Genomic DNA, 57,671 nt, shown 5'->3' with positions numbered 1-57,671 from the left:
CAACGATCGATGTGAATATCCAAGATATTGCGCATCATGCTTTGCTGCGTCAGTTGGAGGAGTATGAGGCCGATCATGGTTGTGTGGTGGTAATGGAAACCAAGACAGGTGAAATTCGTGCCATTTCCAATTTGGGTAGAAATGAAGATGGGCATTATTACGAACGATTGAATTATGCGGTTGGTGAGTCGCACGAACCAGGTTCTACTTTTAAAGTGATGGCCTTAATGGCAGCTTTGGAAGATAAAGTGGTCGATACGTCTATGGTAATCGATACGAAATTGGGGTACAAACAATTCTACGGAAGGGGTATTTACGATACGCACGGCCACGGAAAAATTTCGGTAGCACGAACGTTGGAGGTGTCTTCAAATATTGGTTTGGCGACAATTGTTGATGAAGGGTATTCCAAAAATCCCAAAAAATTCATCAGTCATTTAAAAGATTGGCATCTCGATGAGCCATTGGGCTTGCCAATTATTGGTGAGGGAAATCCGGTAATTCCTGAGCCAGGTGATAAAATTTGGAGTAAAAACGCCTTGCCGTCCATGGCATACGGTTACAACCTGAAGTTAACCCCGTTACAAACATTAACGTTTTATAACGCCATAGCCAACAATGGAATTTGGGTGAAACCGAAGTTTATTAAAGAGGTGAAGGAGTTGGATAGAGTTATCGAGACTTTTGAAGAAAATGGTACAGGAGATAAAATCTGTTCCGATAAAACCTTAAAGGAAATCCAGGCAATTTTAAAAAATGTGGTAGATCGCGGCACGGGGAGGTCGCTATATTCTGAATATTTTTCCATGGCAGGGAAAACAGGGACGGCTCAAACTGAATACTGGATGAAAGATTGGAAGAAGAATCGCAGGTATATCTCGTCGTTCGCAGGATATTTTCCTGCGGAAAACCCAAAGTATTCCTGCATTGTGGTAATCCATAAACCGAGTGTGGCAAAAGGTTATTACGGTGCTGACGTTACTGGTCCGGTTTTCAAGCGCATAGCTCAAAAAATATTTACCGATACGCCCATTATTGATGAGGTTGAAAACTTAGAGGTGAAAGTGGCTTCGGTTGAAGAAGAATTTAACGGCTATTACAAAACGGCTCAAACCTATAAAACTATTATGCCCAATGTGGTAGGCTTGCCTGCTATGGATGCTTTGGCGTTGCTAGAAAATATGCAGGTGGATGTTAAGGTAAAGTTGAGCGGTTCGGGTATTGTAAAGTCGCAATCAGTTAATAAAAACACAAAACTTAAAAACAAGCAAACCATTGTATTAAAGGCTTCATGAAAACATTAAAAGACATACTTTATAAGGTTTCCATAAATGCTGTGGTGGGACTGACCGATGCTGAAATTTCGGCTATCCAATTTGATTCCCGAAGGGTGGAAAAAAACGGGTTGTTTGTGGCTATACGTGGTTTGGTGGCCGATGGGCATCATTTTGTAGAAATGGCTGTTGATAACGGGGCTGTTGCCGTAGTTTGTGAAACCTTGCCAGAAAAACTAGTGGAGGGCATCACCTATATAGAGGTTGATGATTCCCAAAAAGCACTCGCGTTTATGGCTTCCAATTTTTACGATGCCCCTTCTGAAAATTTAAAACTGGTAGGTGTTACAGGAACCAACGGAAAAACTACGGTGGCTAGTTTGCTGTATCAATTGTTCAAAAAGGCAGGATATAAAGTAGGGTTGTTGTCTACTGTAAAAATTATGGTTGACGATTTGGAATATAAAGCCACGCATACCACGCCAGATTCGCTCACCATCAATAAATACTTGAGTGAGATGAACGCCGCTGGAGTCGAGTTTTGCTTTATGGAAGTGAGTTCGCATGGTATTCATCAATATAGAACAGAGGGCTTGCATTTTGCTGGTGGCATTTTTACCAATTTGTCGCACGACCATTTGGATTATCATAAAACCTTCGCGGAATATCGAGATGTTAAGAAAAAGTTTTTCGACGGATTGCCAAAGCATGCCTTTGCGTTGGTAAATGCAGATGATAAGAACGGACGCATAATGTTGCAAAACACACGAGCCAAAAAACAGACTTACGCCTTAAAGCAGTATGCCGATTACAAAGCGCAGATTTTAGAAAATCAGTTTGGAGGTTTGTTGTTGAAAGTAGACGACAGTGAGGTTTGGACGCGCTTAATAGGGAATTTCAACGCGTACAACATATTGGCCATTTACGCTACGGCTGAGTTGTTGGGATTGGAAAAGGTGGAAATTCTAAGATTTATAAGCGATTTAGAAAGTGTGAGCGGTCGTTTTCAGTATGTGGTTTCAAAAGAGAAAATCACGGCCATTGTAGATTATGCCCATACGCCCGATGCGCTTAAAAATGTACTGGAAACCATAAACAGTATCCGTACCAAAAATGAAGATTTGATTACAGTTGTTGGCTGTGGTGGCGATCGCGATAAAACCAAACGCCCTAAAATGGGACATATCGCTACGGCATTGAGTACAAAGGTGATTTTCACGAGTGATAATCCGCGTAGTGAAGACCCTGCCGATATTTTAAAGGATATCGAAGCTGGTGTGGAGCCGCAAAACTTTAAAAAGACTTTAACGATTGAAGATAGAAAACAGGCTATAAAAACGGCCTGCCAAATGGCGCAGCCAAACGATATCATTTTAATTGCCGGGAAGGGGCACGAAACCTATCAGGAAATTAAAGGCGAACGGTTTGATTTTGATGATTTTAAAATAGTACAAGAATTTTTAAAGCAATTACAAAAATAAATGTCATGCTGAGCGCAGTCGAAGCATCTCAACAAGCAAGAGCTAATGTTATACTACCTATTTGAATATTTAGAAAAACAGTTCCAGTTTCCCGGGGCGACGCTTTTTGGGTTTTTGACCTTTAGGGCGGCGGCGGCCATGATTTTATCGTTGTTGATTTCAACCATTTACGGAAAGCGGATCATTCGTTTTTTAATCAAACAGCAGGTGGGCGAAACGGTACGTGATTTAGGTTTAGAGGGGCAAAGTGAAAAAGCTGGTACGCCAACCATGGGTGGGATTATTATCATTTTGGCAACCTTAATTCCGGTGCTGCTGTTGGCGAAACTAGAGAATATTTACATCGTCCTTTTAATTGTAACCACGCTTTGGATGGGTGCTATCGGCTTTGTTGATGACTACATCAAAAAATTTAAAAACGATAAAGAAGGGCTAAAAGGTCGGTTTAAAGTAATGGGGCAAATCGGTCTAGGGCTTATTGTCGGTGCGACTTTGTTTTTCAGTCCCGACGTCACAATGAAAGAGAAATTGCCTATTGAGGAGCAAAAAGTGCTTTTAGCCCATAACCCAGATATCGAGCCGGCAAAACTGTTTAAGCCGGAAGAGAAGTCAACCAAAACAACCATTCCTTTTGTAAAAGGGAATGAGTTCGACTATGCAAAAGTGATTACTTGGATCAGCCCGAGTCTTGAAAAATACGCGTGGGTAGTGTTTATTTTGGTGGTTATTTTTATTATCACTGCGGTTTCAAACGGCGCCAATCTTACCGATGGTATTGATGGTTTGGCAGCCGGCACTTCGGCAATAATCGTGCTTACCTTGGGTATATTCGCTTGGGTTTCGGGTAACATCGTATTTTCAGAATATTTAAACATTATGTATATCCCTCGTGTAGAGGAAATCACGATATACATTGCGGCATTTGTTGGTGCGCTTATTGGTTTTTTATGGTACAACACGTTTCCGGCGCAAGTGTTTATGGGCGATACGGGCAGTTTGACTATTGGCGGAATTATAGCGGTAATTGCTATTGCAGTGAGAAAGGAATGGCTCATCCCGGTGTTGTGCGGCATTTTCTTGGCTGAAAATTTATCGGTTGTGATGCAGGTGAGTTGGTTCAAGTACACCAAAAAGAAATATGGTGAGGGGCGTCGCATTTTCAAAATGTCGCCACTGCATCATCATTATCAAAAATTGGGCTATCACGAAAGTAAAATCGTTACCCGATTTTGGATTATTGGAATTCTATTGGCCATCGTGTCGATAGTAACACTGAAAATTAGATAGCAGGGGTGTCATGCTGAGCGCAGTCGAAGCATCTTAAGAAAAGGAAGGAGAATGACAAAAAAGCGATTGGTGATATTAGGCGGCGGAGAAAGCGGTGTAGGAACGGCGCTTTTGGGAAAAGCAAAAGAATACGAAGTATTCGTTTCGGATAAAGGAAGAATAAAAGAGAGATATAAACAAGTTCTTATAAATAATGGGATTGATTGGGAGGATGAAATCCATACGGAATCAAAAATTCTGAATGCCGATTTGGTGATGAAAAGCCCCGGTATTCCTGATAAGGTAGCTTTAGTAAAGCAAATCCGTGAAAACGGAATCCAGGTAGTTTCAGAAATTGAATTTGCAGCAAAATTTACCGATGCCACACTGGTGGCCATTACGGGGAGTAACGGCAAAACCACCACGGCCACGTTAACGCATCATTTGTTAAAACAGGAATTGAGTGTGGGTTTGGCGGGCAACATCGGCGACAGTTTTGCGAAGCAGGTTTTGGAAGGTGGTTTTGAAACTTACGTATTGGAAGTGAGCAGTTTTCAGTTGGACGACATTGTCGATTTTAAGCCCAAAATTGCGGTAATCACCAACATCACGCCTGATCATTTAGATCGGTACGATTACAATTTTGAAAATTATATCCGGTCGAAATTCAGGATAGCAGAAAATCAAACGAAAGACGACTTTCTGATTTATGACGCCGACGATGAGGTTATTGTGAATCATTTGAAAAATCATCCGGTTCAATCCACATTATTGCCGTTTTCATTGGAAAAGAACATTGAAAATGGCGCATATTACGAAAATAAAGAGATTAAAATAACAATAAATAACACACAGATCATTATGCCAACAACAAAACTAGCATTAGAAGGTAAGCACAATATAAAGAATGCCATGGCGGCTTCAACCGTGGCGCACCTACTTAAAATAAGAAAGCAAACTATTCGCGAAAGTTTAGAGAACTTTCAGGGGGTTGAGCATCGATTGGAGCAAGTGTTAAAAATCAACAAAGTTCAATATATAAATGACTCGAAGGCTACAAACGTCAATGCCACATATTACGCTTTAGAGAGTATGGATGCTCCAACGGTTTGGATTGTTGGTGGGGTTGATAAGGGTAATAATTATGAAGAGTTGTTCTCTTTTGTGAACGAAAAAGTAAAGGCGATTATTTGCTTGGGTGTGGATAATGAAAAACTACTGAAAACTTTCGGAAATATGGTTGATGTAATTGTTGAAACCCAGTTTATGAGTGAAGCGGTGAAGATTGCTTATAAGTTGGCCGAATCTGGTGATAATGTATTGCTTTCACCGGCTTGTGCAAGTTTCGATTTGTTTGAAAATTACGAGGATCGCGGACGTCAATTTAAGGACGCGGTAAGAAACTTGTAGTAGTTAAAAGTTTAATGATATAAAATGAATTTTTCCCCTTGGGAAATATATGAATAACAATGCAGAACCTGTTTAAGAACATAAAAGGCGATCGGTTGATATGGGCTATAGTGGCGCTATTGGCTATTTTGTCGTTTTTACCAGTTTACAGTGCGGCGAGTAATTTGGCGTACAAAGGTGGCATTGGCAGTACATTTGCGTTTTTTGTGAAACATTTTGTGCATTTAATTCTGGGCTTTTTTATTATGTATGGGGTACATAAAATCCCGTACCGATATTTTAAGGGGCTGTCGTTAATCATGATTCCTATTGTGCTGGTGCTATTGGCCATTACCATGTTGCAGGGTACAACCATAGAGGGGGCTAATGCCAGCCGCTGGATACAGATTCCGTTTGTGGGGATGTCGTTTCAAACATCAACACTGGCTGCAGTGGTGTTAATGGTGTACGTGGCGCGATATATGTCGAAAATAAAGGATGAAGAAGTAACTTTTAAAGCGTCTATTTTGCCTCTCTGGATGCCGGTTTTTTTGGTGTTGATTTTAATCCTTCCTGCAAACTTTTCAACGGCCGCCATCATGTTTTTGATGGTGTTGATGTTGGTGTTTTTAGGTGGTTATCCAGTACGGTATTTGGCAGTGATTGTGGGGTCGGGCATTTTAGTGTTGGCTATGTTTATTTTAATAGCGAAGGCGTTTCCAGATGCTATGCCCAATCGTGTGGATACTTGGATGGGGCGAATTGAAAGTTTTGCAAATCCCGAAGATACTGAGGCCGATTACCAGATTGAGAAAGCCAAGATAGCCATTGCTACGGGGGGTATACAAGGTGTCGGGCCCGGTAAGAGCATGCAGAAAAACTTTCTGCCGCAGTCGTCATCCGATTTTATTTTCGCCATTATCATTGAGGAATATGGGTTAATTGGTGGGTTTATTATCATGACCTTGTATTTATGGCTATTGTTTAGGATTGTGATTGCTGCGCAAAAAGCCGATACCGTTTTTGGTAAACTGTTGGTTTTAGGCGTGGGGCTACCCATTGTATTTCAGGCATTGATTAATATGGCTGTGGCGGTGGAATTATTCCCGGTAACGGGGCAAACCTTGCCGTTGATTAGTAGTGGTGGGACCTCCATTTGGATGACTTGTTTGGCTATTGGTATTATTTTGAGTGTAAGTGCAAAACGAGAAGAGATAAAAGAAAAAGAAACGAGTGAGGAAAATGAAGAAAATCCGCTGGAAATCTTAAGCGAAGCTTTGTAGAGGTTTTAGTTTTTGGAATATGGGATTTTTCAGATTTGGAATTTTATAAAAAATATTCGTGAATTAGTGGCGAAAAAAGAAACATACAAAATTATTCTATCAGGTGGTGGTACCGGCGGACATATTTATCCGGCTATAGCCATTGCTAACGAACTGAAATCGCGTTTTCCGGATGCCGAATTTTTGTTTGTTGGGGCCAAAGGCCGCATGGAAATGGAGAAGGTGCCGCAGGCTGGATATAAGATTGAAGGACTATGGATTTCTGGTATTCAGCGAAAACTGACTTTGAAAAATTTAAGCTTTCCGTTGAAGGTGGTAAGCAGTTTGTGGAAGGCTAGAAAAATAGTAAAATCGTTTAAGCCCGATATTGCTATTGGAACGGGAGGTTTTGCGAGTGGTCCCCTATTGCATGTGGCGGCTTCAAAAGGTATTCCTACCTTAATTCAGGAGCAGAATTCCTTTCCGGGGATTACCAATAAGTTGTTGGCCAAGAAGGCGCATAAAATATGTGTGGCATACGATAATTTGGAGCGGTTTTTTCCGAAGGATAAAATGGTGAAAACTGGAAATCCGGTGCGCCAAGGTTTGTTGGATGTGGAAACGAAAACATTGGAAGCCAAAGATTTTTTCGGTTTAAAACACGGAAAATATACGCTTTTGGTAATAGGTGGAAGTTTGGGCTCGCGCCGCATCAATGAATTGATTGAGAAGGAATTGGATTTTTTCGACACCCAAAACGTGCAAATCATTTGGCAATGTGGTAAGCTGTATTATCAACAATACAAAATTTACAATAACACCAAAAACGTTCAGGTTTTTGAGTTTTTAAATAATATGGATTTTGCCTATGCGGCTGCCGATTTAGTGATTTCGAGGGCTGGTGCCAGTTCGGTGTCCGAGCTTTGCATTGTTGGTAAGCCCGTTATTTTTATTCCGTCGCCCAATGTGGCCGAAGATCATCAGGCAAAAAATGCCATGGCAATTGTAGATAAAAATGCTGCAATGATTATAAAAGAGGAGGATTTGGATGCCGATTTTGAAAATAAGTTTTCGCAGCTGGTGGCTTCTCCCGATAGGCAAAAAGAATTGGGTAAAAACATAAAACAATTGGCATTGGTGAATGCCACAAAAGATATAGCAGACGAAGTAGAAAAACTTTTGGAAGAACAAAAATGAACTTAAACCAGTTAAAAAATATTTATTTCATTGGTATTGGCGGTATAGGCATGAGTGCCTTGGCGCGCTATTTTCAGGCTGGAGAAAAGTTTGTGGCGGGATACGATAAAACGGCTACCGACCTTACGGCTGAGTTAGAAGTTGCCGGGGTTGAAGTGCATTTTGAAGATGCTGTTGAAAATATTCCAGAGGTTTGTTTAGATAAAGAAAATACCTTGGTGGTTTATACGCCGGCTATTCCCAAAGGGCATAAAGAGCTGAATTACTTTGTGGATAATGGTTTTCAAGTGGTAAAGCGTTCTAAGCTTTTAGGTTTAATTACCGAAAACACCTTTTGTTTGGCGGTTGCCGGAACTCATGGAAAAACAACCACCACCAGTATTTTGGGGCATTTGTTGCACGAATGTAACGTGCCGCTTACGGCCTTTTTAGGTGGTATAAGCGAGAATTATAATTCAAATTTAATTCTTGCCGGCACAGACGTTAGCGTGGTAGAGGCCGATGAGTTTGATCGTTCGTTTTTAACGCTGTCCCCTAATTTGGCAGGAATTACTTCTATGGATGCCGACCATTTGGATATTTACGGAGACGCCGATGCACTTAAAAGTTCGTTCGGAGATTTTTCGAGGAGAATCAAAACCGGCGGGAAATTATTTGTAAAAAACGGTTTGCCTTTAAGTGGAATAACCTATGGGATTGAAGACGATTCAGATTATGCAATTCAGAATATAAAAATAAAAGACGGAAGCTACATTTTTGATGTGAAAACGCCAGATTTATGGCTTGAAAAATTAGAATTTAACCTACCTGGTAGACACAATTTGTCGAATGCATTATTAGCCTTGGCGATGGCTGTAGAATATGGTTGCCCGCACCAACAGCTCGCCAAAGCTTTAGCATCTTATAGGGGCGTGAAACGTCGTTTTTCAACCCATGTTAAAACTGACGATTTGGTGTATATCGATGATTATGCGCACCATCCCGAAGAAATAAACGCTGCCCACCAAGCCGTTAGGGAAATGTACCCGAACAAAAAGGTGTTGGCGGTTTTTCAGCCGCATTTGTTTAGTCGTACACGCGATTTTATTGATGGTTTTGCTACGAGTTTGGCTCAGTTCGATGAGCTCTTGTTATTGGATATTTACCCAGCTCGCGAGTTGCCCATTGAAGGGGTGACTTCAAAATGGTTGCTTGATAAAGTGAGTAGTGAGCGTAAAAAACTGATTGATAAATCACAATTGATTTCAGAAATACAAAAAAGTGATGCGCAAGTGGTGCTTACCATTGGTGCAGGAGATATTGGAGAAGAAGTAAAACGGATAAAAAAAGCCTTGAGTTTTGAAAGTTAATTGGAATTACATAAAAATGCTGGGTTTAATGGTGTTAGTGGTCTTTTTGTTCGCCTTTGCATCAAAACGGAATGGCGCACGCCAGATTTCCGCTCCCAACGTGCATTTTATAGGCGAAAACAATCTGTTTATTACCAATGAGGCTGTTAGTAAATTGTTAATACAAAATTCTAAAGGCGTTAAAAACCTAGCCAAAGAAACTTTAGTTTTGAATGAATTAGAGAATGCCCTCAAATCTAATCCAATGATAAAGACTGCAGAAGTGTATGTTGCTGTAAATGGTACACTTAATGCCGATATAGAACAAAAAACACCTATTGCCAGAGTAAGTACAAATGCGTCTTATTACATTGATGACGAAGGTTCGTTCATGCCACTGTCAAACAATTATTCCGCTAGAGTGCCATTGGTTACCGGTTATGTAGAGAAAAATAATTTAAACAACGTCTATAAAGTAGCACGTAAAGTGAGGGTGGATGGTTTTTTGAACAAGCACGTCATTGAAATTCACCAAGACCTCAATAAGCAACTTTACCTTAAGCTTAGGCAGTGCTCATTCAACGTATTGCTGGGCGATGCCAACTTTTTAGACAGAAAAATAAATAACCTAAAGGCGTTTTATAACAAAAACCTTAAAGACAACACATTACATGGTTACAGTAAAGTGAACTTGCAGTTCGAAAACCAAGTTATATGTACAAAAATTTAAACTATGGAGCATAATTTAGCAGTTGGATTAGACATAGGAACCACAAAAATCGTGGCGATGATTGGTCGTAAAAACGAATACGGCAAGGTCGAAATTTTTGGTATTGGTCGATCTAAAAGTTTGGGGGTTCACCGTGGTGTGGTCAATAATATTACCCAGACCATTCAGTCTATTCAGCAGGCTGTGCAAGAGGCCGAGGCTGCTGCAGATATAAAAATAGAAGATGTAACGGTTGGTATTGCAGGTCAGCATATAAGAAGCCTTCAGCATAGCGACTACATTACCCGATCAAATTCTGAAACGGTTATTGACGATGACGATATCGATAGGTTAATCGGTCAAGTACATAAATTGGTGATGCTTCCTGGCGAGGAAATCATCCATGTGCTTCCGCAGGAATATAAAGTAGATGGTCAGGCCGAAATAAAAGAGCCTATTGGTATGTACGGCGGACGTTTGGAAGCCAATTTCCATGTGGTAGTTGGGCAAGTGTCGTCCATCAGAAATATTGGTCGATGTGTGCAAAGTTCAGGTTTGAATCTAGAAGGCATCACTTTAGAGCCTTTGGCATCTGCTAATGCGGTGTTAAGCCAAGAAGAAAAAGAAGCCGGCGTAGCGCTAATCGATATAGGTGGCGGAACCACCGATTTGGCCATTTTTAGAGACGGCATAATTCGTCATACGGCAGTAATTCCTTTCGGTGGAAATGTAATCACCGAAGATATCAAGGAAGGATGTTCTATCATTGAAAAGCAGGCCGAACTGCTAAAAATAAAATTTGGATCGGCATGGCCCGGTGAAAATAAGGATAACGAAATTGTTTCCATTCCTGGGTTGCGAGGTCGCGAGCCCAAAGAAATCACCTTAAAAAACCTATCAAAAATCATTCACGCCCGTGTGGTTGAAATCATCGAACAAGTATATGTCGAAATAAAAAACTACGGTCACGAAGAGCAAAAGAAAAAGCTTATTGCCGGAATCGTTTTAACCGGTGGCGGGGCGCAGTTAAAACACCTCAAACAATTGGTGGAGTATATCACGGGAATGGATACCCGAATTGGTTATCCCAACGAGCATTTAGCAGGTGATAGCGACGACGATATTACGAGTCCGCTATTTGCTACGGCTGTTGGTTTGGTGTTGGACGGCCTAAAGCGAAACGAAAGAAAAAAAATAGAACAACAAGAGGAAGGACAGCAAGTTGAAAATGAAGCCGGAGCTAATGATGATGAGGAAGAGGTAAAAGAGAAACCCATAAAGGAACGGCGTTCGTTCTTAGATAAATTGACCGAGCGCGTTAAAGATTTTTTAGATAACGCAGAGTAGTATTTTTTTGAATCCATTGAAATAAATAGAGTACAAAACCCCAAAAAAAGAGAATTTTATGAGCAGCAAAAAAGAATTCGACAGTATCGCATTTGATTTACCTAAAAACCAATCAAGTGTCATTAAAGTTATCGGCGTTGGCGGTGGAGGTAGCAACGCCATAAACCACATGTTCCAACAGGGCATAAAAGGTGTGGATTTTTATATCTGTAATACCGATTCGCAGGCCCTACAAAACAGTGGTGTGCCCAACAAAATTCAATTAGGTGTAAATTTAACCGAAGGCTTAGGGGCAGGGGCGAACCCAGAAATTGGAGAACAAGCTGCGCTAGAGAGTTACGACGATATAACACAAATGCTGGACACCAACACCAAAATGGTTTTTATCACTGCCGGAATGGGTGGTGGTACAGGTACAGGAGCTGCACCTATAATTGCTAAAATGGCCAAAGACCTCGATATTTTAACGGTGGGCATTGTAACCATGCCGTTTCAGTTTGAAGGCCGTATGCGTATTGAACAGTCGCAAAAGGGAATCGAAAGACTTAGAGATGTAGTGGATTCCTTGATCGTGATAAATAACAATAAACTCCGTGAGGTTTACGGAAATTTGGGCTTTAAGGCTGGGTTCTCGAAAGCAGACGAAGTGCTATCTACTGCTGCTCGTGGTATAGCCGAAGTTATTACACACCATTACACCCAAAACATCGATTTACGTGATGCCAAAACCGTGTTAAGTAACAGCGGAACTGCCATAATGGGATCGGCTCTTGCGGCAGGCCAAAACCGAGCTCAAGAAGCTATTAGAAAAGCGTTGGATTCGCCGTTATTGAACGATAATAAAATCACCGGAGCCAAAAACGTATTGTTGCTTATTGTTTCCGGAACTCAAGAAATCACCATTGATGAAATTGGTGAAATAAACGACCACATTCAAAATGAAGCTGGCCATGGCGCCAATATCATTATGGGGGTTGGTGAAGACGAAGCGCTTGAAGAATCTATTGGCGTAACTATCATTGCTACGGGTTTTAACATCGAGCAACAAGACGAAATTTCAAATACCGAAACCAAAAAAGTGGTACATTCTTTGGGGGAAGACCAAGAGTTGCAACCCAAGGAAAAGGAGCCTGTTATTATAGCGCCAAACATAGAATTAGAAAAGAAAGAAGAACCACCAAAGGTAGTGCGCCACACTTTAGATTTGGATACTGAGGAAGAAGACATCAATCCATTGCCAAAACCTGCGCCAAAGCGTCAAATTGATAAAGCCTCACAAGCTACAAAAGATTTCAATTTGATTCCTACTTCAGAAATTATAAAAAATATGGACGTGGTTTATGAAGAAGTTAGTGCCAGCATCGAAGAGGAAGAAGATTTCATTATCAAGCCGGTTACCCGAATGGATGCTGAAAGTGATGAAAATCAGGAAATAGAAAAGCAAGTGGATGAGGTTGAGGAAGAACAACAAATTACGCTGACTTTTGATTTGCCTATTTCAGAAAAGAAAGAAGAAAGCAAGCCCAAACAGCAAAACGTAATATCTTACGATTTGGATGAAGAGGAAGTAAAAGATGTAAAGGTGAATGATTATGTTGAAATCATCACTGTTAATGAAACCAATGAAACTGGCGATATCCGTTATGCTTTGGATGATTATGAAGAAGTGGAATCGGCCATGAACGAGAAATCTTCAAAATCAAAACAGCAGGTAGAGGAAATCGATCAGGAAGTGGTTTTTGAAAAGAAGGTAGTAAAAGCACTTGAGCCACAAGAGCAGGAGGAAGACATCGACCCGATGAACACGCCAATTTCTGAGTTGTTGAAAGAGCGTGCCGCAGAGCGTAGACGGAAAATGAAGGACTTCAATTATAAATTCAATACGTCTAAAATTGATGATATTGAAAAAGTGCCGGCATACAAACGTCAAGGTCTGGATTTGAGCAATGCCAGACATTCTTCGGATAACGATATGTCTCGAACAAGCATCGGTACAGATGATAATGATGATATAAAATTGAGAAGCAACAATTCGTTTTTGCACGATAACGTAGATTAAAAATTCAGAATTTAACCACTGTGTTTGTCTCTCACCCCGAAAAGCCCTCACTTTTCGGGTTTTTTTATGTTTAGTTATTTCGGCTTAGCCAATTTTCATTTTGTAGAAGAAAATATTGATGCCGTTCTTGCTAAGGCAGAAATCTATGTTTATCTTCGCAGCTCCATTAGTCGTTAAAACATGAGTTTACAGCAAGAAGTAATGTCGGCTTTAAAAGAAGCCATGAAATCTAAAGACCAAACAGCTCTTACGGCTTTGCGTGCCATAAAATCTGCTATTTTGTTGGCGCAAACCGAAAGTGGAGCCAAGGAAGAATTATCAGAGGAGCAGGAGCTTAAAATACTTCAAAAACAAGTAAAACAACGTCGTGACAGTGCTGCTGTTTATTTAGAGCAGGGCAGGGAGGATTTGGCAGCTCCAGAATTGGCTGAGGCCGATGTGATTTCCCAATTTTTACCAGAAGCCCTTTCTGCAGAAGAAATTGAAAAAGTAGTTGTGGCTACTATTGAGCAAACTGGTGCAGAAGGCATGAAAGATATGGGAAAAGTAATGGGTATTGTTAGCCAGGAATTGGCTGGTCAAGTCGATGGTAAAACTATTTCGGCTATAGTAAAAGCTAAATTATCTTAAAATAAAAATATTATATCTGCTTTCGCAGGTGTTAACGGCCCCGTGGCGCAACTGAATAGCGCATCAGATTTCGGCTCTGAGGGTTGGGGGTTTGAATCCCTCCGGGGTCACAAAAAACTCCACTTAAATTTTAAGTGGAGTTTTTTTATTGGTTAAACAAAAAAAATGTGCCATTTTTAGACTTTCCTAAAATTAAAACCTAACCACAGGGAGTCAATGTTAATCGATCAATCTGCTCTACATTCTTTTATTGGATATTTTATTTTAGGGCTGTTGGTATGCGGCGTGGTCGTATTGCTGTTGATTTATATAAGAAGAGTCATTACTGCAATTTTAGATTCTGCAGAAACGCTTTACGCATCAATTTCAAAACGCCCATTGTTTGTACATTTCTATTTATTTAAAAGAAAATTGAATATAGAGCAGATTCGTATCCTGGAAAATCATTTTACTTTTTATAATCGATTGGATGCCAAATATAAGCGTTACTTTCGGCATCGGGTGGCAACTTTTATTAAGAAAAAGAATTTTCAGGGGAAAGAAGGTTTTGTAATCACTGAAGAAGTGAAGGTACTTGTCTCTGCAACGGCGGTTATGCTCACTTTTGGTTTTAGGAAGTACCTTATTGACTACGTTAAATTCATATTGGTGTATCCAACAAAGTATTTTTCCCAGATAAATAAGACATACCACAAAGGCGAGTATAATGCCCAATTAGAAACTTTGGTGCTGTCTTGGGACAACTTCCAAGAAGGTTTTAGAATTGAAGACGATAAGCTTAATTTAGGTATTCACGAGTTTGCCCATGCCATTCATTATAGTAGTATCAAACAAGAGGACATCAACTCCATAATTTTTGTTGATACATTTAACGAACTACGGGAGGAGCTTGCAGTAAATCGGCATTTAAAGAACGAATTGGTATCTTCAAACCTAATAAGAAGCTATGCTTTAACAAATGATGCCGAACTGTTGGCTGTTGTTATTGAAACATTTATCGAAGCTCCCCAAGCATTCTTAGGCTTGTTTCCCGAGGTTTACGGCAAGCTAAGGCAAATGCTCAATTTTGACTTCAACGGGTATTAGCAAGGTAATCTTTAAACTTTTAAATTGGCGGATTTTTTAAGGCCTATCAATTGTGTTTTAGGTTTTTCAAATGATTGGCCACATGATTTTTATCATACATTTTCAGGTTTTTGATTGGTAATTTAGTCATACTAACAAAAACACAAAAGTTATGATACGGAATGCGCCAGTTTCAATAATAATGACCGAGCATGTTATTACATTAAACAAAAGAGACAGTTTGGAAAAGGCAGAATACTTGTTTAAGCACCATAAAATAAGACATATTCCGGTGGTAGACAAAAGTAAGGTAATAGGTATGCTTAGCTTTACAGATTTATTGCGGCTAAGTTTCGCAGATGTTACCAATGAAACAGATACAGCCGTAGATGTTATGGTGTATAATTTATTTACTATTGAACAAGTTATGAAACGCAATGTAGTTACTGTTACTACCTCAAATACCATAAAGGAAGTCGCCGAAATTTTGGCCATAAGAGAGTTCCATGCCTTGCCAGTGGTTGATAATAATAGTTTGGCGGGAATTGTAACCACAACAGACCTCATAAAATATTTACTAAAACAATTTTAAGAGGAAGTAATAATTGGTTGTGTATTACTTAAAATTTAAAGAAAATTCATAAATGTAAAATTTCTGTTAAATGGAAAGAAGCTAACATCTAAAATGTGTTTTTAAAACGTAAATGGGGTAACTAATTAATTATAAAAATTTATGGTCTCTAAACACAATGCTTCAAAACCTACAACACCAAAAAAACAAATAAAAAATTTAAAGAGTCGATTCGCTTCATTTTTCAATAGCCACGGAAAGACCGATAACCCTCAGAATAGAATAGTCCTTTTGAGCACATTTCTATTTATAATCATGGGGGTTTATATGTTTTCGGTATTCCACAACGATTTTGAACAAGTTAACGCCGAACGCATGAGTACCACCCCTGGGATAATTTTCTTGGGCATAGGGCTGCTTCTTTTATTGTTTAAGGCCTTTTATTTCATTTTTATGGCATTCAATTTTTTAAAGTACAAAGCCATTCCGTCGGTAACCGATAGCGAATTGCCCACATGTACCGTAATTGTTCCTGCCTATAATGAGGGCAAGCAGGTTTGGGATACTTTAATGAGTTTGGCTGAGAGTAATTACCCAAAAAGCAAAATACAATTACTGGCCATTGACGATGGTAGTTTGGATGACACTTGGGACTGGATGAAGGATGCCAAGGAAAAATTGGGAGACCGATTAGAGATTTACCAACAGCCCCAAAACCAAGGTAAACGCCACGCGTTGTACAGAGGATTCCATTTGGGAACGGGAGAGGTATTTGTAACCGTCGATAGCGATTCTGTTGTTACGGTCGATACCCTTAGAAATCTCGTTTCGCCGTTTGTTAATAATGAGCAATGTGGTGCCGTAGCCGGGAATATAAGGGTGCTGAATAACAAAAAAGAAATGCTACCAAAAATGTTGGACGTTAGTTTTGTAATGAGTTTTGAGTTTGTACGTTCGGCCGAAAGCAAATTGAATTCTGTGTTGTGTACTCCAGGTGCATTGGCGGCCTACAGAAGCACTGCGGTACATAAATGCCTTCCGGAGTGGATCAATCAAACTTTTATGGGACAACCTTCGGATATTGGAGAAGACCGCGCCATGACCAACATGATTTTGAAACAAGGTAATCACGTTCTGTTCCAGCGAAATGCAGTGGCTTACACCAATGTACCTGAAAAATATCCAGGGCTTTATAAAATGTTTATTCGTTGGGGACGCAGTAACGTTCGTGAAAATATAGCCATGGCCAAATACGTTTTTACCAATTTTAGGCAAGGCAGCAAATTTGGAAGCCGATTGCTGTTTTTTGCCCAATCACTCAGAATCATTATGAGCTATCCTTTGGTGTTATTTATGTTGTTTTTTGTATTAACGCATCCGCTGTTGTTTTTGGGGTCAACGATGTTGAGTATTCTAATTATTTCATCGTTTTCTGTATTGTTTTATGCGCACCGTTACGAAATAAAGGAATCTGTTTGGGCATACACCTACAGCGTATTTTATACTTTTGGTCTGTTCTGGATTACACCTTACGCTATTGCAACGGCAAGCAGAAGAGGGTGGCTAACACGAGGTTTGGCCGAGAAAAAGTAAAACGCCTTTCTTATTCTTTTAAAGAAAATATACTTAATTTCAGACGCGTCAAAATCAACTTTTGGCGCGTTTTTGCTTTAAAACTCTCAATTTGTCACCGACATTGTGTCAGTTTTGGCTGTAAGTTAAGAATTTTAAATTATCATATACTCAAACATTTGAGTGGTTTTCTTCAAAATATTTCAACAAAAACGATAAAAGCATTCAATTCCCAAAATTCTTAAAATCAAAATTTCATTTTGGCACTGTCGCACAGATGTTGTGGTTTAATAGTCGATAAAAAAGTTTATTAACTAAAAAACATTTATGAAAGTATTAGTAATTGGAGCAGGAAATATGGGTTTAACTTACTCTGAGGGCATGGCAAGTTCGCCGCTTTTGAGCAAACACAAACTCAAAATATACGACACTGATCCAAAAAAAATTACAACTTTAAGAGAAGACGGACGATTTGATGTATATGACAATTTAGACGATTGCCTGCCCAAGGCAGATATCGTTTTTGTAGCCGTAAAACCATATCACAGTGATGGTTTGTTCGAGCAAATGAAACCCATGTTGAACAAAGAGCAAGTTATTGTATCTTTAATGGCGGGGGTAACTATTGAAACCATCCAAGGAAAATTGGAGGTGCCAAAAGTAATTAGAACGATGCCTAATTTGCCGGCACAGGTTGGTAAGGGTGTAACATCTTACACGGAATCTGAGAGTGTTTCAAAAATCGAACTCATTATGGTTCGAAATTTATTGGACACCACAGGGACATCCATACACGTAAGCACCGAAAAGTTTATAGATGCTTCCACCGGAATTTCGGGTAGCGGGCCGGCATACGTATTCTATTTTATGCAATCTATGCTGGAGGCGGCCCAAAAAATGGGTTTTTCAGATTACGACTCTAGAGTGTTGGTTACCAATACTTTTGAAGGAGCGATAGAATTGTTCAACCAGTCTGATATTTCTCCCCAAACATGGATTAGTAGAGTGGCTTCCAAAGGAGGAACCACACAGGCCGCCATAGATTCAATGGAAGATAATAACGTAAAACAGTTGATTCAAGAAGGCGCTTACGCTGCTTTTGATAGAGCTGTGGAATTAGGAAAAGCAAAATAACATGGCAGACGACGATATTAAAAGAGTGGTGGTTAAGGTAGGGACCAATGTACTAACCAACCGCGATAACCGTATTTTAGGTCCTGTATTACGCGAGTTGGTAAGGCAAATTTTTGTGCTTTACGAACGCGGCATTATGGTGGTATTGGTGTCATCAGGTTCGGCCATTGCCGGTCGCGAAGTTTTGGGGTCAACCAAAATAACCGATAAATCAATACGCAGGCAGGTATATTCATCTGTTGGTCAGCCCCGATTGATGCGCTATTACTACAATATTTTCCATGATTATGGAATGCAATGTGCCCAAGTGTTGGCCACAAAACGTGATTTCGACCCTGGTTTGCACCGCGAAAATATGATTAATTGTTACGAAGGTTTATTGTCCGAAGGTGTAATTCCTATTGCAAATGAGGACGATGCCGTATCGTTAACCATGTCGATGTTTTCAGATAACGACGAGTTGGCCAGTTTGGTTGCCGAATTGATTGATGCCGATAGATTGATTATATTGTCGGATACCGACGGTTTATATACCGGCCATCCAGACGATGAAGATTCTGAAAAGCTACATGAAGTTAAAGGAGATGAAAACGTTGAAAAATACGTTCAGGCTTCCAATAAAAAAGAAGGTGAAGGCCGAGGAGGCATGGCTTCAAAAATTAAAATAGCAAAAGGTACCGCGAAAAAAGACATCCCAACCTATATCGCAAACGGAAAACGTGAAAATGTTATCGTAGATATTATTGATGATAAAGAAATAGGTACTAAATTTATACACTAAAAAATAACCAGATGAAACTTTTAAGTTCAGACATAAAAAATAAGGTACTCCAATCTATGATTGATATTATAGATCGAGAGCGCAACAATATTATAAAAGCTAACCAAAAGGATTTGGATGCTTTTAACCGAGACGATCAAGCACTTTACGACCGATTGGTAGTAAACGAAGCTAAAGTAGATGGCATGATCCAGGCCATTAAAGAAGTTAAGGCGCAGGACGACCCGGTTGGAAAGGAAATTTCTAACGTTACTTTAGATAGTGGTTTGAAAATAACCAATAAAACAGCACCGTTCGGAACGATTTTAATCATTTATGAATCTAGGCCCGATGTAACCATCGAGGCGGCTGTACTAGCTTTTAAGGCCAATAATAAAATTTTGTTAAAAGGCGGAAAAGAAGCGATTAATAGTAACTTGATTTTAGAGAAATGTTGGCATGAAGCCTTAGAAGAAAATGGCCTTTCTAAAGAATGGATTAGGCTGTTGCATCTTCAGCGCGAGGAAACCCAAGAATTTTTAAGAAATCCAACAGAGCCTTTAGATTTGATTGTACCACGTGGTGGTGAGCGTCTTATCAAATTCGTAAAAGATCACGCCAGTTGTGCCGTATTGGTAAGTGGGCGTGGGAACAACTTTTTATACGTATCTGAAGATGCCGATTGGGAAAAAACCATCAAAGTTTTGGTTAACGCCAAAACCCATAAAATTTCGGGTTGTAATGCTTTAGATAAAGTTTTAATCAATAAAAACATCCCGAATTACGAGGCTAAATTAAAAGAGCTTCAGGAGGTTTTAAAAAGTGTTAATGTTAATATTTTGGTTGATGGAAACATCGCAAAAACCTTAACCGATGAAAACCAAATTCCAGATGAAGACACTTGGTACGAGGAGTTTTTGGCATTAAAAATATTGTTGGCCGAAGTAAGCTCATTAGATGAAGCTATTGAAAAAATAAATAAATATTCCGGAGGGCATTCTGCAGCCATTTTAACTGAAGACAAAGATAAGGCAACCCTGTTTATGGAGCAGGTAGATAGCGCAGCCGTTTACCACAACGCTTCAACACGATTTACTGATGGCGGACAAATGGGCGTTGGTGCCGAGTTGGCCATTAGTACCGATAAATTGCATCACCGCGGTCCATTAGGATTAAAGCAATTGGTAACTAATAAATACTACGTTTTTGGTGATGGCCATGTAAGGGTATAGTATGTAAAACAACACAGAACCACTTGTTTATCAGGCGGTTCTGTTTATTAAAAAAACGTTAAATCGTCAAGAATAGTTGTTTTTTTCGAGATTTTTATTAGATTAATTGTTATGGTTTACACAGACAAAGAAAAATACTCAGACGTTTTAGAAGACTCTATCGCTTATTTGGAAAATCACGGTTTTGAAAATATCAAAGCCGATTTTGAAGGCTACGAAAGCCCAAAATCTTACACCAAAGCGGGAAGCGATATCTCCATAACCCCAGATGTTGTAGCGACTAAAGAAGGCCGTAAATATTATTTCGATATCAGCCTTAAATCCGAAAAACCCAAATTACTTAAATCAAAATGGTTGTTTTTAAACACATTGAGCAACCTAAAATCGCATCGTTTTAAATTGATTACCAAACGCGGACATTATAAATTTTCGCAAGATATGCTTGAAGCCATAAATCTTAGCGATAAAAAGCTAATTAAGATTTAGGCTGCGGCATTCTATTTTCTTTTTAATTCTTTCACATGTGACCTTTTTGGTATTTGTGTTTCTAAAGCATGAATAAAAAAATGTGAGTTTTTTGTAACATTTATTTTAGTTTGTACGTATAACTATTAAATGCCCTTTTTATTCACGCATTAAATAACAGGAGAATTAAATGAGACAACTTAAAATTACGAAGCAGGTTACCAATAGAGAAACCGCTTCGTTAGACAAATATCTGCAAGAAATTGGAAAGGTTGATTTGATTACCGCAGATGAGGAAGTTGAATTGGCACAGCGCATCAAGGCTGGAGATCAAGTGGCTTTAGAGAAGCTAACCAAAGCGAACTTACGTTTCGTAGTATCGGTGGCTAAGCAGTACCAAAACCAAGGTTTAACATTGCCCGATTTAATTAACGAAGGTAACTTGGGGTTAATTAAGGCGGCGCAACGTTTTGATGAAACTCGAGGTTTTAAATTCATTTCGTATGCCGTTTGGTGGATTCGTCAATCTATTCTTCAAGCATTGGCCGAGCAATCGCGTATTGTACGTTTACCTTTGAACAAGATTGGTTCGATTAATAAAATCAACAAAACTTTTGCTTTTTTAGAGCAAAGCCATGAGCGTCCGCCTTCTGCTGAAGAGATTGCCAAAGAATTGGATATGACCATTAACGACGTAAAGGAATCGATGAAAAATTCAGGGCGTCACGTGAGTATGGATGCGCCATTGGTTGAAGGTGAAGATTCTAACCTTTATGATGTATTAAACTCGGGAGAATCGCCAAACCCAGACAAGGAGTTGTTGCACGAGTCGTTGCGTACAGAGATTGAACGCGCTCTTGAAACACTAACCCCTCGTGAAGCAGACGTTATTCGTTTATACTTTGGTTTAGGCAACCAACACCCAATGACGCTTGAAGAAATTGGTGAAACGTTCGATTTAACTCGCGAGCGTGTTAGACAAATAAAAGAAAAAGCTATTCGTAGATTAAAACACACGTCTAGAAGTAAAATATTAAAAACCTATTTAGGATAGTTTCATACAGAAATGACGACTAAATTACAGTAACAACAGTTACACACATAACTGTTCGTTTTTTGATTGATGAAAGAACCCCCGGCTGATTACCGGGGGTTTATTTTTTTATTCCCGATTTAAAAATCACTTATCTCTAGGCTAAAAAAAATAGATTTTATAATCCAAACTAAAATATTTATGTATTTTAGCGAACAAATTTACCTTTAATCTATTTTTTTTTTAATTTTAATCTTTCTATTTATGAAAAAAATTACCCTATTATGTTGCATAATGTTTTTTTTACTCTTGCACAAAACTTCACGGGGCCAAACTGTTTTTAATTGGGAAACAGCTACAGATAATGGAGCAAGTGTAACTCAAACAGTAGATGGTATAACCGTAACAGCAACCTCTTCACAAGGCGATGTTGATGCTGTAAATGGTGGCGGTTTAGATGGTTCAACTGGTATAGTTGTTTATTCTCAATCAATAAGTTCTACTAGTATGACCTTCACTTTTAACACAGCGGTTAATATTGCTAATGTTTTCTCATTCACGGCAACCAATAGTGGTGGTGATGCAACTTGGGTTTTTACGCCTACGGGTGGGAGTAATTCTGCTGTAACAGAAACAATACCTGCTACAAGTAATACCGATGTTGCGGTTAATTGGTTTGGAGTTACATCGTTTACAGTAACTAATTCTGGCGGAGGCACATCCCCTTTTGCTTTTGATAATATAACCTTAGGAGCAGCTTGTACAGAACCAGACGTGCCAACAGTTTCGCATACACCAACAACGGTATGTAATGGCAGTACAACAACATTAAATATTACAGGAAGTTTAAATGATGCTACAGAATGGGTGGTGTATACTGGTAGTTGTGGTGGCACAGAAGTAGGAAGAACATCAACATCATCATTGGTGGTAACACCTTCGTCTCCAAGTACAACGTATTATGTAAGAGGAGAAGGAGGGTGTACAACACCAGGTTCATGTGGAACCACAACAGTAAATGTAACCGCTTTAGATGATGCAAGTTTTAGTTATGGTTCGTCATCATATTGTCAAAACGCTAGTGATCCGTCTCCAACAATTACAGGAACAACCGGTGGAACATTTAGTTCTACAGCAGGATTGAGCATTGCCAGTAACGGTACTATCGATGTATCGGCTTCAACACCGAACACATATACGGTAACTTACACAACTGCAGGAACATGTCCGAGTTCATCAAATGTAAGTGTTACCATTAATGCTCCTGACGATGCTGGTTTTAGCTATGGTGCATCTGCATATTGTCAAGATGGTAGCGACCCAACACCAACCATTACAGGATTAACCGGTGGAACATTTAGTTCTACAGCAGGATTGAGCATTGCCAGTAACGGCACTATTGATGTATCGGCTTCAACACCGAACACATATACGGTAACTTACACAACGGCGGGAACATGCCCGAACTCATCGACGTTTGATGTGACGATCAACGCTTTGGACGATGCTAGTTTTAGCTACTCAATGTCAACGTACGACACAGATGATACAGATCCTACACCTACAATTACTGGAGAGATTGGTGGTGCGTTTAGTTCTGCAGCGGGGTTAAGCATCAATACTTCAACTGGAATCATAGATTTGTCGGCATCTACACCAAACACATATACCGTAACATATATCACGAATGGTACTTGTCAAAATTCATCAACATTTGATGTAACTATTGAAGATGCAGCACTAGGTATTGATGAAATTGATGCTGAACTAGACAACATTCAAATTTATACCAAGGCTAAGTCGTTGTTTATTAAAGGGCTTAAATCAAAAACAAATGTTGAGATTTATTCTATTATTGGCAAAAGATGTTTTAGAACTTCGACAAATGAAAGTGAAAATAATTTTGATTTATCTGATTTATCATCGGGAATTTATATTGTAAAAATACAAAGCACCGGCAATAACCTTAGGACTAAAAAAATTATTGTAAATTAAGTTTAGAATTTGATTGATGAAAGAACCCCCGGCTGATTACCGGGGGTTTATTTTTTTAGTATATCTTTGGTAAAATACACGTACCCTCGCATGTTAAAAACTATCTGCTATAAAAGCAAAGTAAAACCGGGCTTGAGCATACTCGATACAGAAGCATTGTTTCAAGAAACCCAGAATAATAATAACAGCCTAAAAATAACCGGCGTTTTAATAAAAAAGGAAACGGTATTTTTTCAAATCCTTGAAGGGGAATCCAATAGGCTGGATGTTCTTTACGAGAAAATAAAAAACGACTCTCGGCATTCAAATATCGTAGAGTTGTTGAACACAACCGTTGGGCAGCTAAGTTTCAATAATTTTGAAACAGGCTATAGAATAATTCAAGATGTAAACTCACTCTACGATTTACAAAACTACCTTATAAAACTGGAAGGCGCAGAAGCCGAACACAGTGCTACTTTTTTACAAATGATAGAAGACCTTCTATTGTCAGACGAATAAGTAATTTACATTTACTTTGTAGTAATTAATTTATTAAATTTATTTTTTACACAGAAACTCGCGTTATGAAGTATAAGGCCATTTGTTATTTGAGTAATATTAAGCCTAGCCTTAATAAAGGGGAAATAGATGACTTAATGGATTTTTCGGTCCATCAAAATAATAAAAGAGCCATTACTGGCTTGTGTATTTTATTAGACAATCACTTTTATCAAATACTGGAAGGAGAGCCAAATGCTGTCGATGAGTTGTTTTCAAAAATAAAGAAAGATAATAGACATAACGGACTTATCAAGCTTATTGATAAACCCATAAAAGATAAAATTTTCGCGGAGTACTATGGTGGAGATTTTGCCATTGTTAAAAAAAGGGTGGATGTGAATAAATTAAAAATCTACCTAGAATGGTTAAAAAATGCTAACATTCCTGAAATAAATGAATTACTTTTGCTCACTGAAAATTTTTTAAAATATAATAATGGCCTCTAAACTTATAGCCCCTTCACTTTTGGCTGCCGATTTCGCCAATTTACAGCGCGACATAGAAATGGTAAACCAAAGTGATGCCGATTGGTTTCATATTGATATTATGGACGGTGTTTTTGTTCCGAATATTTCCTTCGGAATGCCCGTATTACAAGCAATTCAAAAGCATGCCAAAAAAACTTTGGATGTGCACCTTATGATTGTGGATCCCGATAGATATATAAAAACTTTTGCCGACTTAGGCAGCGACGTACTTACCGTACATTACGAAGCGTGTCCGCACTTGCACAGAACCATTCAGGCCATAAAAGCAGAAGGCATGAAGGCAGGGGTTTCGTTGAATCCGCACACCAATGTGAGTTTACTGGAAGATACCATTAACGACATCGATTTGGTATTGATAATGAGTGTGAATCCGGGCTTTGGCGGACAAAGTTTTATTGAAAACACCTATGAAAAAGTAAAACAACTAAAAGCACTTATTGAACGAAAAGGCGCTAAAACCATAATTGAAATAGACGGCGGTGTAACCAATAAAAATGCCAAACAGCTAGTGGATGCGGGTGCCGATGTTTTAGTGGCAGGTAGTTATGTGTTTAAAAGTAATGATCAATTAGAAACTATTAAAAACTTAAAGGCGATAGTGAATACTTAATGTTACTTTAAAAACCTAAAAAAAAGCCCGTTTCAAAAATTGAAACGGGCTTTTTTTATGACTAAAGATTAATGAGAATTAATCCTCTCTATTGTTGCTTCGAGGTTTGCGGTTATCGCGGTTACGATTGTCTCTGCCTCGGTTGTCGCGACTGCCACCTTTATTGTCTCTTGGTGGACGTGGTTGCCAACCTTCTGGCTTTGGTAAAATAGCTTTACGCGACACTTTTTCCTTACGGGTTTTTGGGTCGACACCAAAGTATTTTACATCGAAAACATCGCCCATGTTTACCACATCGCTTACGTTTTCAGTACGTTCCCAAGCCAATTCACTTACGTGTAATAACACTTCGTTTCCTGGAGCTTCGGTGTATTCAACCACTGCACCAAAATCAAGCATTTTAATCACTTTTACTTCATAAACGCTACCAACTTCAGGTTTAAACATCAAGGAGTCAATTTTGGCTAAAACAGCATCGATACCATCTTGTCCTGTTCCCAAAATTTCAACAATACCTTCTTCTGTAACAGGGTCTTCGTTAATAACGATAGTGGTATTGGTTTCTTTTTGTAATTCTTGAATCACTTTTCCGCCAGGTCCAATTAAGGCACCGATAAATTCGTTAGGAATCACGCGGGTAACCATTTTTGGAGCATGCGACTTAACGTCGGCATTTGGTTCTGAAATGGTTTCGGTAATTTTATCTAAGATATGTAAACGGCCATCGCGAGCTTGTTTTAAGGCGTTCACAAGAATTTCGTATGATAATCCTTTCACCTTAATATCCATTTGGCAGGCTGTAATTCCGTCTGCAGTACCAGTTACTTTAAAGTCCATGTCGCCTAAGTGATCTTCATCACCTAAAATATCAGATAACACGGCGTACTTGCCAGTTTCGGTATCGGTAATCAATCCCATAGCAATTCCAGAAACTGGTTTTTTAAGTTGAACACCAGCATCCATCATGGCCATTGTTCCAGCACAAACTGTTGCCATAGAAGATGATCCATTAGATTCTAAGATCTCGGAAACAACACGTACGGTGTAAGGGCAATCATTAGGAACCATACCTTTAAGGGCACGTTGGGCCAAGTTTCCATGTCCTACTTCACGACGCGAAGTTCCTCGGATTGGACGGGCTTCACCGGTTGAAAAAGGAGGGAAGTTGTAGTGTAAATAAAAACGTTCTTCACCCTCAAACGATGGCATATCAATTTGGTTAGCCTCTCTTGAAGTTCCCAAAGTAACCGTAGCTAATGCTTGGGTTTCACCACGTGTAAAGATTGAAGAACCATGTGTTGATGGCAAATAATCAACCTCGCACCAAATAGGGCGGATGTCGGTAGTTTTACGTCCATCTAAACGTAAACCTTCGTTTAAGGTTAAATCGCGAACTGCGTTTTTCTCGGCTTTACTGTAGTATTTAGATATTAGACCACCTAATTCTTCTTGCTCTTCTTCAGAAAAAGAAGCTACAATTTCTTCTTTAATTTCTGCAAATGCAGCACCTCTTTCGTGTTTTGAAGAACCTGCTTTTGCTACGGCATACACTTTATCGTAAGCCAAATCGTGAATCTTTTTAGCCAAATCTTCATCTTCAACTTCTGGCTCGTATTCACGGGTTTCTTTTTTTCCGAAGGCTTCAGCTAATCTAATTTGCGCTTCGCACTGCACTTTAATGGCTTCGTGGGCAAATTTGATGGCTTCGGTCATTTCTTCTTCTGAAATTTCATCCATTTCACCTTCAACCATCATTACTGAATCTGCGCTGGCACCAATAACCATATCGATGTCACTTTCTTCTAATTGAGCTAAAGATGGATTGATGATGAATTCACCATTTACACGACCAACTCTTACTTCTGAAATTGGGCATTCAAATGGAAAATCGGATAATTGGATAGCGGCAGAAGCAGCCAAACCAGCCATCGCATCTGGCATCACGTTTTCGTCGTGAGACATCAATTGAATCATTACCTGTGTTTCGCTGTGGTAATCTTTTGGGAATAACGGACGTAAAACACGGTCAACTAAACGCATAGTTAACACCTCGCCGTCGCTAGGCCTAGCTTCTCTTTTGAAGAATCCGCCAGGGTAACGCCCTGCTGCAGCGAATTTTTCACGATAATCTACGGTTAAAGGTAAAAAGTCAACATCGGCCGACTTGTAATTGGAAACTACCGTACATAATAGCATACAGTTTCCAGATTGCACAACAACGCTACCATGCGCCTGTTTTGCTAATTTTCCGGTTTCGATAGAAATTTCTCTGCCGTCACCAAGGTCTATGACCTCTTTAAAAACTTGTGGTTTCATAATTTTCTTTTTAACCTAAGTGTTAATCGCACTTAAGCCATGTTAAACAATGGTCGGTGTGTTGTTGTGTGTAGTGTTGTGTGATGACCAATGAAAAACTGTAATGAGCTTCTTCTATTTTGTGTCATTGCGAAGCAAATTTTTAATTTGCTGTGGCATTTCCTTAAATGGAAAATTTTGCCACGTTTTAACTGCGATTAACGCAGGCTAGTTACATTCTTCGTAATGACATTGTAACTATGTGTAAATATAAAAACAAAAAAGAGGCTGTAAAAGCCTCTTTTTATTATTTTCTTAATCCTAATTCTTTTACTATGGCACGATATCTTAAGATATCTTTCTTAGTTAAGTAATCTAGTAAAGCACGACGCTTACCTACTAATTTAACCAACGAACGCTCGGTGTTAAAATCTTTACGATTGTTTTTTAAGTGCTCAGTTAAGTGGTTAATGCGGTGTGTAAACAACGCAATTTGTCCTTCGGCGCTACCAGTATCGTTTTTTCCTTTACCGTGCTTTTCGAAGATGTTTTCTTTTGCTTCTTTTGATAAATACATGCTAATATTATTGTAAATGATTGTTATGTACACGAAAGTCTTTCTTTCGAGCGGCAAAGATAGGTAAATTTTATCATTGCACAATATTTCTTTTTCTGTAAAGTTTTCAGTAAATTAACGTAAAATTTTTCGCAAACATGGAGAGGATTATTGCCGATGCTTTAGATGTCAACTTGCTTCCAGACATCTTTAATAATGCATATCATGGTATAGCCATTGTAGGGTTGGATGGAAAATGGCTATTGGTGAGCAAAAGTTTGTGCGATATTTTAGGATATAAGCAAGAAGAATTACAAAAACTTACTTTTCAAGATATTACCCACAAAGAAGATATAGCTCTCGATTTTAGAAAGATTAGCCAACTGTTAAAGGGTGAAATAAAAAATTATAAAATGCAGAAGCGATATTTTACCAAATCGGGAAATTTGGTTTGGGGGCAGCTTTCTGTGTCTCTGGTTAGGGATGATAAAGGAAAACCTAAATATTTCATTTCTCAAGTACAAGATATTACCAAAAGAAAGCAAAAGGAAGTAGAAAAAGATATTATTGCCAACATGGTTAAGGAACAAAATGAAAGGCTATTAAACTTTTCCAGAATTATAACCCACAATCTAAAAACACACGCCGGAAACCTAAATAACCTAGCTGGTTTTGTTGAAGAGGAAATTCCGGAAACTAAAGCTAATGAAAGTTTTTTAGTGTTAAAGCAGGCCGTACAAAACCTGCAAGATACCGTAGACCACCTTACCGAAATAGCCAAATTTTCAAAATACGATAAATCGGAACTTAAGTCTCTCAATTTACATGAGTATGCGGTAAACGCCATTTATAATGTATCGTCAATGGCTAAAAATAATAATTGCGAAATTGAAAATCTTATTGCTGAAGACTTGATGGTTGTTGGGATTGAAGCGTATTTAGATAGTATTATTCTTAATTTGCTTACCAATGCCATAAAGTATAGGGAGTACTCCAGAAAATGTAAAATTGTATTAAAGAGCAAGATAGAAGATAAGCGTGTTATTTTGAGTGTTAAGGATAACGGATTGGGAATCGATTTGAAAAAGCACGGAAACAAAATGTTTATGCTCTATCAAACGTTCCATAAACATGCAGATTCTACAGGAGTAGGGTTGTTTATCACCAAAAATCAGGTGGAAGCCCTTGGTGGAAAGATAAAAGTAAAAAGTAAACCGAACAAAGGCTCCAAATTTATGGTGTACTTCAAAAAAGGATAAAAAAATGCCCTTAATTTTTAAGGGCATTTTTTTTAAGGTCGTAAAGGCTGATTCAGTATTAAATCTAAATACTGGTTTACTTTATCTTTTAGGTCTTTTCTCAGGGTTATAAAATCCAAGAAACCATGTTCTAATAAAAACTCTGAAGTTTGGAACCCTTCAGGCAAATCCTTACCAGTTGTGTCCCTTACAATTCTTGGGCCAGCAAAACCGATTAAAGCACCGGGTTCACTAATATTAATGTCTCCCAACATTGCAAAGGATGCTGTAGTACCTCCGGTGGTAGGGTCGGTACATAGTGAAATATATGGTATTCCGGCATCGGCCAATTGAGCTAATTTTACCGAAGTTTTTGCTAGCTGCATTAACGAAAATGCCGCCTCCATCATTCTGGCACCTCCAGATTTAGAAATGACCATTAAAGGAATTTTCTTCTTTAAAGCATAATCGGCTGCACGGGCAATTTTTTCCCCAACAACGCTACCCATAGAGCCACCAATAAAAGCAAAATCCATACACGCTACCACTAAATCTTTGCCTTTAGATTTTCCAACGGCTGTTCTAATGGCGTCTTTTAATTGGGTTTTTTCCTGAGCCGCTTTTAATCGCTCAGGGTATTTTTTAGTGTCTTCGAACTTTAGCGGGTCTTTAGACTCTAAATTGGTATCCATTTCTTTAAATTTATTGTCGTCAAAAAGAATTTCAAAGTATTCTTTACTGCCAATCCTAACATGGTAGCCGTCTTCTGGGCTAACATAAAAGTTTTTTTCAAGCTCTTCGGCATCAACTATTTTTCCAGTGGGCGATTTGTACCAAAGCCCTTTCGGGGTGTCCTTTTTTTCCTCTGTAGTTGTTGTTATTCCTTTTGTTTTTCTTTTAAACCAAGACATAATGATTTACGATTTTTTGAATTTTGAATTTACGATTTTCAGTAGCAACTGATTATCGAAAAGCGACCGCTGTAACCTTTATACTATTTGGAGGTAACGCACAAAGCCTAGGTACAAAATTAAGTCTTTTTTTAATTTTGAGATAAAACTAGAATAGTTTTGTTTGTAACTTTGGTAGAAGGTTGAGGATAAATAATTGTGTTTGAGTTTTATAGCCAAAAAAAAGACCTCGAATAACGAGGTCTTTTTTTGTAAGTATAAACGCTATTATAAAGTGTTTACGTTGTTTAAGTCTTCAAACGCTTTTTTCAAACGCTCAACAAAAGTTTTTTCACCTTCGCGTAACCAAACACGTGGGTCGTAGTATTTTTTGTTAGGTACATCGTCACCGTCAGGGTTTCCAATTTGAGCTTTTAAATACTCGGCTTTTTCGCCCATATAATCTCTAATACCGCTCATAAACGCATATTGCAAATCGGTATCGATGTTCATTTTAATTACACCGTAGCTAATACCTTCGCGAATTTCTTCAACCGAAGAACCTGATCCGCCATGGAATACAAAATCAATATGGTTGTGCTCTACTCCATATTTTTCAGAAATGTATTCTTGCGAATTCTTTAAAATTTTTGGAGTTAGTTTTACGTTTCCTGGTTTGTAAACCCCGTGAACGTTACCAAAGGCAGCGGCAACGGTAAAACGCGGGCTCACTTTGCTAAGTTCTTCGTAAGCATAGGCAACTTCTTCTGGCTGGGTGTAAAGTTTAGAATCGTCAACATCGGTATTGTCAACACCATCTTCCTCACCACCGGTAATACCAAGTTCAATTTCTAAAGTCATACCCATTTTACTCATGCGCTCAAGGTATTGTTTGCAGATTTCGATGTTTTCTTCAATAGGCTCTTCCGAAAGATCGATCATGTGCGAACTGAAAAGTGGCTTTCCAGTGTCTTCAAAATGCTTTTCACTGGCATCTAGCAAACCGTCAATCCAAGGCAATAGTTTTTTTGCACAGTGGTCTGTGTGCAGAATAACGGGAACACCATATGCTTCGGCCATTGTGTGTACATGTTTTGCACCGGCAATAGCACCAGCAATAGCAGCTTTTTGCCCGTCGTTACTTAGACCTTTCCCGGCATTGAATTGAGCGCCTCCGTTTGAAAATTGAATAATTACAGGGGCGTTTAAATCTCGTGCGGTTTCCAAAACACCATTAATAGTGTCCGACCCAATAACATTAACCGCTGGCAAAGCATAACTGTTGGCTTTTGCGTGGTTAAATATTGCTTGTACTTCATCGCCTGTGGCAACACCTGGCTTTATATTGTGTCCCATATTTTCTGTTTATAAGAATTAGTAAATTAAATATTTTCAAAAGTAATCAAATTTTGAATAAGATAGCTTGGTTTTCTGTTTTGAAACTTAATAAATGATACTAAAACGTTGTAGTTTTTTTGTTGAATGAAATAGTGATTCCAGTAGAAAAGTTTTGAAACTTTTAAATGCGTTAGAAAGGGTAGTTGATACCAATATTGTACACAGCGTTTGAAAAATTATAATCGTTAAACCAGCGGTTTTCTTCTGCGTAAAAAGGGTCGTAGGTTTTAAAGCCAATATCGAACCTAAAAACGAAGAAGCTAAAATCGTAGCGTAAACCAAATCCAGATCCAACGGCAATGTCTTTTAACGAATTAAAACTATTGAACACGGCACCTTCGGAGGTAGTATTATCCAAGACGTTCCAAATGTTACCGACGTCCACAAAAATAGCCCCGTTCAAATCTTCAAAAATGTTGAAGCGTTGTTCGGCACTTAAGGCCAGTTTTAGGTTGGCTTCGTTAAATTCGTTGGTGGTGTTGGAGCTTCCTGGGCCTAAACTATAGGCTGTCCATGCCCGGTTGTCGTTGGGGCCTCCCGCAAAGAAACTTTTAGAGAACGGAATACTGTTTGAGTTGCCATAAGGTATCGCCACGCCCAAAAAGCTTCGCATGGCAAAAACGTTTTTCTTGCCTAAGTCCCAGTGTTTGGTGTATTCAAATTCGGTTTTTACGTATTGGGAGTACGAAACTCCAAAAAGCTCAAACCGGTCGTTTCTGTTCTTTTGGAAGCCCAAAAGCTCCGATCCGGTAGCCAATAAGTTTCCCGCCAATTCTAATTTTAATCGGAAAATTGAAAAATCTTCATCAAATAAATTGGTGCGTTCGTCATAAGTTAAATTGTAAATGGACGAAATAATCAAGTTGTTTTCCGTTAATCGGTCTTTACGCTCTTTTATGTTGTTAACTTCTTTGTACGATGTTGGGGCATTCGATTCAAAACTGTTGTCGGCCAATACCAAATCCATAAATTCGTCCGATCGGGCTTTGTTTAAAACCGGGTTGTCGTTTTCGTCGGTTTCAATATATTCGGCGGGGGTGTTGTAAACGTTAAGCGCAATATTGTTCAGGTTGTTGAACGAATTGCTATATACATTAAAATAATTGTCTATGTTCAGGTTTTTAACGTATTGCACATTAAACACATCCAGCCTATTGGTGGCTTTGTCGTTAGGCCTCCAGTTATAGTTGAAAATACCACTGAAAGTACGCTTGTCGAGACCTATATTGGTCTGGCTGGTTGAGGCCAAACTGATTTTGGTACTCGGCAACATGTATTTTGGAATGAGGTTTTCGGTGTAAAAGGGTGAAAATAGCCTCGGTATGGTGAGCTTAAAATCGACACCAAATTCGTTGATATCGAAAAAAGGATCGCCTTCTTGCGGGTCTTTCGAAGAGCCGATGGAACCGATAGCTGAAATTTGAAAGGTTTCGGCGCCCCTAAAAATATTTCGAATGAGCAAACTGGGGTTTACCGAAAGGCCAACCGATTGGATGTTGCTGGTCGATACATCGGTACTAAAGCCCAAGTTGAATTTTTTCAATGGTGTTAGCCTAATGGTGTCGGTAAGCGTGCGGTCTGCATTCTCAATATATTCAATATTGGGGTATTTAAAGGTGCGCAACTCGTTTAAATGCCGGTAAGTGCGGGTACGGTCAATGTCCCTAAAAACTTCGCCGGGCGATATAAACACGGCGTCGGTCAAGGCTTTGGGTTGGTAACGCATTTTACCATAGCTGTAAAGCTTGTAGCCGTTGTAGTATATGGAATCTTTAAAAGATTTGCCACGATTTTCGAAAGTATAATCGGTTATAATGTTTACATCTCTTATTTTATATACTTCAAAAGGTTTACGCTCTATGGAATCTGGAGTTCTTATGGCACGATCTTGAATAATCACATCAACATTTACTTTTTTGTTAGTGCCAATAGTGTCCATTTCAAAAGTGATGTAGTCTTGATTGAAATGATAAACGCCGTTATTTCGTAATTCGTTTGAAATACGTTCGCGTTCGTTTTCAAAGTTTAAAGTTTTGTATTGTTGCCCGGGCTTTATAATGGCATCGTTTTCAATGTCTTCGTATAACGATTTAACCACGGGCGATTTTATGGTTTCGGTAATAGAATCTAAAACAAAAGGGCGTCCGGTTTTAATACGGTATTCTACTTCGGCCCGTTTGTTGTCGCTTTTATTGATGTCGTATTCGGTTTCAACATTAAACCAACCGTTGTTAATATAATAGTCCTGAAAGCGCTTTGCCGATTTTTTGGTTTGTTCTTCATTTACAATGGTAGGTGGTTCGCCAGTGTGTTTCAGCCAGTTGTTAAACCCAATGGCTGAAGCCTTTAGTTTGTTCAATTGCTTTTTTGAGTAACGTTTTATTAAGCGCTCTCTGCGGTTGGGTTTTTTGTCCAACCAAGCCTCAAAAAGCGAATCCCTATTGGGGCGGGCTAAATTGTAAATGTGTAATCTCAACGGAACACCAGCAATTTTTCGGTTGGTTTTTTGATAAATTAGGTTGTTTGTAGTAACCGAATTGTCTTTTTTATCGTTAACGAAAACCGTGTTTTTGGTCAATAAATGCTCGTCTTCGGCAACTCTTTTTGTAGCATCGCAGGAAAGGAAGCATCTCGAAAAAATGATTAAAATGAATATTTTTAAGAGTTGACGTGTCAAATGAAAAATGAGGTTAAATTTTAGACGGTTTGTGCTGCAATTTTGTTCAAAAATACACTATTTACACTTAAATAAATAGCAGAATGCCTAGAGCCTCGCAATATTTTCTTTTCTTTATCGAAATTTACTTAAGCCCCTGATGGTAGCTTGGCAAATGAAGGGCAATGGCCACTGAGATATTTAATGGGTTGAATCACAGATTTTCAAAATTTAAACGTTAAGAACACGATGCTTTCTAAAAACCAAATCAAATTAATAACGAGTTTAAAACAAAAAAAGTTTAGGCAACAGCACGGTTTTTTTGTAGCTGAAGGCATAAAGACCATCAACGAACTTTTGCAATCTTCACTTAAACTTCATGAATTGTTCACCACAGAACCTCTCAATAATAATGCCACGAAAGCGACCATTGTTTCTGAAAAGGAACTAAAACGCATCAGCTTTTTAAAAACGCCCAACACGGCTTTGGCGGTATTTGAAATTCCACAACCCAAACCCATTAAAAGCGACGGATTAATTGTAGCCATAGATGCCGTTAGTGACCCCGGAAATCTCGGCACCATCATCCGGCTTTGCGATTGGTTTGGTATAAAAGATTTAGTTTGTAGTACCGATACGGTAGATTGTTTTAACCCCAAAGTGGTGCAGGCTACTATGGGATCGATAACTCGGGTTGATATCAATTATGTGGATTTGGAAGGGTTTTTGAAAAACTACAGCGGTCCTGTTTTTGGGGCGTTTATGGATGGAGAAAATGTGTATTCGGCCAACTTACCGACAAGCGGTGTTTTGGTAATGGGAAATGAGGCCAACGGCATTTCAAAAGGTACTGAAAGTTTGGTTACAGAGAAAATAGCGATTCCAAGGTTTGGTGATTTACAAGCCACGGAAAGTTTAAATGTGGCGACAGCGACAGCTATTTTATTGAGCGAGTTTAGGAGGGGAGAACCGAGTTAACAGTTTGCAGTTGCAGTTAGCAGTATGGTCCAAGTTTTTCTCCGCACTTTTGCGAGAAATTAAAGATTTAAGCTGTTTGAACTTAGTTCGCATCTAAACTCGGTGGAGTTTGAAAATTGTAACTACGACTGAAAAACGATCTTTATTGAAACGTAAAATTAATAAACACCCCACGGGTTTTCATCGTAGCAATATTGCTGGTCCACGGGCTATTGGGGTCTTCATCCCTTATTAATTCGTCGTTAATGCCGAATAATCCACGAATGGAAGGGGTAAATTTAAAATTGTACAGATAAAAATCGATACCAAAGCCCAATTCATAAAAAATGGAATTTTTGTTGGTTCTAAACTGCCCGTTGCTATTGTCTTCGGGATTGTTTTCGTTACTCGAAAGATTCAATGCTGTTGAAAACCCGCCAACAATAAATGGTTTGAAATTATTGATGCGCTTAGTTGAAATTTTAACCAACAGCGGCACATGAATGTAAGTGGATTTTACTTCGCGAATCAAATCGGACGACTTTACATCGGGCACGCCTTCAAAATATTCCTGACTGTAATACAGTTCGCGGGTGGTAATAAGCAGTCCGGGCTCTAAACGCAAATCGATAAAGCTGTTTACGCGCAAGTTTCCTATTAAACCCACGTTAAAACCGGGACTTCGTTTTACGTAAATATCACGTAAATCGTTGTTGTAATCGAAATTGAAATCGTAAGTGCTAAAGCCTAAAAAATAGCCCCAGCGCAGTAAGTTATTGTCGGTGCTCCCGCGCCCTTGGTTGGCATCGTAAGTTACTTTTTCTTTTTTAAATAGTTGCGCACTAGAGGTTTGGGTGATGAATAAAAAAGCGATTAATGCAAAAATATGCTTCATGTTATTTTTTCGATGATTTATAGATTGTGGCCACACCAAAAGTTTGTGGAAAATCTTCAACATTTATAAACCCAATTTTGCGTAAAATATTGTTCAAAGCTTCACCGTAAGGAAAAACAGAGGCCGATTCGCTTAAGTAGCGGTAGGCACTTCTATCTTTTGAAAACACTTTGCCAATTAATGGTAAAATGTTTTTGGTGTAAAAGGCGTACCCTTGTTTGTATGGAGTTTTTGTTGGTACCGAGGTTTCTAAAATCACAAAAGTACCACCGGGTTTCAAAACTCTTAAAATTTCTTTAAGGCCGTTTTCTAAAGTTTCGAAATTACGCACACCAAAAGCCACGGTAATGGCATCAAAGGTATTGTCTTCAAAAGGCATGTTTTCGCTATCGCCCAAAACCATTTCTATTTTAGAGTCCAAGCCTTTCTTTTTTACTTTTTCCTTTCCTATTGCCAGCATGCCCGAACTAATGTCTAACCCCACAATTTTTGTTGCATTGGTTTCAGCGAGATTAATAGCCAAATCGCCAGTTCCTGTAGCGATATCCAAAATAGTTTCCGGATTGGTTTCGGCAACCATGTTTACTACTTTCTTACGCCATTTAATATCTATTCCGAACGAAATAACGCGGTTTAAACCATCGTAATCGCCAGAAATGGTATCGAACATTTTGGTAACCTGTTCTTTTTTACCTAAATCGCTGTTTTTATAGGGCTTTACTTTTGACAAATCTGAAAAATTTTTCGACAAATATAAACTTTTAGCCATGCATAAAATAATAAGTGGCCGATTATTATAAAGAACCATTCTAATATGCTTCTATCTAATTTATAGTATATTTGTGCTACTTTTTATGATAAATAGATAATGAAAATTATTATTGCCGGAGCTGGTGAAGTTGGGTTTCATTTAGCAAAACTGTTGTCTTACGAATCTCAAGAGATTACTTTAATAGACCCAGATAAAGATAGTTTAGTTTACGCCGATACGCATTTAGATATTAAGGTTATTCGTGGTGACGCCACTTCAATAGCGGTGTTGAAAGATGCCCGTGTAGAGTCTTCAGATCTATTTATTGCCGTAACATCAAGTGAAACTACCAATATTACCGTTTGTGTTTTGGCCAAGCAATTGGGGTCGCAAAAAACCATTGCCAGAATTTCAAATACCGAGTTCATCCGCCATAAGGAAGAAATTGGATTTACAGAATTTGGTATCGATGAGTTGATTTCGCCAGAATCGTTAGCCGCAGCCGAAATTGAATTATCGCTTAAGCAATCGTCGTTTAATGATACTTACGAGTTCGAAAATGGCGCATTAACCATGGTGGGGCTAACGCTTTCTAGGTCGGCTTCCTTCGTGGGTAAGACGGTAAAGGAAGCGGCCCGAATATTTCCAGAAATTCATTTTGTGCCGATTGCCATTCAACGTTTTGGTACGCAATATACGCTTATTCCTAGAGGTGATACGGTGTTTAAAAGAGGGGATAGTGTGGTGTTTATTACCAATGATGGCGGTGCAGAAGATTTATGCCGCTTAACCGGTAAAGCCAACAGGGCTATAAAAAATGTGATGATTTTGGGCGGTACCCAAATTGGTTTTAAAACGGCTCGCGATTTATCGAAAAAGGGATTTAACGTAAAACTGTTTGAAGCCAACCGGGAGCGCGCTTTCGATATTGCTGATGAATTGCCCAATGTGTTGGTAATTAATAGCGACGGAAAAAATGTTGATGTACTCGAGGAAGAGAATATTTCCGATATGGATGCTTTTATTGCTGTTGGAGATAATTCAGAAACCAATATCATGTCTTGTTTGGTGGCCAAATCCAAAGAGGTGAAAAAGACTGTGGCTTTGGTGGAAAACATGGATTATTTTGAATTGTCGCATTCCGTTGGAATTGAAACTTTAATCAATAAAAAGCTACTGGCCGCCAATACGATTTTTAGGTACATCAGAAAAGGAGAGGTTGTGGCCATGACCAAACTGAACAATATGAATGCTGAATTGTTGGAGTTTGAGGTAAAATCGACCTCAGCCATTTGTAACAAATACATAAAAAATATCGATTTCCCAAGGTCGGCCATTATTGGTGGTGTGGTTAGAAATGGAGAGGGCATAATTGCTTTGGGCGATTTTAAAATCCGTGAGGGCGACCGTATTGTAGTGTGCAGCTTATTGCAATCAATAAAGGGCGTTGAACGATTATTCCGCTAAACATGAAACTTAACTATCAAATTATTTTTCATATCCTTGGGCTGCTATTGCTTTTTAATGGTGGGTTCATGTTGCTTTCGGCACTCATCAGTTTTGTTTACAACGATGGGGTTACGTTAGAGTTGTTTTTGTCCGGAGCAAGCATATCGCTTATTGGGGGGGGGGGCATGCTGGTTACCCGAAAACACCGTAAGGAAATCAATAAGCGTGAAGGGTATATCGTGGTGAGTTTCGGTTGGATTATCATGTCGCTCTCTGGAGCGTTGCCTTATGTTTTAACCGATAGTATATCGAATTTTACCAGCGCATTTTTCGAAACCATGTCAGGATATACCACTACGGGAGCTTCTATTTTAAATGACATTGAAGCCGTGCCCAAAGGCGTTTTGTTTTGGCGGAGTTTAACCCATTGGATCGGAGGTATGGGAATTATCGTTTTAGCGATTGCCATTTTGCCTTTACTGGGTATTGGAGGGATGCAGCTTTTCGCAGCTGAAGCCCCTGGGCCGAGTGCCGATAAATTACACCCCAGAATAACCGATACGGCCAAACGTTTGTGGCTTATTTATTTTGGATATACCGCAGCAGAAACCTTGTTGCTTAGTTTGGCAGGCATGTCGTTCTTTGATGCCATAAACCATGCGTTGTGTACACTTTCCACGGGTGGGTTTTCAACTAAAAATGCCAGTGTGGCCTATTGGAATGGAGACCCCGTAATTCAGTACATCATCATTTTATTTATGTTTTTGGCGGGGACCAATTTCGTTTTGAGTTACTTCGCATTTAAAGGAAAAGTACAAAAGGTGTTACAGGACGAAGAGTTTAAATTGTATTTTAAGTTTATAGCCATTTTTACTCTAATCGCATCGGTGCTTATTTATTTTAGGGCAGATGTTTCGGCGTCTTCCATAGACCATCCCATGGTTTGGGGTGAGGCCGAAAGTGCATTTAGGCATGGTTTGTTTCAAGTACTTTCCGTAATTACCACAACGGGTTTTGTTACAGCCGACTACACCTTGTGGACGCCCTTTTTGGTGGTGTTTTTCTTCGGGCTCATGTTTTTGGGCGGTTCGGCAGGAAGTACCTCTGGAGGTGTAAAAGTGGTTCGCCATTTAATCATGATAAAAAATGGGTTTTTAGAGTTTAAAAGAACCTTGCATCCTAGCGCCATCTTGCCCGTTCGATACAATAAAAGAGCTATTTCAGGAAATATTGTATTCAATATTTTGGGCTTTTTCATTTTGTATATGCTCTCGTTTATTATTGGGGCGTTGGTGTTTTCTATGTTTGGTCTCGATTTTAAGTCGGCCATTGGTTTAGCAGCATCTACACTTGGTAATGTGGGGCCGGCATTAGGCGATTTTGGTCCGGTGAACAATTATGCATCCTTGCCTGGTTTGGGGCAATGGTGGGCATCCTTTTTAATGCTTATTGGCCGTTTAGAGCTCTTTACCGTACTTATTTTGTTTACGCCGTTCTTTTGGCGGAATAGGTAGTTTTTTAGAACACTTTATCAGATGTGTATTCCATTTTCAAGGAAGAGAAGTGTGTTTGCTTAAACTTAAATCCTGAGCTTCTACTGCAACGTTTTAGTTGATTTTTATACTGATATATTGAAACTAAACTTTAATAATTATGGGTGGAGAAGGATCTATGGCAGCAGCCAATGCTTCATTGAAAAATAATAGGAATCAGCTAGCAAAAAGAAAAGATAGTAAAGCTTTATCGGGTAGTTATGCCCATGTAAAAATGAAGGATTTGCCGAAAGCATCTACGCAAAGCCTAAAAAAGATTAGGGAGCAAATACAACGTGAAAATGAAACGGCTCGGAAGAAAGTTATTGTTGGTTTCGTGTTTTTATTTATTGGGGTAATGGCGTTCTTATACTTTCTTTTAGCTTAAATAAAAAAAGCCTGTCAAATTCAAGGAATCTAACAGGCTTTTTAAATTGATATGCTTCGATTAAATTAGCTTACGGCTTCTTTAATGCGTTTCATAGCTTCGATAATTTGCTCGTTTGAAGCGGCATAAGAAATCCTGATACAATCTGGGTTTCCAAAGGCTTCACCGGTTACGGTGGCTACAAGCGCTTCTTCCAATAGGAAAAATGAAAAATCTGAAGCATTGTTTATTTTCTTGCCTTTTAATGTTTTTCCGAAGAAGTGCGTTACGTTAGGGAACACATAAAAAGCACCATCTGGCACATTGCACTTAAAGCCTTCAATGTCGTTCAATAAATCTAAAATTAAATCGCGACGTTGCTTAAACTCGTCGATCATATATTTTACCTTTTCGGGCGATTCATTGCAAGCCGTGATAACGGCACGTTGCGCAATACAGTTGGCACCACTAGTAGCCTGACCTTGCAATTTGTTGCAGGCACGGGCTATTTTTTCAGGAGCACCAATGTACCCGATACGCCATCCTGTCATAGCAAACGCTTTCGATACACCGTTTACGGTAATGGTACGGTCGTACATTTCTTCAAATTCAGCAATACTGGTGTGGCCTTGACCGTAATTGATGTGTTCGTAAATTTCATCCGAAACCACATAAATGTCTGGGTATTTTGCTAAAACATCAACCAACCCTTTAAGCTCCTCTTTACTGTAAACCGAACCACTTGGGTTACATGGCGAACTAAACCACATCATTTTGGTTTTGGGTGTAATGGCAGCTTCCAATTGCTCAGGTGTCATTTTAAAATCGGTAGCGATAGATGTTTTCACTTCAACAGGAACACCACCAAATAATTTAACGATATCTGCGTAGCTTACCCAGTAAGGACATGGTAAAATTACCTCGTCGCCATCGTTAAGCATAACACCGGCAACATTAAACAACGACTGTTTTGCACCTGTTGAAACCACCACTTGCGATGGCGTATAAGTAAGGTTGTTGTCGCGCTTAAATTTGGTGATGATAGCGTCTTTTAAATCGGCGTAACCATCAACAGGCGAATACGAATTGTAATTGTCGTTAATGGCTTGAATAGCGGCCTCTTTAATAAAATCGGGAGTGTTAAAGTCGGGCTCACCAAGACTTAAACCAATAATATCTTTGCCTTCGCCTCTTAATTCTCTTGCTTTGGCTGCCATGGCCAACGTTGCAGAAGTGGCCATGTTTAAAATTCTATCAGATAGTAATTGCATGAAATTTAGTTAAATAGATTGTGATTAGAATTGCAATGCCGGTTTTCTTCCCATTTCCTTTAAATATTTAAAATGTGAAATGATGGCGCTGCGTGTTGTTTTATATTCGTTATAAGGTAAATTAAATTCTTTAGCCGTTTCTCTAACAATTTTAGAGATTTTGGTATAGTGCACGTGGCTAATGTGCGGAAAAATATGGTGCTCTACTTGGTGATTTAATCCACCAGTAAACCAGTTAACTATTTTGTTTTTTGTACTGAAGTTGATAGTGGTTTTCAGCTGGTGGATGGCCCAAGTATTTTTCATAGTACCGTCTTTTTCGGGTAGTGGCATTTCGGCTTCGTCCATAACGTGAGCTAATTGGAATACCACACTTAAAATTAAACCAGCAGTATAGTGCATTACGAAAAAGCCGATTAAAATTTTCCACCAAGCAATATCTAAAATCAGCATGGGGATAACAATCCAAATGCTCACATAAATAATTTTTGAAATGACCAACTTGCTCCAATTCCAAACTGGATTTGGGAATTTTCCGTAAGACAACTTGCGTTTCATATAACGGCGCATTTGTTGCCAATCGGTAGTAATAGCCCAGTTGATGGTCAATAGTCCATAAAGTAAAATGGAATAATAATGCTGAAAACGGTGATACCATTTCCATTCAGAATGTTTTGTAAAGCGAAGAATTCGTCCAGCATCCAAATCTTCATCATGACCGTGTACGTTGGTGTAGGTGTGATGCAGTACGTTGTGCTGTACTTTCCAGTTGTAAACATTTCCGGCAAGAATATAAATACTGCTTCCCATTAAACGATTAACCCATTCTTTATTTGAAAACGAACCGTGGTTGCCGTCATGCATCACGTTCATGCCCACGCCGGCCATGCCCACTCCCATAACAATGGTTAAAAGCAATTGCGCCCAACCTGGCAGGTTTAAGGTTAATAACAAGAAATAAGGTGTTAAAAACAGGGAGAACATCACGATGGTTTTTATCCATATTTTCCAATTACCTGTACGCTTTATTTGGTTTTCCTTAAAATAAGCGTTTACTCTTTTATTTAGTGTTCTAAAAAATTTAGCAGAGTCAGTTCTTGAAAATGAAAGTGCTTGTTTAGTCATTCTGGTATTTTAATATGATTAATCTTTTGGTTTTATTGATCATACCTGGAGGGCAAAGATAGGTATAAACCCAAATAAGTTGTAACGAATTTTTGTAAAAATATGTATTTAAAAACCATATTTTTGTTGAAAATTTAACATTGATGGACCTTATTCTAAAGTATTTCCCAAATCTTACCGAAAAGCAAATTGAGCAGTTTAAAAAGTTGGAGCTACTTTACCAAGATTGGAATTTAAAAATAAACGTAGTGTCGCGTAAAGATATTGACGAGCTGTATTTAAGGCATGTGTTGCATTCGTTGGGTATTGCCAAGGTGTTAAGTTTTAAATCGGGCTCGAACATTTTGGATGTGGGCACCGGTGGCGGATTTCCCGGTGTGCCGCTGGCGATTTTGTACCCCGAATGTTCGTTCCATTTAGTGGATAGCATCGCCAAAAAACTGAAGGTGGTCGATGAGGTGGTTGAGGGGCTAGGGCTTAACAATGTTAAAACTACGCACAGCAGGGTGGAAGATACCGACGGACAATACGATTTTATTGTGAGCCGTGCGGTGGCCGCAATGCCTACTTTTGTACGATGGGTAAAAGGGAAAATAGCCAAGGAACAACGCCACGAACTAAAAAATGGCATTCTCTATTTAAAAGGTGGCGATTTAACCGAAGAACTTCAAGACTACCGTACCACGGCCATTTATAACCTCAGTGATTTCTATTCCGAAGATTTTTTTGAAACTAAAAAAGTAGTGCATTTGCCTTTGAAATATAAAGGGTGAATGATTGCAATTTTATCGTCGTTACAAGGAAATCACGACCGAAGTAATCTGTTTAATCGAAGTTCTGATGTTGAGATTGCTTCGTGCCTCAATGATGATTATGGTTGATGGTTTACAATCTTTCGTCATCCTATGTTTGCAAAAGGATAGAATAAATAATAATTTACTTTGTGTATTATTAACATAAAAAGAGAAAGGCTATTTTCCGTCATTAGTTTAAAAAACAGTTCGTAATGCTTGCCCCTTTCTCTTTGTGCTTAAAGTTTGAACAGTTCATTAGGCATAAAGCCTGTATTTAGGATTGATAAACTAAAGCACTTTAATTATTCGTCATGTGTAAAATTATAGGAATCGACATTAGCAAACAAACTTTTGATGTTTGTTTTAAAGAAAAAGAGCGCGTGTCCCATAAGGTTTATGATAATGTTTTATCAGGATTTAAAAAGTTCAGCAAGCTCCTTGAAGAACAAGATTTGGTAGTTATGGAAGCATCGGGCCCTTATTATGTTCAGCTTACAGAGTATTTGCACAGTCAAGGGATGGATGTTTGTGTAGTAAATCCATTGATAATAAGAAGGTACGGCCAAATGCAATTTTACAGAGCAAAAACCGACAAGAAGGATGCTGAGATTATTATGGAATATGGTTATTTTAAAAAAGAAGAATTGACCTTATGGCAACCAGAAAGTACGGCTGTCAAAAGTTTAAAACAAATGCGAACCGCATTAGAGCTATTGAACAAACAGCATGTGCAAAGCAAGCGTCAATTAGAGGCTTTTAGCTCTTCTGGGTTTGTTGAAAAAGAAGTTGAACAGACCTTAAAAACAATTATAAGGACAATCAGTAAAAAGATTGGTGCCATAGAAAAACAGATGCTTGCAATATGCAAAAACCACTATCAACGTTCATATGATTTATTGACCTCAATACCAGGGATAGGCCCTAAAAGCTCAATAATGTTGATAGCCATAGTATTTCATTCCGATCGGGGCATACAATATGCCAGCCATAAGTTTACCTCTTTAATTAAAGGTTACGATGGTTTTGTTAAACAATCCATGAGCCGCAAAGGCAATTGTTGGGACAATGCCGTGGCGGAATCGTTCTTTAAATCATTAAAGGTGGAATGGGGTTATGGGCACCACTACAAGCTAAGATCCGAAGCTGAGTTATCAATCTTTACATGGATAGAAACTTGGTACAATAATAAAATAAGACATTCCTTTTTAGGATACAAAACTTTAATAGAATTTGAATTAGATATGTATAACCAGAAACTAGCAGCTTAGTCATTCATCTTAAAGTCCATTTTTTTGATGCAAGTCCAAATTTCGTAAAACTTGAAATAAAAATGCCATTTCAGGGTGTTTTTGTTTTTAAAATCCCATATCAAAAACTACAAAGCAACAAATCACTATCCAAAAAAATCACTAAATTTAGTTCCGAAAAATACGGCACATTATTTGTTGCTTTACCGCTATGAAAAACAAAATCCTTCTCCTACTTATTATCGTTCCGTTTATCGGGTTTGCGCAAGTCAACAAATTATTGAGGCAGGCCAAACGCAGCAACAATTCCAACGAAAAAATAGAACTCCTTACCCAAGCCATAGCTTTAGAGCCCAAAAACTGGGATGCTTATTTTTACCGAGCCTTGGCCAAAAACGATATGGGCGATTATGGCGGCGCTATTGTCGATTACTCAAAAATCATCGTGGAAGCCCCCGATGCCGACACCTATTACAACCGGGGCAACTCCCGATTTAGCATAAAGGATTTTACCGGAGCCAAGGAAGACTATGCCAAAGCCTACATGCTGGACGATAGTTTTATTGACGCTCTGTATAGCTTGGCTTGCGTAAAGTTTGAGTTGGGCGAATACGAGGAAGCGATTGAGGATTTCAACACCGTGATTAAAAAAGTGCCCAACCAGCCCAACACTTACATACTTCGTGCTGCGGCCTACCGCGCTTTGGAAAACTACGAAAAAGCAGCCCAAGATTATAGTACGGCGATTTATATTGAACCTTCGGCCGATGCCTTTTACAACCGTGGAGCATTTTATATGGACATTAAATATTACCAACAGGCCAACGACGACCTGAACAAAGCCATCCGTTTAAACAGCAACCACGCTTTTGCTTATTTTTACCGTGGGGCTTCGCATTTAATGCTCGGGAAATTCACCGATGCTATTTCAGATTTCAACAAATCCATCGCCTTTGATGCCAATGATTTTGATGCCCGTTTAGGCTTGGCCATTGCGTACTACAAATTAAAAGATGTTGAGAATGCCAAAACGAATTTTAAGCGTGCCAACAACATTCTTTCCATTCCGCAGGATGTTAATACCATTGAACATTATAGCAATACGTATTGGTTTCAAAACCAATATTATTATTTCAGTAACAATATTGGGCTGATTGCTAAATTATAAACTTTCTGAACGGAAACTTTAATTTATGGAACACTCTCGTGTCATTGCAAGCGGGTACAGCCTGCAATGAGCGCAGTCGAAGTGAAGCAATCTTTTGATAAAAACCGTAATATATATTTAACAGATTCCCACGCTATCGCTCGGAATGAAGCCTTGCTTTTTAAACCGTCTCTTAAATTTATAAGTATTGGGATTTACAATCCAAATGCTTTTTTAATGGAATCAACGTAATCTAGTTTTTCCCAAGTAAACAGTTCCACATCTAGGGTGATGCTTTCGCCGTTAGGTTGCGAAAAGGTTTTGGTAACGGTTTCGTTGGTGCGCCCCATGTGGCCGTAAGCAGCCGTTTCGCTGTACATAGGCGAACGCAGTTTTAAACGCTCCTCAATGGCAAACGGACGCATATCGAAAATTTCAGATACTTTTTGGGCAATTTCGCCATTGCTCAAATCTACTTTGCTGGTGCCGTAAGTGTCGATGAAAATTCCCATAGGCTCTACCACACCAATAGCATAACTTACTTGTACTAAAACTTCGTCGGCCACACCGGCAGCCACCAAGTTTTTGGCAATGTGGCGCGTCGCGTAAGCGGCACTTCTATCTACTTTACTCGGGTCTTTTCCAGAAAATGCACCACCGCCGTGAGCCCCTTTTCCGCCGTAAGTATCCACAATAATTTTACGTCCGGTTAACCCGGTATCGCCATGCGGGCCACCAATTACGAATTTCCCCGTAGGGTTAATGTGGTATTTTATATCGCTGTTGAATAACTTTTGAATGCTTTCGGGCAACTTGGCTACCACACGCGGAATCAAAATCTCCACAATATCTTTTCTAATTTTTGCCAACATGGTCTCATCATTGGCAAAATCGTCGTGTTGCGTAGAAACCACAATCGCATCGATGCGCTGTGGTACATTATCATCACTATATTCAATGGTTACCTGGCTTTTGCTATCGGGGCGCAAATACGTGATGTCTTTATTTTCGCGACGCAACGCCGAAAGTTCCTTTAAGATTCTATGCGATAGATCTAAAGCCAAAGGCATGTAATTTTCGGTTTCGTTGGTAGCGTAACCAAACATCATCCCTTGGTCGCCAGCACCTTGCTCTTCCTTGCTGCCACGATCTACCCCTTGGTTAATGTCTTCCGATTGCTCGTGAATGGCCGAAAATACCCCGCACGAATTGCCATCAAACATATATTCGCCTTTAGTGTAGCCAATGCTGTTAATGGTATCCCTCGCAATTTTTTGTACGTCTAAATAGGTGGTCGATTTTACCTCTCCAGCAAGTACAACCTGCCCTGTGGTTACCAAGGTTTCGCAAGCTACCTTCGAGTCGGTATCGAAAGCTAAAAAGTTATCGATTAACGCATCGCTAATTTGGTCTGCTATTTTGTCTGGATGCCCTTCAGAAACACTTTCTGAAGTGAATAAATAAGCCATAATATTGTATTTTATTGCAAGATTTGACGGAAAACGTCGAAGGAAGTTCGCACTGCCTTTAGCATTTTTCATGCCGTACTTGATACGGCATCTCATCTTCGAAATTATCGAATCTGAAAGAGGTTGCAATCAGTCAAATCTTTCCTCTGTTTTTTTTGATTGGGCAAAAGTATAAAAATTAAGTAAAACCGTTGTTAAAATTTTTCTTAAAAGGTGAAGCGATATTTGTTTGGGGTGGATTTGGCGGTTGACTGTTGTGATGAAGTCCGTCAGTTTGAGTGAATTTTTTGCGATTGCAATGAGTGAAAATTTGTATCGAAAACAAGTATTTCTTTTCAAAAAATTGGCTGTTACATTTTACTTATAAATATTTGTATTTCGAAAATGAGAAAACACGTTTTAAATATGGTCATTTCTACAGTCGGTGTCGTTATTGCGCATCGAAAGTAGGGCTGGTTTAATTAAGCGAAAATATAAATTAAAGCCTTCCCATATGTGAGGGCTTTTTTAGTGCAATTTTTTTTCGTTTTGGGCATCATAAAAATATTGTGTTAAACATCTGATAAACAGATATTTGTGTTTGTTTTCAGTGTTGTGGATTTAACCCATAAACGGAATATGGAGATAAGATAAAGTAGCAATAAATTAATTTCGAAAACTGTTTAAGTGGGTTTTGTTGAAATTTTTGAAAAACCCTTAAAAATTTTAGAATATATCACTAATTCACGATTAAAATAAGAATTATTCATAATAAAAATGAAGGAACTTAATAAATATAGTAGAAGGTTAACTCAGGATGAATCGCAGCCCGCTTCGCAGGCCATGTTGTATGCCGTTGGTTTAACGGACGACGATATGAACAAAGCCCAAGTGGGGATAGCTAGTACAGGTTACGATGGCAACCCCTGTAACATGCATTTAAACAGGTTAAAGGATGAGGTGAAAATAGAGTGTAAGATTGCTAATTTAGTGGGCTTAGGCTTTAACACCATTGGTGTGAGCGACGGTATTTCTATGGGTACTTCGGGGATGAACTACTCGTTGGCATCGCGCGATATTATTGCCGATTCTATTGAAACCGTAATGAATGCACAAAGCTATGATGCGTTGATTTCTATTGTAGGTTGCGATAAAAATATGCCGGGAGCCGTTATTGCTATGTTGCGTTTAAACCGTCCTTCAATTATGATGTATGGAGGTACTATTGCCTCTGGAAATTACAAAGGGAAAAAACTGAATATTGTTTCGGCTTTTGAAGCTTTGGGACAAAAAGTAGCGGGTGAAATTGATGAAGACGAGTACCGCGAAATTATAAAAAGAGCCATTCCTGGGGCTGGTGCTTGTGGTGGAATGTACACCGCCAACACTATGGCCTCGGCTATAGAGTGTATGGGCTTTGCTTTGCCTTACAACTCGTCTATTCCAGCCGAGAATCCGAATAAATTATCCGAGGCTGAGCGTCATGCCATAGCCATAAAAAAACTATTGGAACTGGATTTGAAACCTTTGGATATCATTTCAAAAAAATCCATTGAAAATGCTATTGCATTAGTAAATGCTTTAGGCGGGTCGACCAACGCGGTATTGCACTTTTTGGCCATTGCACATGCGGCCGATATCGAATTTACTTTAGAGGATTTTCAGCGTGTAAGCGACAGAACGCCGCTTATTGCCGATTTAAAGCCTAGTGGAAAATACCTTATGGAAGATGTTCACGGTATTGGAGGAACGCCAGCTGTTATGAAATATCTTTTGGATAATGGCTATTTACACGGCGATTGTATGACGGTTACGGGGAAAACTTTGGCCGAAAACTTAGCGGATGTTGAACCTTTAGAGTTTGAAGAAGATAGCCAAGATGTAATTTACCCAACCGATAAAGCTTTGAAGACTTCTGGAAACCTACAAATCCTTTATGGAAACTTGGCTAGCGAAGGTGCTGTGGCAAAAATTTCCGGGAAAGAAGGATTGGTGTTTGAGGGTAAAGCCGTGGTTTACGATGGTGAACAAGCAGCAAATACAGGAATTTCAAATGGTGAAGTACAACGTGGTGATGTGGTTGTCATCAGGTACGTCGGTCCTAAAGGTGGTCCCGGTATGCCAGAAATGCTAAAACCTACCTCTTTGATTATGGGGGCTGGCTTAGGTAAATCGGTGGCTTTGATAACCGACGGTCGATTTTCCGGAGGAACCCATGGTTTTGTAGTGGGGCACATCACGCCCGAGGCACAAACCGGAGGAGCCATTGGATTGGTGGAAACGGGTGATAAAATTAGAATCAGTGCAGAAGACAACTCCATTAACGTGTTGATTTCAGATGAAGAAATGGCCAAGAGAAAGGCCGAATGGAAAGCTCCAGAGCTTAAACATAAAAAAGGAATTTTATATAAATATGCGAAATCGGTGGCATCAGCATCAAAAGGATGCGTTACCGATGCATAAAAATTGATTTTTTTCATTTCCACCTTAATACTGAGCGTAATCATTGAGAGCATCGAAGCGCATCAAAGTAAAAGTGGAAATCCCAATATAGTGTGATTATGAAAACACAAACCGAAGAAAAAACAAAAGAATTGGCAAATAAAGTAGAACGAATTACAGGTAGTGAGGCCGTTATTAGAAGCTTAATCGCTGAAGGAGTTGATATCCTTTATGGGTATCCTGGCGGCGCTATTATGCCGGTTTACGACGAGCTTTATAAATTTCAGGATCAAATCCATCACGTATTAACGCGCCACGAGCAAGGCGCAGCACATGCGGCTCAAGGTTATGCACGTATTTCTGGAAAAGTGGGGGTGGCCATGGCAACATCGGGGCCTGGGGCAACCAATTTAATTACCGGAATTGCCGATGCGCAAATCGATTCAACGCCCTTGGTGTGTATAACGGGGCAGGTATTCTCCCATTTATTGGGTAGTGATGCGTTTCAGGAAACCGATATAGTTGGTATTTCTACACCGGTAACCAAATGGAATTGCCAAGTAACCAAAGCGGCTGATATTCCAGCGGCGTTGGCCAAAGCCTTTTACATTGCTAAAAGCGGAAGACCAGGACCTGTTTTGGTTGATATTACCAAAGATGCACAGGTTAGCGAACTGGATTTTAAATACGAAAAATGTACAGGAGTTCGCAGTTATAAGCCTGTGCCAAAAACCAGTCCGGATGCTGTAAAAGCTGCGGCGGAATTAATCAATAGTGCCAAAAAACCCATGATTGTTTGGGGTCAGGGCGTTATTTTAGGTGAAGCAGAAGCCGAATTGAAAGCCGTTGTTGAAAAGTCTGGTGTGCCAGCAGCTTGGACCATTTTAGGTGCCTCGGCATTACCAACGTCTCACCCATTAAATGTGGGTATGGTGGGGATGCACGGTAACTATGCGCCTAACAAATTAACCAACGAGTGCGATGTGCTTATTGCTATTGGTATGCGTTTCGACGACCGTGTAACGGGTAATTTAGCAACCTATGCCAAGCAGGCTAAAGTGATTCATTTTGATATTGACCCAGCCGAAATCGATAAAAACGTAAAAACCGATGTGGCCGTTTTAGGAAACGCTAAAGAAAGCTTGGCCATGTTGTTGGACGCTTTAAATGAAAACAATCATGAGGCGTGGTTGCAAGAATTTAAAGACTTATACAAAATTGAGTTTGATAAAGTTATAAAGGACGATATTGAGCCTACAAAAGAAGGTTTGACTATGGGCGAGGTGCTCAAGCAAATCAATATGGAGAGTAAAGGACAAGCCGCCATTGTTTCAGATGTGGGGCAGCATCAAATGATTGCGTGTCGCTATGCCGATTTTAACGTTACCAAAAGTAACATTACTTCGGGTGGATTAGGTACCATGGGCTTTGCGCTTCCTGCGGCGATCGGAGCTAAAATGGCAGCGCCAGAGCGTGAGGTTGTGGCGATTATTGGAGATGGTGGTTACCAAATGAATATTCAGGAATTGGGTACTATTTTCCAAACCAAAGCGGCGGTTAAAATCGTGGTGCTTAACAACGAGTTTTTAGGAATGGTACGCCAGTGGCAGCAGTTGTTTTTCGATAAGCGTTATGCTTCTACCGAAATGACTAATCCTAATTTTGTGGCTATTGCCGAAGGGTATTACATCAAGGCAAAACGCGTAACCAAGCGTGAGGAATTGGCCGATGCCGTTAAGGAAATGATGGCTTCAAAAGAGTCGTACTTCCTTGAGGTTTGCGTAGAGAAGGAAGATAACGTATTTCCAATGATACCTACTGGAGCATCAGTTTCTGATGTAAGATTAAGTTAATTGGAAAACAAGAAAACAGATAAAAGAATATAGAAACTAGAGATGGTGCGGGAGCTTTAAAATAAGATTTATAAGTCTTTTTCTCTTTCATCTTTTCTCTTTCATCTTTTTTAAAAATGAACGAAGACATAAAAACATTCACCATTTCGATTTATACCGAAAACAATATTGGTTTGTTAAACCGTATTTCGGCTATATTTCAAAGGAGACACATTAATATTGAGAGCTTAACCACGTCGCGCTCTGAAATTGACGGCGTAAACCGTTTCGTTATTGTGGTGAATATTACCGAAACCAATGCGAAAAAAATTGTTAAGCAAATTGAAAAGCAGGTAGAAACGATTAGAGCTTATTACCATACCGACGAAGAAACCATCTTTACTGAGTCGTGTATGTTCAAAATCAAATCGAGCTTGTTGTTTGATGAGCCGCAAATTCAAAATATAATCAAGGAAAGCGATACTAGAATTGTTACCGTGAACCGCGAGTTTTTTGTGCTTGAAAAATCTGGTAGACGCCACGAAATTGAGGCACTGCGCCGCGATTTAAACGTATTCGGTATCATGCAGTTTGTACGCTCAGGCCGAATTGCGGTAACCAAAGATGAAATGAAAGTAACCGAATTGCTTAAGGCATTCAATAACCAATAATAGAATAATAACAATTAAAATTAAAATGGGAAATTATTTTAACACACTGTCGTTAAGAGACAAACTAAATCAATTATCGAAGTGTAGATTCATGGATACTTCTGAGTTTTCAGATGGAGTAAATGCATTAAAAGGAAAGAAAATTGTAATAGTAGGATGTGGTGCCCAAGGGTTAAACCAAGGTTTAAACATGAGGGATTCTGGATTGGATATTTCTTATGCATTGCGCGATGCTGCTATTTCAGAAAAGCGTGCTTCTTATGTTAATGCTACCGAAAACGGTTTTACAGTTGGTACTTACCAAGAATTGATTCCAACGGCCGATTTAGTACTTAACCTTACGCCAGACAAGCAGCACACCAATGTGGTAAATGCTGTAATGCCTTTAATGAAAAAAGGAGCTACTTTGGCTTATTCCCATGGATTTAATATTGTTGAGGAAGGAATGCAAATTCGTGAAGATCTTACTGTAATCATGGTAGCGCCAAAGTCGCCAGGTTCTGAGGTTCGCGAAGAATATAAAAGAGGTTTTGGTGTACCGACCTTAATCGCGGTACACGAAGAAAACGATCCAGAAGGCAAAGGTTGGGCGCAAGCTAAAGCTTATGCCGTAGCTACTGGTGGTGATAGAGCAGGTGTTTTGGCATCGTCTTTTATTGCTGAAGTGAAGTCTGATTTAATGGGTGAGCAAACCATTCTTTGTGGATTGTTGCAAACCGGTTCTATCCTTTGTTTCGACAAAATGGTTGAAAAAGGTATCGAGCCAGGTTACGCTTCAAAATTAATCCAGTACGGATGGGAAACCATTACTGAAGGATTGAAATACGGTGGTGTAACCAACATGATGGACCGTTTATCAAACCCTGCAAAAATCAAAGCTTTTGAATTGGCAGAAGAATTGAAGGATATTATGCGTCCGTTGTTCCAAAAACACATGGACGATATTATTGAAGGGGAGTTCTCTAAAGGCATGATGGAAGATTGGGCTAACGACGATAAGAAATTATTGGATTGGAGAGCTGCAACCGGAGAAACTGCTTTCGAAAAAACGCCTGCTGGAGATGTAGAAATTACAGAACAAGAGTACTACGATAACGGTGTGTTAATGGTAGCTTTTGTAAAAGCGGGTGTAGAATTAGCTTTTGAAGCTATGGTTGATTCTGGAATTATCGATGCATCGGCTTACTACGAGTCATTGCACGAAACGCCACTTATCGCCAACACGATTGCTAGAAAGAAATTGTTCGAAATGAACCGCGTTATTTCTGATACTGCAGAGTACGGATGCTACTTGTTCGATCATGCGTGTAAGCCATTGTTAGCCGATTTTATGAAGAAAATCGATACCGACGTTATTGGTAAAGCATACGCTAAAGACAACGGAAAAGCGGTTGACAATGCTAAATTAATCGCGGTTAATAAAGCTTTGAGAAATCACCCTGTTGAAAAAGTAGGTGAGTTCCTTAGAGCATCAATGACAGCTATGAAACCAATAGTATAAGCCATTAAAACCAACTAAACTAAACTAAATTTTGATGGTAAAACCTGTTGGATTTGTAAAGTCCAACAGGTTTTTTTTATGACTAAAAAAATCAAAAGCTATGGAAAGCCAAGTCTATTTCCCACAACTCGAAGACGTAAAAAAAGCCGCCGAAACCATAAAAAATGTTTCGGAGGTAACCCCGTTGAGCCAAGGCTTGAGGTATTCAAAGCAGTTTGGAGCACAGGTTTACCTAAAGCGCGAAGACCTGCAGCAGGTGCGTTCGTATAAGATTCGAGGCGCCTATAATAAAATAAGTTCGTTAACAAAAGAAGAAGCTCAAAATGGCGTAGTATGTGCCAGTGCGGGCAATCATGCTCAAGGGGTGGCCTTGTCGTGTAAACTCCTAAAAATAAAAGGGTATATTTTTATGCCCGCTCCAACGCCCAACCAAAAGGTGGAACAGGTAAAAATGTTTGGTGAGGATTTTATTGAAATCAAATTGGTTGGCGATACTTTTGATGATGCTAGTGAGGCCGCCATGAAGGAATGCCAAGAGCAGGGTAAAACCTTCATTCATCCTTTTGATGACAAAAAAGTAATTGAAGGACAAGCTACTATTGGTCTGGAAATTATTCGGCAATCCCAAGTGCCTATTGATTATGTGTTCATTGCTATTGGCGGTGGCGGGCTGGCATCGGGTTTGTCAACGGTGTTTAAAGAATTGTCGCCCAACACCAAAATTATTGGCGTAGAACCCGAAGGGGCGCCATCCATGAAAACCTCTATAGCGAACAACCAAAATACCGAACTCCAAAATATTGAAAAATTTGTTGACGGTGCAGCGGTAAAACGAGTGGGCGATTTAAATTTCGCCATCTGTAAACAGAATCTCGACGACGTGATTACCGTACCGGAGGGTAAAGTTTGCGAAACCATTTTGGAACTTTATAATAAAGACGCCATTGTGGTAGAGCCGGCCGGGGCATTGAGTATTGCGGCTCTAGATTTTTACGCCGACAAAATTAAAGGTAAAAATGTAGTTTGTGTGGTTAGTGGAAGTAATAACGATATTACCCGAACCCCAGAAATTAAAGAACGGGCCTTGCTATATGCCAATTTGAAACATTATTTTATCATCAACTTTCCGCAGCGTGCAGGAGCCTTAAAGGAATTTGTGGTAGATATTTTAGGGGAGAATGACGATATCACCTATTTCCAGTATGCTAAAAAAACTAATCGGGAAAACGGTTCTGCGGTGGTGGGTGTGCAATTAAAATCATCCAACGATTTAGAGCCGCTCATTGCTAAAATGAAAAAACGGAACTTTTACGGCGATTATTTAAACGACAAACCGGATTTGTTTCAGTTTTTGGTTTAGAATTTTAAAAGGATAGTTTGGTCGTAGCGTAATTATTTTCGCTTTATTGCTCATAATTCTCGAATTTTCAAACACAAATTCTGAGTAATTTTTCTTTACTTTGATGAGGTCAATAAAGGCATTTCAAATATTAGAATAAAACTGGCATTGGCAAAGGCTACTAACAAAAACAAAACACAATGAGTACTATGTTACAAGATATTCCGGAAGCATTTAAAATAGATTCCATTTACCATCAAAACACCTATTTGTCAGGTGGCGAGTTAAAACACTGGGAAGGTGATACGGCCGAGGTGTATTCTACCATTTCATCAACTGAAAAGTATCGTCCAACGTTGTTGGGAACGGTACCGCAGTTGGGAGAGGAAGAGGCTATGGATTCACTAAATTCAGCGGTCTCTGCCTACGATAACGGAAAAGGGTTGTGGCCTACCATGAAAGTGGTAGACCGTATTGCTTGTATGGAAAAATTCGTTAAGCAAATGAAAACCAAGCGTGATGAGGTAGTGAAATTCATTATGTGGGAAATTGGCAAAAACCTTCCTGATGCTGAAAAGGAATTTGACAGAACGGTCGATTATATTTATGATACTATAGAAGATTACAAACAATTAGATCGCGACTCTGCCAAGTTTCAGAAAAACTCTGGGGTTTATGCGCACATCCGTCGTGGACCGCTTGGGGTAGTGCTCTGTTTGGGGCCGTACAATTACCCGCTTAACGAAACTTTCACCTTACTTATTCCCGCACTGATGATGGGAAATACCGTTATTTTTAAACCCGCAAAACTTGGTGTGTTACTTATTTCGCCGTTGTTGGAGGCTTTTCAAAATAGCTTTCCAAAAGGTGTGGTAAACGTGATTTACGGCCGTGGCAGGGTGTTGGCAACACCTATTATGAAATCAGGAAAAGTTGATGTTTTAGCATTGATTGGTAACAGTAAATCGGCCAATGCTTTGCAAGCGCAGCACCCAAAAGGAAATAGGCTTCGTATGGTTTTAGGGCTTGAAGCTAAAAACCCGGCTATTGTGTTGCCCGATGCCGATTTAGATTTAGCGGTTGAAGAATGCATTACGGGAACGCTGTCTTTTAACGGGCAACGTTGTACAGCTTTAAAAGTGGTGTATGTACACGAGTCGGTAGTTGAAGAATTCAACAGACGTTTTTCTTATAAAGTAGATCAATTAAAATTTGGAAACCCATGGGAGCCAGGAGTAAAATTAACACCACTTCCAGAGGTGGAAAAGCCGGCATTTATCCAAGAATTAATTGACGATGCATTGGCAAAAGGTGCAAAAATATTAAACGACAAAGGCGGCAAGTTAACCGAGAATTTTATTTTTCCTGCGGTATTGTATCCGGTGAGTAAAGATATGCGCGTGTTTAAAGAGGAGCAATTCGGCCCGGTAATTCCGGTAGTGCCATTTTCGGATATTGACGAGCCTTTGGATGATATGGCTAGATCGGATTACGGACAGCAAGTGAGTTTGTTTGGAAAGAATGTTCAAACCCTGTCGCCGCTCATCGATACTTTGGTGAATTTAGTATGCCGTGTAAACCTAAACAGCTCGTGCCAACGCGGGCCGGATGTTTATCCGTTCACCGGAAGAAAAGATTCAGCTTTCGGAACACTGAGTGTACATGATGCGTTGCGTTCGTTTTCAATAAGAACTTTTGTCGCTTCAAAAGACAATGCTTACAACAATGCTATTCTTCAAGAGTTATTGGAACAAAAAACTTCTAATTTTATCAGTACTGATTATATTTTGTAATTAAAACCAATATTATATGTTAGTTTCTAAATATTTTACGCTCTTACTGTTGGCTGTGTTTTTAGTGGCCTGCGGTAACAAAGACAAAGAGAAAAAAGAAAATTTTTCTTATGAAAAAACAATGGAAGCCCCGAAAGCAGCCTCCAGCAACCCTAACGATGTAGTTATAACAGGTAATGACGGCATGCAATTCAATAAAAAGGAAATCAGGGTTGAAGCTGGGAAAAAAGTAAAAATCACATTAAGGCACATTGGGAAAATGGACAAAAACGTGATGGGGCACAATTTTGTGTTATTGAAACAAGGGGTTGATGTAATGACCTTTGGGCCTAAAGCTGCTGCGTTTAAGGATAGTGAGTATATTCCCGCTAATACTCAGGATGTGATTGCGCACACCAAGCTAATAGGTGGAGGTGAAACAGCAGTAATCGAATTCGATGCTCCCGAACCAGGGGTTTATGATTTTATCTGCAGTTTCCCTGGGCATTATGCGCTTATGAAAGGCAAATTTATTGTGGAGTAAAAGTAAGATGTATGCTTAAAAGACACTATCCCGAGAAGTGTGTAAGTTATAAATCGAGGGTTTGGCTTGATTAAAGCCGGACCCTTTTTTCAAATATAGTCAAAAACTGGTTTAAAATAATGCCCCAGTTCCTAATGGGCATCG

Annotated in this window: 47 protein-coding genes, 1 tRNA gene and 2 pseudogenes (1 of these 50 running past the window's edge); 40 read left to right on the top strand and 10 right to left on the bottom strand. The window is 39.2% G+C overall.

The window, feature by feature from the left end; translation table 11 throughout:
- The 24 genes from HC176_RS11865 to rpe all read left to right on the top strand — a co-directional run.
- Positions 1-1,295 carry the 3' portion of a penicillin-binding protein gene (locus tag HC176_RS11865; RefSeq protein ID WP_167918613.1) on the top strand. Its footprint begins 658 nt before the window's first position, so 1,295 of the gene's 1,953 nt are visible here — the last part of the coding sequence; its start codon lies off the left edge, out of view; the stop codon is at positions 1,293-1,295.
- Positions 1,292-2,755, top strand: coding sequence for a UDP-N-acetylmuramoyl-L-alanyl-D-glutamate--2,6-diaminopimelate ligase (locus HC176_RS11860; RefSeq protein ID WP_167918571.1), 1,464 nt, complete (start codon positions 1,292-1,294; stop codon positions 2,753-2,755). The genes HC176_RS11865 and HC176_RS11860 overlap by 4 nt, the downstream gene beginning before the upstream one ends.
- Positions 2,756-2,800: 45 nt before the next feature.
- Positions 2,801-4,042 (top strand): phospho-N-acetylmuramoyl-pentapeptide-transferase, encoded by a 1,242-nt coding sequence (gene mraY, locus HC176_RS11855; protein ID WP_167918569.1) that lies wholly within the window; start codon positions 2,801-2,803, stop codon positions 4,040-4,042.
- A gap of 51 nt (positions 4,043-4,093) precedes the next feature.
- Positions 4,094-5,431, top strand: a complete 1,338-nt coding sequence (gene murD / locus HC176_RS11850) for a UDP-N-acetylmuramoyl-L-alanine--D-glutamate ligase (protein ID WP_167918567.1) — start codon at positions 4,094-4,096, stop codon at positions 5,429-5,431.
- Positions 5,432-5,490: 59 nt separating this feature from the next.
- Positions 5,491-6,693 carry an FtsW/RodA/SpoVE family cell cycle protein gene (locus HC176_RS11845; protein ID WP_167918565.1) on the top strand — a complete coding sequence of 401 codons (1,203 nt, stop codon included), beginning with the start codon at positions 5,491-5,493 and terminating at the stop codon, positions 6,691-6,693.
- Positions 6,694-6,759: 66 nt separating this feature from the next.
- Entirely contained in the window at positions 6,760-7,869 is a 1,110-nt protein-coding gene (murG, locus tag HC176_RS11840) for an undecaprenyldiphospho-muramoylpentapeptide beta-N-acetylglucosaminyltransferase (protein WP_167918563.1), read from the top strand.
- The gene (gene murC / locus HC176_RS11835; RefSeq protein WP_167918561.1) at positions 7,866-9,218 is read left to right on the top strand and encodes a UDP-N-acetylmuramate--L-alanine ligase; all 1,353 of its coding nucleotides are present in this window, start codon (positions 7,866-7,868) and stop codon (positions 9,216-9,218) included. Before murG ends, murC begins: the two co-directional genes overlap by 4 nt.
- 16 nt (positions 9,219-9,234) lie before the next feature.
- Entirely contained in the window at positions 9,235-9,927 is a 693-nt protein-coding gene (locus HC176_RS11830) for a cell division protein FtsQ/DivIB (RefSeq protein WP_245234888.1), read from the top strand.
- 3 nt (positions 9,928-9,930) lie between these two features.
- Complete coding sequence (ftsA, locus tag HC176_RS11825) at positions 9,931-11,253, top strand: cell division protein FtsA (protein ID WP_167918557.1); 1,323 nt, start codon at positions 9,931-9,933, stop codon at positions 11,251-11,253.
- Positions 11,254-11,311: 58 nt separating this feature from the next.
- Positions 11,312-13,312, top strand: coding sequence for a cell division protein FtsZ (gene ftsZ, locus HC176_RS11820; protein ID WP_167918555.1), 2,001 nt, complete (start codon positions 11,312-11,314; stop codon positions 13,310-13,312).
- A gap of 180 nt (positions 13,313-13,492) precedes the next feature.
- Positions 13,493-13,942, top strand: a complete 450-nt coding sequence (locus tag HC176_RS11815; protein ID WP_167918553.1) for a GatB/YqeY domain-containing protein — start codon at positions 13,493-13,495, stop codon at positions 13,940-13,942.
- 36 nt (positions 13,943-13,978) lie between these two features.
- Positions 13,979-14,052 (top strand) — tRNA-Arg (locus HC176_RS11810).
- 106 nt (positions 14,053-14,158) lie between these two features.
- A complete protein-coding gene (locus HC176_RS11805) occupies positions 14,159-15,028 on the top strand; it encodes a zinc-dependent peptidase (RefSeq protein WP_167918551.1) in 870 nt (289 codons plus the stop codon).
- Between the two features lie 151 nt (positions 15,029-15,179).
- The gene (locus tag HC176_RS11800) at positions 15,180-15,599 is read left to right on the top strand and encodes a CBS domain-containing protein (RefSeq protein WP_167918549.1); all 420 of its coding nucleotides are present in this window, start codon (positions 15,180-15,182) and stop codon (positions 15,597-15,599) included.
- A gap of 141 nt (positions 15,600-15,740) precedes the next feature.
- Complete coding sequence (locus tag HC176_RS11795) at positions 15,741-17,171, top strand: glycosyltransferase family 2 protein (protein ID WP_167918547.1); 1,431 nt, start codon at positions 15,741-15,743, stop codon at positions 17,169-17,171.
- Between the two features lie 306 nt (positions 17,172-17,477).
- Positions 17,478-18,284, top strand: a complete 807-nt coding sequence (proC, locus tag HC176_RS11790; protein WP_167918545.1) for a pyrroline-5-carboxylate reductase — start codon at positions 17,478-17,480, stop codon at positions 18,282-18,284.
- Position 18,285: 1 nt separating this feature from the next.
- Positions 18,286-19,065 carry a glutamate 5-kinase gene (gene proB / locus HC176_RS11785; protein ID WP_167918543.1) on the top strand — a complete coding sequence of 260 codons (780 nt, stop codon included), beginning with the start codon at positions 18,286-18,288 and terminating at the stop codon, positions 19,063-19,065.
- 11 nt (positions 19,066-19,076) lie between these two features.
- Positions 19,077-20,276 (top strand): glutamate-5-semialdehyde dehydrogenase, encoded by a 1,200-nt coding sequence (locus HC176_RS11780; protein ID WP_167918541.1) that lies wholly within the window; start codon positions 19,077-19,079, stop codon positions 20,274-20,276.
- Between the two features lie 111 nt (positions 20,277-20,387).
- Complete coding sequence (locus HC176_RS11775) at positions 20,388-20,762, top strand: hypothetical protein (RefSeq protein WP_167918539.1); 375 nt, start codon at positions 20,388-20,390, stop codon at positions 20,760-20,762.
- 169 nt (positions 20,763-20,931) lie between these two features.
- Positions 20,932-21,795 (top strand): sigma-70 family RNA polymerase sigma factor, encoded by an 864-nt coding sequence (locus HC176_RS11770; RefSeq protein WP_027137161.1) that lies wholly within the window; start codon positions 20,932-20,934, stop codon positions 21,793-21,795.
- Between the two features lie 243 nt (positions 21,796-22,038).
- Positions 22,039-23,769 carry a T9SS type A sorting domain-containing protein gene (locus HC176_RS11765; RefSeq protein WP_167918537.1) on the top strand — a complete coding sequence of 577 codons (1,731 nt, stop codon included), beginning with the start codon at positions 22,039-22,041 and terminating at the stop codon, positions 23,767-23,769.
- Between the two features lie 90 nt (positions 23,770-23,859).
- Positions 23,860-24,270 (top strand): BLUF domain-containing protein, encoded by a 411-nt coding sequence (locus HC176_RS11760; RefSeq protein WP_167918535.1) that lies wholly within the window; start codon positions 23,860-23,862, stop codon positions 24,268-24,270.
- Between the two features lie 65 nt (positions 24,271-24,335).
- Positions 24,336-24,758: a BLUF domain-containing protein gene (locus HC176_RS11755; RefSeq protein WP_167918533.1), complete on the top strand. Its 423-nt coding sequence runs from the start codon at positions 24,336-24,338 to the stop codon at positions 24,756-24,758.
- A complete protein-coding gene (gene rpe / locus HC176_RS11750) occupies positions 24,748-25,410 on the top strand; it encodes a ribulose-phosphate 3-epimerase (RefSeq protein ID WP_167918531.1) in 663 nt (220 codons plus the stop codon). Before HC176_RS11755 ends, rpe begins: the two co-directional genes overlap by 11 nt.
- A 78-nt stretch (positions 25,411-25,488) precedes the next feature.
- On the opposite strand, the gene HC176_RS11745 is transcribed toward rpe, so the two are convergent.
- Together HC176_RS11745 and rpsO are read right to left on the bottom strand one after the other, a co-directional pair.
- A complete protein-coding gene (locus HC176_RS11745; RefSeq protein ID WP_167918529.1) occupies positions 25,489-27,726 on the bottom strand; it encodes a polyribonucleotide nucleotidyltransferase in 2,238 nt (745 codons plus the stop codon).
- 286 nt (positions 27,727-28,012) lie between these two features.
- Positions 28,013-28,282, bottom strand: coding sequence for a 30S ribosomal protein S15 (gene rpsO, locus HC176_RS11740; protein ID WP_167918527.1), 270 nt, complete (start codon positions 28,280-28,282; stop codon positions 28,013-28,015).
- Positions 28,283-28,419: 137 nt separating this feature from the next.
- Here rpsO and HC176_RS11735 point away from each other — a divergent pair, with 137 nt between their 5' ends.
- The gene (locus tag HC176_RS11735) at positions 28,420-29,520 is read left to right on the top strand and encodes a sensor histidine kinase (RefSeq protein ID WP_167918526.1); all 1,101 of its coding nucleotides are present in this window, start codon (positions 28,420-28,422) and stop codon (positions 29,518-29,520) included.
- Positions 29,521-29,552: 32 nt separating this feature from the next.
- On the opposite strand, the gene accD is transcribed toward HC176_RS11735, so the two are convergent.
- The 3 genes from accD to tamL form a co-directional block, all read right to left on the bottom strand.
- A complete protein-coding gene (gene accD, locus HC176_RS11730) occupies positions 29,553-30,410 on the bottom strand; it encodes an acetyl-CoA carboxylase, carboxyltransferase subunit beta (protein WP_167918524.1) in 858 nt (285 codons plus the stop codon).
- Between the two features lie 267 nt (positions 30,411-30,677).
- On the bottom strand, positions 30,678-31,745 hold the full coding sequence (gene fbaA, locus HC176_RS11725) for a class II fructose-bisphosphate aldolase (protein ID WP_167918522.1): 1,068 nt from the start codon (positions 31,743-31,745) through the stop codon (positions 30,678-30,680).
- Positions 31,746-31,917: 172 nt separating this feature from the next.
- On the bottom strand, positions 31,918-34,464 hold the full coding sequence (gene tamL, locus HC176_RS11720) for a translocation and assembly module lipoprotein TamL (protein ID WP_167918520.1): 2,547 nt from the start codon (positions 34,462-34,464) through the stop codon (positions 31,918-31,920).
- A 228-nt stretch (positions 34,465-34,692) separates the two neighbouring features.
- On the opposite strand from tamL, the gene HC176_RS11715 reads away from it, so the two are divergent.
- Positions 34,693-35,421, top strand: coding sequence for a TrmH family RNA methyltransferase (locus HC176_RS11715; protein ID WP_167918519.1), 729 nt, complete (start codon positions 34,693-34,695; stop codon positions 35,419-35,421).
- A gap of 142 nt (positions 35,422-35,563) precedes the next feature.
- On the opposite strand, the gene porT is transcribed toward HC176_RS11715, so the two are convergent.
- Both porT and ubiE read right to left on the bottom strand, forming a co-directional pair.
- Positions 35,564-36,295 (bottom strand): type IX secretion/gliding motility protein PorT/SprT, encoded by a 732-nt coding sequence (porT, locus tag HC176_RS11710; protein WP_167918517.1) that lies wholly within the window; start codon positions 36,293-36,295, stop codon positions 35,564-35,566.
- A 1-nt stretch (position 36,296) separates the two neighbouring features.
- Positions 36,297-37,025: a bifunctional demethylmenaquinone methyltransferase/2-methoxy-6-polyprenyl-1,4-benzoquinol methylase UbiE gene (ubiE, locus tag HC176_RS11705; protein WP_425338203.1), complete on the bottom strand. Its 729-nt coding sequence runs from the start codon at positions 37,023-37,025 to the stop codon at positions 36,297-36,299.
- A 138-nt stretch (positions 37,026-37,163) separates the two neighbouring features.
- On the opposite strand from ubiE, the gene trkA reads away from it, so the two are divergent.
- From trkA to HC176_RS11690, 3 genes are all read left to right on the top strand, one after another.
- Positions 37,164-38,513 (top strand): Trk system potassium transporter TrkA, encoded by a 1,350-nt coding sequence (gene trkA, locus HC176_RS11700; protein WP_167918513.1) that lies wholly within the window; start codon positions 37,164-37,166, stop codon positions 38,511-38,513.
- A gap of 2 nt (positions 38,514-38,515) precedes the next feature.
- Positions 38,516-40,009, top strand: coding sequence for a TrkH family potassium uptake protein (locus HC176_RS11695; protein ID WP_167918511.1), 1,494 nt, complete (start codon positions 38,516-38,518; stop codon positions 40,007-40,009).
- A gap of 139 nt (positions 40,010-40,148) precedes the next feature.
- Complete coding sequence (locus HC176_RS11690) at positions 40,149-40,415, top strand: hypothetical protein (protein WP_167918509.1); 267 nt, start codon at positions 40,149-40,151, stop codon at positions 40,413-40,415.
- A 65-nt stretch (positions 40,416-40,480) separates the two neighbouring features.
- Here HC176_RS11690 and HC176_RS11685 read toward each other — a convergent pair whose 3' ends face one another.
- Positions 40,481-41,665 carry a pyridoxal phosphate-dependent aminotransferase gene (locus HC176_RS11685; RefSeq protein ID WP_167918507.1) on the bottom strand — a complete coding sequence of 395 codons (1,185 nt, stop codon included), beginning with the start codon at positions 41,663-41,665 and terminating at the stop codon, positions 40,481-40,483.
- 24 nt (positions 41,666-41,689) lie between these two features.
- Complete coding sequence (locus HC176_RS11680; protein WP_167918505.1) at positions 41,690-42,790, bottom strand: fatty acid desaturase family protein; 1,101 nt, start codon at positions 42,788-42,790, stop codon at positions 41,690-41,692.
- Positions 42,791-42,933: 143 nt separating this feature from the next.
- Between HC176_RS11680 and rsmG the strand changes: the two genes are divergently transcribed.
- The 4 genes and pseudogenes from rsmG (at position 42,934) to HC176_RS11665 (ending at position 45,999) form a co-directional block, all read left to right on the top strand.
- Complete coding sequence (gene rsmG, locus HC176_RS11675; RefSeq protein WP_167918503.1) at positions 42,934-43,563, top strand: 16S rRNA (guanine(527)-N(7))-methyltransferase RsmG; 630 nt, start codon at positions 42,934-42,936, stop codon at positions 43,561-43,563.
- Positions 43,564-43,895: 332 nt separating this feature from the next.
- Positions 43,896-44,327: pseudogene (locus HC176_RS20000) on the top strand (IS110 family transposase); the annotation flags it as partial.
- 207 nt (positions 44,328-44,534) lie between these two features.
- A pseudogene (locus HC176_RS19995) lies at positions 44,535-44,852 on the top strand (integrase core domain-containing protein); the annotation flags it as partial.
- A 190-nt stretch (positions 44,853-45,042) separates the two neighbouring features.
- On the top strand, positions 45,043-45,999 hold the full coding sequence (locus HC176_RS11665; protein ID WP_167918499.1) for a tetratricopeptide repeat protein: 957 nt from the start codon (positions 45,043-45,045) through the stop codon (positions 45,997-45,999).
- Between the two features lie 194 nt (positions 46,000-46,193).
- Here HC176_RS11665 and metK read toward each other — a convergent pair whose 3' ends face one another.
- Complete coding sequence (gene metK / locus HC176_RS11660) at positions 46,194-47,447, bottom strand: methionine adenosyltransferase (protein ID WP_167918497.1); 1,254 nt, start codon at positions 47,445-47,447, stop codon at positions 46,194-46,196.
- Positions 47,448-48,203: 756 nt separating this feature from the next.
- Between metK and ilvD the strand changes: the two genes are divergently transcribed.
- The 7 genes from ilvD to azu all read left to right on the top strand — a co-directional run bounded on the left by ilvD (position 48,204) and on the right by azu (position 57,527).
- Entirely contained in the window at positions 48,204-49,889 is a 1,686-nt protein-coding gene (gene ilvD / locus HC176_RS11655; protein WP_167918495.1) for a dihydroxy-acid dehydratase, read from the top strand.
- Positions 49,890-49,987: 98 nt separating this feature from the next.
- Complete coding sequence (ilvB, locus tag HC176_RS11650) at positions 49,988-51,721, top strand: biosynthetic-type acetolactate synthase large subunit (protein WP_167918493.1); 1,734 nt, start codon at positions 49,988-49,990, stop codon at positions 51,719-51,721.
- A gap of 116 nt (positions 51,722-51,837) precedes the next feature.
- Positions 51,838-52,371, top strand: a complete 534-nt coding sequence (ilvN, locus tag HC176_RS11645) for an acetolactate synthase small subunit (protein WP_167918492.1) — start codon at positions 51,838-51,840, stop codon at positions 52,369-52,371.
- Between the two features lie 25 nt (positions 52,372-52,396).
- Complete coding sequence (ilvC, locus tag HC176_RS11640) at positions 52,397-53,872, top strand: ketol-acid reductoisomerase (protein WP_167918490.1); 1,476 nt, start codon at positions 52,397-52,399, stop codon at positions 53,870-53,872.
- Positions 53,873-53,972: 100 nt separating this feature from the next.
- Positions 53,973-55,232, top strand: coding sequence for a threonine ammonia-lyase IlvA (gene ilvA / locus HC176_RS11635; protein WP_167918488.1), 1,260 nt, complete (start codon positions 53,973-53,975; stop codon positions 55,230-55,232).
- 179 nt (positions 55,233-55,411) lie between these two features.
- Complete coding sequence (locus HC176_RS11630) at positions 55,412-57,004, top strand: NADP-dependent glyceraldehyde-3-phosphate dehydrogenase (protein ID WP_167918486.1); 1,593 nt, start codon at positions 55,412-55,414, stop codon at positions 57,002-57,004.
- Positions 57,005-57,020: 16 nt separating this feature from the next.
- A complete protein-coding gene (azu, locus tag HC176_RS11625) occupies positions 57,021-57,527 on the top strand; it encodes an azurin (RefSeq protein ID WP_167918484.1) in 507 nt (168 codons plus the stop codon).
- The last annotated feature ends 144 nt before the right edge of the window (positions 57,528-57,671 follow it).

Source organism: Tamlana crocina (assembly GCF_012037625.1).
The sequence above is the reverse complement of the archived record's forward strand: the minus strand, read 5'-3'. Positions and strand labels throughout refer to the sequence as shown.

Excerpts from the sequence above, each read along its gene's own strand:
- HC176_RS11755 (WP_167918533.1), top strand. The coding sequence starts at position 24,336 with ATGAAGTATAAGGCCATTTGTTATTTGAGTAATATTAAGCCTAGCCTT.
- HC176_RS11795 (WP_167918547.1), top strand. The coding sequence starts at position 15,741 with ATGGTCTCTAAACACAATGCTTCAAAACCTACAACACCAAAAAAACAA.
- HC176_RS11695 (WP_167918511.1), top strand. The coding sequence starts at position 38,516 with ATGAAACTTAACTATCAAATTATTTTTCATATCCTTGGGCTGCTATTG.
- rpsO (WP_167918527.1), bottom strand. The coding sequence starts at position 28,282 with ATGTATTTATCAAAAGAAGCAAAAGAAAACATCTTCGAAAAGCACGGT.
- HC176_RS11765 (WP_167918537.1), top strand. The coding sequence starts at position 22,039 with ATGAAAAAAATTACCCTATTATGTTGCATAATGTTTTTTTTACTCTTG.
- ilvD (WP_167918495.1), top strand. The coding sequence starts at position 48,204 with ATGAAGGAACTTAATAAATATAGTAGAAGGTTAACTCAGGATGAATCG.
- ilvA (WP_167918488.1), top strand. The coding sequence starts at position 53,973 with ATGGAAAGCCAAGTCTATTTCCCACAACTCGAAGACGTAAAAAAAGCC.
- HC176_RS11690 (WP_167918509.1), top strand. The coding sequence starts at position 40,149 with ATGGGTGGAGAAGGATCTATGGCAGCAGCCAATGCTTCATTGAAAAAT.
- rsmG (WP_167918503.1), top strand. The coding sequence starts at position 42,934 with ATGGACCTTATTCTAAAGTATTTCCCAAATCTTACCGAAAAGCAAATT.
- HC176_RS11860 (WP_167918571.1), top strand. The coding sequence starts at position 1,292 with ATGAAAACATTAAAAGACATACTTTATAAGGTTTCCATAAATGCTGTG.
- proB (WP_167918543.1), top strand. The coding sequence starts at position 18,286 with ATGGCAGACGACGATATTAAAAGAGTGGTGGTTAAGGTAGGGACCAAT.
- HC176_RS11685 (WP_167918507.1), bottom strand. The coding sequence starts at position 41,665 with ATGCAATTACTATCTGATAGAATTTTAAACATGGCCACTTCTGCAACG.
- HC176_RS11680 (WP_167918505.1), bottom strand. The coding sequence starts at position 42,790 with ATGACTAAACAAGCACTTTCATTTTCAAGAACTGACTCTGCTAAATTT.
- mraY (WP_167918569.1), top strand. The coding sequence starts at position 2,801 with ATGTTATACTACCTATTTGAATATTTAGAAAAACAGTTCCAGTTTCCC.
- metK (WP_167918497.1), bottom strand. The coding sequence starts at position 47,447 with ATGGCTTATTTATTCACTTCAGAAAGTGTTTCTGAAGGGCATCCAGAC.
- HC176_RS11715 (WP_167918519.1), top strand. The coding sequence starts at position 34,693 with ATGCTTTCTAAAAACCAAATCAAATTAATAACGAGTTTAAAACAAAAA.
- HC176_RS11735 (WP_167918526.1), top strand. The coding sequence starts at position 28,420 with ATGGAGAGGATTATTGCCGATGCTTTAGATGTCAACTTGCTTCCAGAC.
- HC176_RS11830 (WP_245234888.1), top strand. The coding sequence starts at position 9,235 with ATGCTGGGTTTAATGGTGTTAGTGGTCTTTTTGTTCGCCTTTGCATCA.
- ftsA (WP_167918557.1), top strand. The coding sequence starts at position 9,931 with ATGGAGCATAATTTAGCAGTTGGATTAGACATAGGAACCACAAAAATC.
- porT (WP_167918517.1), bottom strand. The coding sequence starts at position 36,295 with ATGAAGCATATTTTTGCATTAATCGCTTTTTTATTCATCACCCAAACC.
- HC176_RS11630 (WP_167918486.1), top strand. The coding sequence starts at position 55,412 with ATGAGTACTATGTTACAAGATATTCCGGAAGCATTTAAAATAGATTCC.
- murD (WP_167918567.1), top strand. The coding sequence starts at position 4,094 with ATGACAAAAAAGCGATTGGTGATATTAGGCGGCGGAGAAAGCGGTGTA.
- HC176_RS11775 (WP_167918539.1), top strand. The coding sequence starts at position 20,388 with ATGGTTTACACAGACAAAGAAAAATACTCAGACGTTTTAGAAGACTCT.
- HC176_RS11845 (WP_167918565.1), top strand. The coding sequence starts at position 5,491 with ATGCAGAACCTGTTTAAGAACATAAAAGGCGATCGGTTGATATGGGCT.
- HC176_RS11815 (WP_167918553.1), top strand. The coding sequence starts at position 13,493 with ATGAGTTTACAGCAAGAAGTAATGTCGGCTTTAAAAGAAGCCATGAAA.
- rpe (WP_167918531.1), top strand. The coding sequence starts at position 24,748 with ATGGCCTCTAAACTTATAGCCCCTTCACTTTTGGCTGCCGATTTCGCC.
- fbaA (WP_167918522.1), bottom strand. The coding sequence starts at position 31,745 with ATGGGACACAATATAAAGCCAGGTGTTGCCACAGGCGATGAAGTACAA.
- ilvN (WP_167918492.1), top strand. The coding sequence starts at position 51,838 with ATGAACGAAGACATAAAAACATTCACCATTTCGATTTATACCGAAAAC.
- HC176_RS11760 (WP_167918535.1), top strand. The coding sequence starts at position 23,860 with ATGTTAAAAACTATCTGCTATAAAAGCAAAGTAAAACCGGGCTTGAGC.
- accD (WP_167918524.1), bottom strand. The coding sequence starts at position 30,410 with ATGTCTTGGTTTAAAAGAAAAACAAAAGGAATAACAACAACTACAGAG.
- murC (WP_167918561.1), top strand. The coding sequence starts at position 7,866 with ATGAACTTAAACCAGTTAAAAAATATTTATTTCATTGGTATTGGCGGT.
- HC176_RS11770 (WP_027137161.1), top strand. The coding sequence starts at position 20,932 with ATGAGACAACTTAAAATTACGAAGCAGGTTACCAATAGAGAAACCGCT.
- HC176_RS11745 (WP_167918529.1), bottom strand. The coding sequence starts at position 27,726 with ATGAAACCACAAGTTTTTAAAGAGGTCATAGACCTTGGTGACGGCAGA.
- HC176_RS11805 (WP_167918551.1), top strand. The coding sequence starts at position 14,159 with ATGTTAATCGATCAATCTGCTCTACATTCTTTTATTGGATATTTTATT.
- HC176_RS11780 (WP_167918541.1), top strand. The coding sequence starts at position 19,077 with ATGAAACTTTTAAGTTCAGACATAAAAAATAAGGTACTCCAATCTATG.
- ilvB (WP_167918493.1), top strand. The coding sequence starts at position 49,988 with ATGAAAACACAAACCGAAGAAAAAACAAAAGAATTGGCAAATAAAGTA.
- HC176_RS11665 (WP_167918499.1), top strand. The coding sequence starts at position 45,043 with ATGAAAAACAAAATCCTTCTCCTACTTATTATCGTTCCGTTTATCGGG.
- ilvC (WP_167918490.1), top strand. The coding sequence starts at position 52,397 with ATGGGAAATTATTTTAACACACTGTCGTTAAGAGACAAACTAAATCAA.
- ftsZ (WP_167918555.1), top strand. The coding sequence starts at position 11,312 with ATGAGCAGCAAAAAAGAATTCGACAGTATCGCATTTGATTTACCTAAA.
- trkA (WP_167918513.1), top strand. The coding sequence starts at position 37,164 with ATGAAAATTATTATTGCCGGAGCTGGTGAAGTTGGGTTTCATTTAGCA.
- azu (WP_167918484.1), top strand. The coding sequence starts at position 57,021 with ATGTTAGTTTCTAAATATTTTACGCTCTTACTGTTGGCTGTGTTTTTA.
- HC176_RS11800 (WP_167918549.1), top strand. The coding sequence starts at position 15,180 with ATGATACGGAATGCGCCAGTTTCAATAATAATGACCGAGCATGTTATT.
- proC (WP_167918545.1), top strand. The coding sequence starts at position 17,478 with ATGAAAGTATTAGTAATTGGAGCAGGAAATATGGGTTTAACTTACTCT.